The 48,404-nt window shown below is 58.5% G+C and carries 45 protein-coding genes and 1 pseudogene (1 of these 46 only partly in view); 29 read left to right on the top strand and 17 right to left on the bottom strand.

The features are described from left to right. The 6 genes from M0D69_RS20475 to M0D69_RS20500 all read left to right on the top strand — a co-directional run. Window positions 1–708, top strand: the final stretch of a protein-coding gene (locus M0D69_RS20475; RefSeq protein ID WP_301783772.1) for a sugar ABC transporter ATP-binding protein. 813 nt of this gene lie to the left of the window's left edge; 708 of the gene's 1,521 nt are visible here — the last part of the coding sequence; the start codon falls outside the window, past its left edge; the stop codon is at window positions 706–708. Continuing rightward, window positions 705–1,742, top strand: a complete 1,038-nt coding sequence (locus tag M0D69_RS20480; RefSeq protein WP_301783773.1) for an ABC transporter permease — start codon at window positions 705–707, stop codon at window positions 1,740–1,742. Before M0D69_RS20475 ends, M0D69_RS20480 begins: the two co-directional genes overlap by 4 nt. Window positions 1,743–1,826: 84 nt before the next feature. Continuing rightward, window positions 1,827–2,801: a substrate-binding domain-containing protein gene (locus M0D69_RS20485; RefSeq protein WP_301783774.1), complete on the top strand. Its 975-nt coding sequence runs from the start codon at window positions 1,827–1,829 to the stop codon at window positions 2,799–2,801. A 95-nt stretch (window positions 2,802–2,896) separates the two neighbouring features. Then, on the top strand, window positions 2,897–3,898 hold the full coding sequence (locus M0D69_RS20490) for an ABC transporter permease (RefSeq protein WP_301783775.1): 1,002 nt from the start codon (window positions 2,897–2,899) through the stop codon (window positions 3,896–3,898). Window positions 3,899–3,932: 34 nt separating this feature from the next. After that, the gene (locus M0D69_RS20495) at window positions 3,933–4,880 is read left to right on the top strand and encodes a sugar-binding protein (protein WP_301783776.1); all 948 of its coding nucleotides are present in this window, start codon (window positions 3,933–3,935) and stop codon (window positions 4,878–4,880) included. Window positions 4,881–4,946: 66 nt separating this feature from the next. Beyond that, window positions 4,947–6,464 (top strand): sugar ABC transporter ATP-binding protein, encoded by a 1,518-nt coding sequence (locus M0D69_RS20500; protein ID WP_301783777.1) that lies wholly within the window; start codon window positions 4,947–4,949, stop codon window positions 6,462–6,464. Here M0D69_RS20500 and M0D69_RS20505 read toward each other — a convergent pair. Both M0D69_RS20505 and M0D69_RS20510 read right to left on the bottom strand, forming a co-directional pair. Then, complete coding sequence (locus tag M0D69_RS20505) at window positions 6,461–7,858, bottom strand: sensor domain-containing diguanylate cyclase (RefSeq protein ID WP_301783778.1); 1,398 nt, start codon at window positions 7,856–7,858, stop codon at window positions 6,461–6,463. The two genes, M0D69_RS20500 and M0D69_RS20505, sit on opposite strands and share 4 nt — an antisense overlap. 612 nt (window positions 7,859–8,470) lie before the next feature. After that, the gene (locus M0D69_RS20510; RefSeq protein WP_301783779.1) at window positions 8,471–8,722 is read right to left on the bottom strand and encodes a hypothetical protein; all 252 of its coding nucleotides are present in this window, start codon (window positions 8,720–8,722) and stop codon (window positions 8,471–8,473) included. Between the two features lie 104 nt (window positions 8,723–8,826). On the opposite strand from M0D69_RS20510, the gene M0D69_RS20515 reads away from it, so the two are divergent. Together M0D69_RS20515 and M0D69_RS20520 are read left to right on the top strand one after the other, a co-directional pair. Further along, window positions 8,827–10,275: an APC family permease gene (locus tag M0D69_RS20515; RefSeq protein WP_301783780.1), complete on the top strand. Its 1,449-nt coding sequence runs from the start codon at window positions 8,827–8,829 to the stop codon at window positions 10,273–10,275. After that, on the top strand, window positions 10,276–12,093 hold the full coding sequence (locus tag M0D69_RS20520; protein ID WP_301783781.1) for a bifunctional protein-serine/threonine kinase/phosphatase: 1,818 nt from the start codon (window positions 10,276–10,278) through the stop codon (window positions 12,091–12,093). A gap of 145 nt (window positions 12,094–12,238) precedes the next feature. Here the strand turns inward: M0D69_RS20520 and M0D69_RS20525 are convergent, their stop codons facing one another. From M0D69_RS20525 to M0D69_RS20545, 5 genes are all read right to left on the bottom strand, one after another. Next, window positions 12,239–13,030 carry a molybdopterin-dependent oxidoreductase gene (locus M0D69_RS20525; RefSeq protein ID WP_301783782.1) on the bottom strand — a complete coding sequence of 264 codons (792 nt, stop codon included), beginning with the start codon at window positions 13,028–13,030 and terminating at the stop codon, window positions 12,239–12,241. Window positions 13,031–13,032: 2 nt separating this feature from the next. Beyond that, the gene (locus M0D69_RS20530; protein ID WP_301783783.1) at window positions 13,033–13,626 is read right to left on the bottom strand and encodes a cytochrome b/b6 domain-containing protein; all 594 of its coding nucleotides are present in this window, start codon (window positions 13,624–13,626) and stop codon (window positions 13,033–13,035) included. Between the two features lie 74 nt (window positions 13,627–13,700). Continuing rightward, window positions 13,701–14,474, bottom strand: a complete 774-nt coding sequence (locus M0D69_RS20535) for an alpha/beta fold hydrolase (protein ID WP_301783784.1) — start codon at window positions 14,472–14,474, stop codon at window positions 13,701–13,703. A 200-nt stretch (window positions 14,475–14,674) separates the two neighbouring features. Beyond that, a complete protein-coding gene (locus M0D69_RS20540; protein ID WP_301783785.1) occupies window positions 14,675–15,289 on the bottom strand; it encodes a hypothetical protein in 615 nt (204 codons plus the stop codon). A 96-nt stretch (window positions 15,290–15,385) separates the two neighbouring features. Then, window positions 15,386–15,691 (bottom strand): putative quinol monooxygenase, encoded by a 306-nt coding sequence (locus M0D69_RS20545; protein ID WP_301783786.1) that lies wholly within the window; start codon window positions 15,689–15,691, stop codon window positions 15,386–15,388. 108 nt (window positions 15,692–15,799) lie between these two features. On the opposite strand from M0D69_RS20545, the gene M0D69_RS20550 reads away from it, so the two are divergent. After that, window positions 15,800–16,759 (top strand): GlxA family transcriptional regulator, encoded by a 960-nt coding sequence (locus M0D69_RS20550; protein ID WP_301783787.1) that lies wholly within the window; start codon window positions 15,800–15,802, stop codon window positions 16,757–16,759. Window positions 16,760–16,872: 113 nt separating this feature from the next. On the opposite strand, the gene M0D69_RS20555 is transcribed toward M0D69_RS20550, so the two are convergent. Continuing rightward, window positions 16,873–17,652: an alpha/beta fold hydrolase gene (locus tag M0D69_RS20555; RefSeq protein ID WP_301783788.1), complete on the bottom strand. Its 780-nt coding sequence runs from the start codon at window positions 17,650–17,652 to the stop codon at window positions 16,873–16,875. Between the two features lie 124 nt (window positions 17,653–17,776). Continuing rightward, window positions 17,777–18,409 (bottom strand): FMN-dependent NADH-azoreductase, encoded by a 633-nt coding sequence (locus tag M0D69_RS20560; protein ID WP_301783789.1) that lies wholly within the window; start codon window positions 18,407–18,409, stop codon window positions 17,777–17,779. Between the two features lie 117 nt (window positions 18,410–18,526). On the opposite strand from M0D69_RS20560, the gene M0D69_RS20565 reads away from it, so the two are divergent. From M0D69_RS20565 to M0D69_RS20595, 7 genes are all read left to right on the top strand, one after another. Then, window positions 18,527–19,378, top strand: a complete 852-nt coding sequence (locus tag M0D69_RS20565; protein WP_301783790.1) for a LysR substrate-binding domain-containing protein — start codon at window positions 18,527–18,529, stop codon at window positions 19,376–19,378. Window positions 19,379–19,602: 224 nt separating this feature from the next. Further along, window positions 19,603–20,313 (top strand): SDR family NAD(P)-dependent oxidoreductase, encoded by a 711-nt coding sequence (locus M0D69_RS20570; protein ID WP_301783791.1) that lies wholly within the window; start codon window positions 19,603–19,605, stop codon window positions 20,311–20,313. Between the two features lie 60 nt (window positions 20,314–20,373). Next, window positions 20,374–20,799, top strand: coding sequence for an organic hydroperoxide resistance protein (locus tag M0D69_RS20575; RefSeq protein WP_301783792.1), 426 nt, complete (start codon window positions 20,374–20,376; stop codon window positions 20,797–20,799). A gap of 202 nt (window positions 20,800–21,001) precedes the next feature. After that, entirely contained in the window at window positions 21,002–21,631 is a 630-nt protein-coding gene (locus M0D69_RS20580; protein ID WP_301783793.1) for a TetR/AcrR family transcriptional regulator, read from the top strand. 85 nt (window positions 21,632–21,716) lie between these two features. Continuing rightward, window positions 21,717–23,381, top strand: coding sequence for a GMC family oxidoreductase (locus M0D69_RS20585; RefSeq protein ID WP_301783794.1), 1,665 nt, complete (start codon window positions 21,717–21,719; stop codon window positions 23,379–23,381). Between the two features lie 27 nt (window positions 23,382–23,408). Next, window positions 23,409–24,665, top strand: coding sequence for a CaiB/BaiF CoA-transferase family protein (locus M0D69_RS20590; protein ID WP_301783795.1), 1,257 nt, complete (start codon window positions 23,409–23,411; stop codon window positions 24,663–24,665). A 30-nt stretch (window positions 24,666–24,695) separates the two neighbouring features. After that, complete coding sequence (locus M0D69_RS20595) at window positions 24,696–25,598, top strand: enoyl-CoA hydratase-related protein (protein WP_301783796.1); 903 nt, start codon at window positions 24,696–24,698, stop codon at window positions 25,596–25,598. Between the two features lie 126 nt (window positions 25,599–25,724). On the opposite strand, the gene M0D69_RS20600 is transcribed toward M0D69_RS20595, so the two are convergent. Continuing rightward, window positions 25,725–26,636: a LysR family transcriptional regulator gene (locus M0D69_RS20600; RefSeq protein ID WP_301783797.1), complete on the bottom strand. Its 912-nt coding sequence runs from the start codon at window positions 26,634–26,636 to the stop codon at window positions 25,725–25,727. 463 nt (window positions 26,637–27,099) lie between these two features. On the opposite strand from M0D69_RS20600, the gene M0D69_RS20605 reads away from it, so the two are divergent. Further along, entirely contained in the window at window positions 27,100–27,861 is a 762-nt protein-coding gene (locus M0D69_RS20605) for a carboxymuconolactone decarboxylase family protein (protein ID WP_301783798.1), read from the top strand. Between the two features lie 252 nt (window positions 27,862–28,113). Here M0D69_RS20605 and M0D69_RS20610 read toward each other — a convergent pair whose 3' ends face one another. The 3 genes from M0D69_RS20610 to M0D69_RS20620 all read right to left on the bottom strand — a co-directional run bounded on the left by M0D69_RS20610 (window position 28,114) and on the right by M0D69_RS20620 (window position 30,241). Further along, window positions 28,114–28,497, bottom strand: coding sequence for a nuclear transport factor 2 family protein (locus tag M0D69_RS20610; RefSeq protein ID WP_301783799.1), 384 nt, complete (start codon window positions 28,495–28,497; stop codon window positions 28,114–28,116). A 118-nt stretch (window positions 28,498–28,615) separates the two neighbouring features. After that, a complete protein-coding gene (locus tag M0D69_RS20615; protein ID WP_301783800.1) occupies window positions 28,616–29,209 on the bottom strand; it encodes a pyridoxamine 5'-phosphate oxidase family protein in 594 nt (197 codons plus the stop codon). Between the two features lie 108 nt (window positions 29,210–29,317). Further along, a complete protein-coding gene (locus M0D69_RS20620; RefSeq protein WP_301783801.1) occupies window positions 29,318–30,241 on the bottom strand; it encodes a carbon-nitrogen hydrolase family protein in 924 nt (307 codons plus the stop codon). Between the two features lie 81 nt (window positions 30,242–30,322). Between M0D69_RS20620 and M0D69_RS20625 the strand changes: the two genes are divergently transcribed. The 7 genes from M0D69_RS20625 to M0D69_RS20655 all read left to right on the top strand — a co-directional run bounded on the left by M0D69_RS20625 (window position 30,323) and on the right by M0D69_RS20655 (window position 38,103). Further along, window positions 30,323–31,240 (top strand): LysR family transcriptional regulator, encoded by a 918-nt coding sequence (locus M0D69_RS20625; RefSeq protein WP_301783802.1) that lies wholly within the window; start codon window positions 30,323–30,325, stop codon window positions 31,238–31,240. Window positions 31,241–31,756: 516 nt separating this feature from the next. Next, complete coding sequence (locus M0D69_RS20630) at window positions 31,757–32,734, top strand: LysR family transcriptional regulator (RefSeq protein WP_301783803.1); 978 nt, start codon at window positions 31,757–31,759, stop codon at window positions 32,732–32,734. 424 nt (window positions 32,735–33,158) lie between these two features. After that, window positions 33,159–33,767 (top strand): NAD(P)H:quinone oxidoreductase, encoded by a 609-nt coding sequence (gene wrbA / locus M0D69_RS20635; protein WP_301783804.1) that lies wholly within the window; start codon window positions 33,159–33,161, stop codon window positions 33,765–33,767. A gap of 177 nt (window positions 33,768–33,944) precedes the next feature. Then, the gene (locus M0D69_RS20640; RefSeq protein WP_301783819.1) at window positions 33,945–34,388 is read left to right on the top strand and encodes a DUF3331 domain-containing protein; all 444 of its coding nucleotides are present in this window, start codon (window positions 33,945–33,947) and stop codon (window positions 34,386–34,388) included. A 51-nt stretch (window positions 34,389–34,439) separates the two neighbouring features. Then, window positions 34,440–34,733, top strand: a complete 294-nt coding sequence (locus M0D69_RS20645; protein ID WP_301783805.1) for a DUF1330 domain-containing protein — start codon at window positions 34,440–34,442, stop codon at window positions 34,731–34,733. Between the two features lie 571 nt (window positions 34,734–35,304). Continuing rightward, complete coding sequence (locus tag M0D69_RS20650) at window positions 35,305–37,014, top strand: FAD-dependent oxidoreductase (protein ID WP_301783806.1); 1,710 nt, start codon at window positions 35,305–35,307, stop codon at window positions 37,012–37,014. 75 nt (window positions 37,015–37,089) lie between these two features. Continuing rightward, on the top strand, window positions 37,090–38,103 hold the full coding sequence (locus M0D69_RS20655) for a D-cysteine desulfhydrase family protein (RefSeq protein WP_301783807.1): 1,014 nt from the start codon (window positions 37,090–37,092) through the stop codon (window positions 38,101–38,103). Window positions 38,104–38,166: 63 nt separating this feature from the next. Here the strand turns inward: M0D69_RS20655 and M0D69_RS20660 are convergent, their stop codons facing one another. The 4 genes from M0D69_RS20660 to M0D69_RS20675 all read right to left on the bottom strand — a co-directional run bounded on the left by M0D69_RS20660 (window position 38,167) and on the right by M0D69_RS20675 (window position 43,392). After that, window positions 38,167–38,556 carry a tautomerase family protein gene (locus tag M0D69_RS20660; RefSeq protein WP_301783808.1) on the bottom strand — a complete coding sequence of 130 codons (390 nt, stop codon included), beginning with the start codon at window positions 38,554–38,556 and terminating at the stop codon, window positions 38,167–38,169. A gap of 501 nt (window positions 38,557–39,057) precedes the next feature. Continuing rightward, entirely contained in the window at window positions 39,058–40,203 is a 1,146-nt protein-coding gene (locus tag M0D69_RS20665; protein ID WP_301783809.1) for a branched-chain amino acid ABC transporter substrate-binding protein, read from the bottom strand. A 329-nt stretch (window positions 40,204–40,532) separates the two neighbouring features. After that, window positions 40,533–41,876 (bottom strand): MFS transporter, encoded by a 1,344-nt coding sequence (locus tag M0D69_RS20670; RefSeq protein ID WP_301783810.1) that lies wholly within the window; start codon window positions 41,874–41,876, stop codon window positions 40,533–40,535. A 400-nt stretch (window positions 41,877–42,276) separates the two neighbouring features. Beyond that, the gene (locus tag M0D69_RS20675; protein ID WP_301783811.1) at window positions 42,277–43,392 is read right to left on the bottom strand and encodes an enolase C-terminal domain-like protein; all 1,116 of its coding nucleotides are present in this window, start codon (window positions 43,390–43,392) and stop codon (window positions 42,277–42,279) included. Window positions 43,393–43,572: 180 nt separating this feature from the next. Between M0D69_RS20675 and M0D69_RS20680 the strand changes: the two genes are divergently transcribed. The 5 genes and pseudogenes from M0D69_RS20680 to M0D69_RS20700 form a co-directional block, all read left to right on the top strand. Then, a complete protein-coding gene (locus M0D69_RS20680; protein WP_301783812.1) occupies window positions 43,573–44,253 on the top strand; it encodes a FadR/GntR family transcriptional regulator in 681 nt (226 codons plus the stop codon). 126 nt (window positions 44,254–44,379) lie between these two features. Next, a complete protein-coding gene (locus M0D69_RS20685; protein ID WP_301783813.1) occupies window positions 44,380–45,306 on the top strand; it encodes a ketopantoate reductase family protein in 927 nt (308 codons plus the stop codon). 107 nt (window positions 45,307–45,413) lie between these two features. Continuing rightward, window positions 45,414–46,517: a mandelate racemase/muconate lactonizing enzyme family protein gene (locus tag M0D69_RS20690; protein ID WP_301783814.1), complete on the top strand. Its 1,104-nt coding sequence runs from the start codon at window positions 45,414–45,416 to the stop codon at window positions 46,515–46,517. 452 nt (window positions 46,518–46,969) lie between these two features. Beyond that, complete coding sequence (locus tag M0D69_RS20695) at window positions 46,970–48,055, top strand: LLM class oxidoreductase (protein WP_367619741.1); 1,086 nt, start codon at window positions 46,970–46,972, stop codon at window positions 48,053–48,055. Between the two features lie 106 nt (window positions 48,056–48,161). Next, a pseudogene (locus M0D69_RS20700) lies at window positions 48,162–48,353 on the top strand (DsbA family protein); the annotation flags it as partial. Window positions 48,354–48,404 lie beyond the last annotated feature (51 nt).

Here is a 48,404-nt window from a genome sequence, read left to right on the forward strand (position 1 = left end):
GGCTGGCAGGCTCCCCGCGACGTCTCACTGACGGTGCATGAAGGCGAGATCGTGGGGCTTGCAGGGTTGATGGGAGTCGGCCGCACGGAATTGCTTTCGGCGCTGCATGGCTTCGGCGCGAACGGACGTTGGCGCGGCGTCGTCGAAATGCACGGCAGGCCGGCGGCACTCGGCACTATTCGCGCGGCGCGGCGTGAAGGAATCGCCTATGTAACGGACGACCGGCGCGGCACGGGGCTGATCCTCAATCACACGGTTGCACAGAACGCGGTCATGTCGACGCTCAAGCGTGTCACGCCCTTTGGTCTCGTTTCACGAGCACTTGAGAGACGCCAGGTGAAGCGCGCCCTCGAAGACTACGACGTGCGCCCGCGGCGTCCCGAAGCCAAGGTCGTCAACCTCTCGGGCGGCAACCAGCAGAAGGTCGTCTTCGCCAAGGAACTCATGAGCGATCCGGGCTTGCTGCTGCTCGACGAGCCGACGCGCGGAGTCGATGTCGGCGCCAAGGCAGAAATCTACCGGCGCTTGCGCGGCCTCGCAGACAAGGGCCTTGGCGTGTTGGTGGCGTCCTCCGAACTGCCGGAACTTATCGGATTGTGCGACCGGATTATTGTCATGCGCGCTGGCCGCACGATCCACGAATTTGGCCCGGGACCCGACGAAGACGCGGTCCGGCGGATCAGCGAAGGTGAGGACCTGGCAGCATGAGCACAACCCCAACATCCACAGCCACGGCCGCGGTTCGTCCACGCCGCGGCTTGCTGACATATCTGGTGCGCTTTCAGAGCCTGCTGGGGCTCGTTCTGGTGGTGAGCGCGGGTATCATGTTTTCCCCGCGCCGGCATGGACATATCCTGTTCCTCGCGCCGGACAACATCGCCAATATCATCCGGTCGATTTCCGAAACCGGCATTCTTTCGCTCGGGATGACCTTTGTGATCATTGCGGCCGGCATCGATCTTTCGGTCGGGGCCGTGCTCGGCCTCTGCTCCGTGCTGACTGCAACACTGCTGGTCAATGAGGGTTGGGGTCTCTGGAGCACCTTGTCGCTGGTGGTCGCGACGGGCGTGATATTCGGCGCCATCCAGGGTGTGATCTCTACCAAGTTCCGGATTCAGGCCTTCATCGTCACACTCGCAGGACTTCAGGTGGCGCGCGGCCTGTCATTGATCGCCTCCAACAATGCCTTCATCAACATCAACTACGGCACAGGGCCTGGAAATGCACCGCCGGCTTTCGGGGTTCTCGGCGAACGGATCGGCGGCGTCTTCCCGGTCGCGACCCTGGTGTTCCTCGTTCTCGCGGTGGTGGCAGCCTTTCTGCTCAATAACACGCGTTATGGACGCTACGTTGTCGCCGTCGGCGGAAACGAGAAGGCGGCGCGCCTATCAGGCATTCCGGTTAGCACGATCAAAATTTCGGTCTACGCACTAACGGGCTTCGTAGCCGCGATCGCCGGTATCGTTCACGCCGGGCAGTTCTCGTTCGGCAGCCCCAATGACGGCGCGGGATATGAACTCACCGCCATAGCGGCTGTCGTGATCGGCGGCACCGACCTGTTCGGAGGAGCCGGCTCCATGATCGGCACGATCGCAGGCGCTGTGATGCTGGGGGCGCTCGCCAATATCCTGCAGCTCAACGACGTCAGCGCCGCCATGCAACTGCTTGCGACGGGCGCGATCATCGTGATCGCCGCAGCGCTGCAAACCTATGTAGTCGGGCGTGGCGTCTCTGCGCGGTGAATCGTTGGGTGTGGCTCCCGGCGGCGGTGGGAATTGGAGTCGGAGTTGGTCAGGCGCATGTCAAATCTACTAGGGGACGAACACATGAAAGTAGTTCTACAAACCACTTTGCTAGTTGCCAGCGCCGCTCTCGCGTCTGGTGCGTGGGCTGCCGGCAAGCCGCTTGCCAAGGAATGCGGGCCCAACAACGATTACGTCATCGGCTTCAGCCAGGCGAACTTCAAGGAGCCGTACCGCGAGCACGTCAACCACGAGCTCGAACGCCTCGTGAAGAATTATCCGAAATTCAAGCTGGTCATCGCCGACGGACAGGCGACCGTGAACACGCAGGTGTCGCAGGTCGAGAATTTCATGACGCAACGCGTCGACCTGCTGATGATTTCACCCTTCGAGGCCGCGCCGCTCACACCCTCCGTATCGGCTGCTTACAAGGCGGGCGTTCCGGTGATCGAACTTGATCGCAAGACGAGTGGAGACAATTACACGGCCTTCGTGGGTGGCGATAACCGGGCGATCGCCAGGGAAGCGGGCGAGTGGGCCGCCAAGACGCTGCTGCCCAACGGAGGCGAGGCGGCCATTCTCGAGGGTTTGCCGAGTTCGTCGCCTGCCATCGAACGTCTTGAAGGATTCAAGGAAGGTATCGCCAGCAATCCCAAAATCAAGCTCGTGGCTGTGCAGCCAGTCGACTGGATGGAAGACCAGGCGGTGACCGTATTTTCCACCATGCTGCAAGCCCACCCGGACATCAAGCTTGTCTATACCAGCAATGATCTTGCTGCGGCAGGCGCGTACATCGCGGCCAAGCAGGCCGGGAAAGCTGACCAGGTGAAGATCATCGGCACGGATGGCCTGCCGGGACCGTCCGGCGGCATACGAGCGGTCGCGGACGGCCAATGGGCCGCAACGTTTACTTACCCGACCGGCGCCGCCCAGGCACTTGAACTCGCCAAGAAAATCCTGATCGACTGCGCAACCGAAGTTCCCCGCAATATCCTGGTGCCCACGCAACGCATCGACCAGGCCAATGCGAAGTCGCTGTACGGCAAGGAGAAGTTCTAGGACTTCCATACCCGCATGGAGCGTGAAGCAAGGAGAGTCCTGCGACTGGACCTCCTGGCGACATTGGCACACGAGGCATACGAGGCGCATACGAGATGCACAAGCCCACTGAGGCAACAACAAGCGTGAAGCGCCGGGCTGGGCTCGGCGCACGTCTCCTGCGATCACGGGAGACAGGCATCATCGGCGCGCTCCTGATCATGATCCTAGCACTGTCGATCTTCGCGCCCAACTTCGCGAGCATCGATAACCTCCTCAACGACACGCGCAACCTCGCGTTCGTCGGGATTGTCGTCCTGGGCCAGGCTGCGGTCATGATCACCGGGGGGATCGACCTGTCGGTCGGCAGTGTCTGGGGCCTGGCTGCCGTCGCCTCGGCCGCCATGATGCACGCAGGCCTGGGCGTCGTTCCGGCGTGCGTGCTCACGCTCCTGATCGCGGCGTCCGTGGGCCTGTTCAACGGCTTTTGCGTGACCAAGCTGCGCATGCTGCCCTTCGTGCCGACGCTCGCGACCATGAGCATCGCGCGTGCGCTCGCTCTGATCATCACCCGCGGCAAGGCCATTGACGGTTTCCGGCCGGACGGCGATGCGTTCTTCGCGCTTGGCGGCGGCGATGTCCTGGGCCTGCCTACTCCGTTCGTGATCTTCGTGGTCCTGTCGATTATTGCCGGCGTTGTGCTCAAACGCAGCGTCTATGGCCGCCAGCTGTACGCGGTCGGCGGCAACGAGCGGGCCGCCATGCTGACCGGCCTCGATGTCGACCGGCTGAAGATCAGCGTCTATGTGATGTCGTCGGTGCTGGCCGGTCTCGCCGGCATCATTGAGGTTAGCTACCTGTCCTCCGCGATTTCCAACCAGGGCTTGGGCAAGGAGCTCAGCGTCATCGCGGCAGCGGTCATTGGCGGCACCGCCCTCAGCGGCGGCGAGGGCACCGTGATCGGCGTCTTCGTCGGCACCGTGATCCTCGAAGTGCTTCGTAACGGACTCATCCTGCTTGGAACCGACGCCTACTGGCAAGGAGTCTTCGTCGGTTCTGTCATCGTCTTTGCCGTCTTTATCGACCAGCTCAGAAAGGGCGTCTGGCGACGCCGGTGAGTGATTTACCCATAACAACCCTTTGGAGGAAACAATGACACGCATATTGCTCGGCGCCGTAGCCGCCGCTGTTTTAGGGCTTGGGATCGCAGGACAAACCCAGGCCGCCGATAAAAAGGTCTTCGCCGTGGTGCCGAAAGCGCTCGGCGTACCGTTCTACGCCGATGCCGAAAAAGGCTGCAAGGAAGAGGCGGCCAAGATCGGTGCGGAATGCCTCTTCACTGGACCTGCCCAGCTCGACGACGCTGAACAGGCTCGCATTGTGCGCGACCTGATCACGAGGAAGGTCGCGGGGATCGCTATTGCACCGAACAATCCTGATTCGATCAGCGGTGTGATCAGCGCGGCGATGGCCAAGAACATTCCGGTCGTTACCTTCGACTCAGACGCACCGAAATCGAAACGTGTTGCCTTTATCGGCACCAATAATGAAGGGGGCGGCATGTCGGCAGGCGAGGCGTTCGCCAAGGCGCTGCCGAATGGCGGGAACTACGCCGTGATCACCGGCGGGTTGTCGGCGGCGAACCTCAACGACCGCATCAAGGGCTTCAAGTCGAAGCTCGGCGGTAACTTCAAGGAAGTATCCGGTTCTCCTTTCCCTTGCAATGACGATTCCAGTACGGCTGTGCAGTTGATCCAGGACATTCTTGCCAAGAATCCGAATATCGACGGCATTTTCTTCGCCGGAGGCTGGCCGATGTTCGCACCGGAAGCTTATACGCGAGCGCTGAAAAACAAGGTGGCGGATCTCAAGGCAGGTAAGTTCGTAGTTGTGTCGTTCGATACCTTGCCGACACAGATCAAGCTCTTGAAGGAAGGTTATGCGACCACGCTTGTCGGTCAGCGGCCGACAAGAATGGGCTCGGACTCGGTCGAGCAACTGGAGAAACTGACCAAGGGCGAAAAGGTGCCGCCGGTCACAGACACAGGCGTGGACATTGTGGATTCATCGAACGTCGACAAGTTTACGGCTGGGAAGTAATGAACTGCGCGGGATGGCCTCAGCGCGCTGGCCGTCCCGCCTCTTTTAGCGCTAATGAGTGCCGCCATGACCGTGCTGTTGAGCGTCGAACATATTTCAAAGAGCTATCCGGGCGTAAAGGCATTGCAGGACGTGTCCTTTGCGGTAGAGGCTGGGACCGTGCATGCGGTCATGGGTGAGAACGGCGCCGGCAAGTCGACCCTGATGCAGGTGATTGCAGGCGCCCATCCGCCGACGTCGGGACGACTGGTGTTCGACGGCCTGGAACTAAAGCTCTCCGGCACGAAGGACGCTGCCCGCCAAGGTATTTCGATCGTTTTCCAGGAGCTGATGCTTGCGCCGAACATGACCGTTGCCGAGAATATTTTCCTTGGCGCGGAGCCACGCATGGCGCGAGTGCTGGTCGACCGCGGGGCTTTGATTGCGAAGGCCAGGGCGGCCATGGAGCGCTTGGGCATCGCGCTGGATCCCGACACGCGGCTCGGAGACCTGACAATCGCGCAGCAGCAGCTTATCGAGATCTGCAAAGCGCTGATACACGAACCGCGCCTGCTCATTCTGGACGAACCCACATCCAGTCTGTCGGAGGCCGACTCCTTGACGCTGTTCAAGGTGGTCCATGACCTGAGGGCTCGAGGCGTAACGATCCTCTACATCTCGCATCGCATGCGCGAGGTGTTCGACAACTGCGATGCCGTTACCGTATTGCGCGACGGCAAGCATGTCCGTACCACCCGGCTCGCCGACACGTCGCCTGAAGAGGTGGTGCGCCTGATGGTGGGCCGTGATCTTGCCGAAGTGCGGCGTATCCGGCCCGAGAACACGGAGCAACCGATTGTTCTATCGGTGCAGGGCCTAAGCGACGGCAAACGCTACCAGGACGTCTCCTTCTCGTTGCGACGCGGCGAGATCGTTGGTCTGGCGGGGCTGGTCGGCGCCGGCCGCTCCGAGGTCGCGATGGGCATCTTCGGTGCGCCGCCGCCAACGGCTGGAACCATTGAGATGGAGGGCAAGCCCGTCAACGTCGCGAAGCCGCGCGACGCCATGAAGCTGGGGATCGGACTGGTCCCCGAAGACCGCAAAGACCAGGGTCTTGTACTCGGGATGGCGGTTGGCAGCAACCTGTCCCTCGCGGCGCTGGGTCTCGGCCGGATTTCGAACGCGGGCTTCATCAGGCCGGGCGAGGAATCCCGAATGATCGAAGGCTATGTAGAGCGGTTCCAGATCAAGACGCCGACGGTCGAGCAACTGGTCGGCCTGCTGAGTGGCGGCAATCAGCAGAAGGTGGTTCTTGCGAAATGGCTTGCTTCGAAGCCGCGCGTGCTTATCGTCGATGAACCGACGCGTGGCGTGGATGTCGGAACGAAAGCCGAGATCTATGCGCTCATGCGCGAGCTTGCCCGCGATGGCCTTGCCATTCTGGTGATATCGAGTGACTTGCCGGAGGTGCTGACGATCTCGGACCGCATTCTCGTCATGCGTGCGGGCCGTCTAGCGGGGGAAATCAGTTTCGATGACGCCTCGGAGGAACGTATCATGTCGCTTGCCGCTCTTGAGCATGCCGACCCGGCTCAGCTTGACTAGGCGGTCAAAACCGCTTCTTCGACCCGGCCGCGCCCCGCAGCCTTTGCCAGATAGAGTGCGTGATCGGCAGCCTTTGTCAGATCCGTCATCTCAACGCCGGTTTCGATGATCCGGCTGGCGACGCCGACACTGATTGTGACGCTGGGCATGGGTGGCGAACCGGCATTGGGAATCGCAAGTGCGGCCACCGCATCGCACATTCGTTGGCCGACGTGAACTGCCGACTCCGCGTCGGTTTCCGGCAGCAGAGCCACGAACTCTTCGCCACCGTAGCGTGCAACCAGATCGCTTCCGCGCCGCACCGTCCGCGCGAGGCATTCGGCAACGAGCACGAGGCACCGGTCGCCTTCGACGTGGCCGTAGCGGTCGTTGAAACGTTTGAAGAAGTCAATGTCGATCATCAGCAATGACAGCGTCGATCGGTCTTTGACGCCGCGTTGCCAGTGCGCTGTCAGCGCGGCGTCAAAGGCGCGACGATTGGCGACACCCGTCAGCGGATCTGTCGTGGCGAGCCGTTTCAGCTCGTCAAGTGCTGCAGCAAGTCGCGAATGAAGAAAAGTATTTTCGACCAGCAGCAACAGAAGGACGAAGCTGGCTGCGCACATGCCGTAGAAACGTCCGATATAGAACCCGAGATCGTAGCGCCCTCCGTTGAACACGGCACTCAGTGCAACGTCACAAATCCAGACGCACAACACGACCATGAGCCACAGATCGATCGTCGATCGCCATCGTTGCCGGTACAGCACTGCAAAGGCGAGGAGACAGAATCCCCAGGTTGATCCCGCCACCCATCGCATAGTCGGCGTGTAGTGGTTGTTCAGTATGATTTCAGGCAGCAGGCGTTCTCCCGCTGTGGCGAGGCCAACCATCCCCGCTGCGAGGCAAAGCACAGTGCCGACGACGAACACCAGCCCGCCTGATCCGACGGTGTTGCCCATCGTCCTGCTCTGTTTCTTGTCTTTGAGCAGCGCATAGGCGATGACGAAGAGCGGAAACCCGGCGTGCCAGAACATGTATATCCAGGCCGTGCTTTGCGGTCCCGCATTCAAGAGTCCTGTTGGCGAGAATAACCCCGGAAAACTCAACATGTGGAGAAGAGCGATCGCCGATGTGTACAGATAGCCGCTTGCCAAGGCGCCGAGTGCCCGCGAACGCGCGATCACGCACTGGCCGAACAGAAGGACAGAGGTGATCAGATCGTTAAGGATGAGCGCCGACTCATATACCGGGATAAATGCGGGCACTTGAGGCAGCGGCATTTTCGCGAACGGCGCGGCAACGACAAAGACGAGCATCGACAGGAGCGCAACGGCTGCGGGAAGCAGGCGCGTACCCCGGTTTACAGGATGCGAGCGCGGCGAATCGGCTTGCTCATCGATGAGTTCAGACATCAAGCTTTGTTCCGCCGCCATTGCTCACCAGGTTCGATCGTGTCATGAGTGGATCAACCGCACAGTCTGTGCCTTGCAGCGTCAGGCCTTCGCCCTGAACCGGGCAAGATGTCAACTATGAAAGGTCTAAATCACCGGTGCAAGCGTCGAGTTGTAGGGGCTTGATGAAAATGCTGTAAGGGAATCCTGAGTTCGGCTCTGGTGTAAGCATCGGAAATAATCGAAGAAGCTGATTTTGATAGGATGGCTTATCGAACTATCGCACTTGTTTTGGCTGGATGAAATTAACAGTAATGATTTTGTCAGGATTGTCTAGCTCGGTTTAGAGATCCATCGACCGCTTGAAACTACTTTAATGGCAAGTGTCAAGCGCGGTCCTATAAGCGTTGCTTTTAACGCTGCATAAGCTCACACCCCGTTCTTGTGCACAGTCGCACCAGCCTCAATGAAGACGTGCACCGCAGTCAAGCCAATGAGCCCTTCAGCCTGAATTCCGACAAAGGCTCGCTGCGCGCAAAGCGTTTATTGAAAGGAATTTTTGATTCCCGGCATGAACATGGCACAAACGTTGCCTTGGCTTACCCGTTGGTCGTAACCGGAAACAGCGAGAGATCAGTCAGCACTCGACTCCGGATACAACAGGATCGACAGGAATCGAATGAGCGTCTTGATCAGACGCTCAGGGCCGTGCGGTATCTCACCCTGGAAAGTGAAGCGTGTCGCCAGATTGCTGCTGGCGGGTCGCGCGCAAATGGTTTCACTTGGGGAAACTTTATTGCTTGTCAATAAAATTCCCGCTTGATTGAAGACGAGCTTGAAGTGCGCTGCAACCGGGTTCAGAAGCGTGCTGCATAGCTTGGTCACATGCGTTGCGGGTAGTTTTTAAACCACGATGGATGTTGTTGCAGGGAGTGGCGAGGAACCTGGGCGCATTCAACTTTGATTCACCAATCCATAAGGAGCCCAACATGAGCACGCAGCAAAGCACTCCGCAAAGCAGCACGCAAGCAGCGCCGGCATCATCCGGCGGCCTGCGTTCCGGTACTTTAGGTTTTGCCGAGGTGATCGGCCAATCCATCGCGAACGTTTCTCCGACCTTCACGCCGTCGATCAACGTGACCGCGATCGCGGCGCTGGCCGGCGCGGGGACCTGGTTGATTTATGGTCTTTCGACGCTCGGGCTGCTGCTGGTGAGCATGAGCATTATTGCGCTCTCGAGCCGGATCGCATCGGCTGGTTCGTTCTTTATCTATATCTCGCGCGCGCTCGGGCCGATGGCCGGCGGCATTGCCGGCTGGGGCTTGATCGCGGCCTACGTGGGCACAGCGATGGGGGTTGGCGCCGCAGGCGTGATGTTCGTGCAGAACGCTTTTTCGGCCTGGGGCATCAATATCCCGTCGTGGGCGGTCTACACGATCTTTGTCGGCTTGGCCTGGTTCTTCTCGGCACGTGACGTAAAACTCTCCTCGCGCCTGTCGCTGGCGATCGAAGCCGCTTCGGTGGTGATCGTGGGTGGTGTGCTGATCTATGTGCTCGCGCTGCATCCGGACCATATCGTCGACCATACGCAGCTGGGGCTGCAGGGCGTGAGCGGCAAGGGCATGGCGCAGGGCATGGTGCTCGGCATCTTCTCGTACGTGGGTTTCGAAAGCGCGGCCTCCCTCGGCCAGGAAACCAAGAATCCGCTGCGCGTGATTCCGCGTGCGGTGGTCTGGAGCGTGATCCTGTCGGGCCTGTTCTTCATGTTCGTGGCCTATTCGATGACGATCGCCTACCACGACGACGCAGCCAAGCTCGGCGCCGATTCGGCTGTGCTCAGCACCTTGCTCACGAGCGTCGGCGCCTCGCCGCTCGGCCCGGTGTTTTATCTCATTGCCTCGGTCAGCGCGTTCTCGTGCGTGCTTGCCTGCATCAACTCTTCCAGCCGCCTGCTGTATTCGATGGGCCGCTACCAGTTCGTGCATCGCTCGATGGGTATGGTGCACCGCACGCACCGGACGCCGTACCTGGCCGTCGCGTTTTCCTCGATCGTGACCTTCGTGGTGTGCATTGCGATGCTCGGCACGGGTCCGCTCAACACCTTCGGCTATACCAGCACGTTCGCGACCTTCGGCTTCCTGGTCACGTATTTCCTGGTCGCGATCGCGGCGCCGATCTACCTGAAGAAGCAGGGCGAGCTCAAGACGATCAACGTGGTGTGGGGCGTGCTCGGCGCACTGGCCATGGTCGGTGCGGTGATAGGCAGCGTGTATCCGGTGCCGGATTATCCGTATAACATCCTGCCTTATCTGTTCGTTGCGTATATGCTGGTTGGAACAATCTGGTTGTTGATGCTCAAGAAGCGCTCGCCGCAGGTGCTCGAGAAGATCGAGCATGATCTGGAAACAAGCGACGTGATGACCCATGGCAAAAAGTAAATGACTGAACCCTTCTCCCTGGATAGCTTGCCCGTACCCGACACGGTCCGGATGCCAGACGATCCAGAGGGAAGGCCCCCTAGCCGTCGCGGAATGGGCGGCCAGGAAATCGACCTGCAGTTGCGGCCGGAGCGCGGCGAGTGCGCCGCCCTCGAGATCGGTTGTGTCTCTTGTCCTGCACGCGTGCGTGGGCAGGATCACATCAACGAAGACTACGTCGGCGTGATGCTCGGCGATCTGGCGGCGCGCGCCGCGCGTGGCAGTGTGATCGCCCTGGCCGATGGCGTGAGCGGCAGCAAAGGCGGGCGGGTTGCGGCCGAACTCTCGGTGCGGACCTTTATCGATGCCTATTACGGACTCCCCGACACCTTGCAGCCCGGCGTGGCCGCTGCGCGTGCGCTCGAGGCAATACACGGCTGGCTGCATCAGATCGGCCGCGTCGATCCCGCACTGAAGCAGATGGCCGCGTCCTTTGCGGCGCTGATCGTGCGCCGCGCTACCGCGTATCTGGTGGCAGCCGGCGACGTGCGGCTCTATCTGCTGCGTGATGGCCAACTGACCCAGCTCGGCGAAGACGACGTGATGCCGGTCGCCTTCGGTTCTTATGTGGCGCATGCGGTCGGCATGCATCCGACGCTGGTGACTCGCATCGAAACCCTTGAGCTGCACGAGGGCGACCGCCTGCTGATGTGTTCTGACGGGCTCTATCGCCGCGTGCCGATGCGCGAGTTGCAGACGGTGTTGGCGGCGCGCGGAGGTGCGCTTGAAATTGCACGCCGGCTCGACGCGCTGGCGGTGACGCGGGGCTCGCAGGACGACGTGACGAGTGCGGTGATCGACGTGGGCAGCCTGCCTTTGGTCGATATCGGTTATCTGGAGCGGGTGGTCGGCGCCTTGCCAATTCCGGCGGTGCCCGACGCCGGCCATGTTGTCGATGGATATCTGCTCAAGAGTGTGTTGAGCGATGGCTTCTATTCGCGGATCTTCTCCGGCTACGATCTGGCCGATCCGAACACGCCGCTGGCGCTCAAGTTTCCCAAGCCGCGTGTCTCGGAGGACGAGAACGTGCGTCAGTCGATCGTGCGCGAGCGCTGGCTGGCCGGCAAGATCGGCGACGATGGTGTGCTCATGCCGATGCCGGTCGATGCCGACCGGCAGACCCGGCTCTATGTGGTAATGCCGCTCGGCGCAGGCGTTACGCTCGAAAAACTGCTGGCGGCACCGCAGCCTATGGCGCTACCGCGTGCGCTCGAGATCGCGCGACAGCTGGGTCGTTCGATCGATGCGTTGAATCGCCGCAATATCTTCCATCGTGATATCAAACCCGAGAACGTGCTGGTGATGCGGGGCGACAGCACACGCCTGCTCGATCTCGGTTTCGGTTATATGCCTGGCATGCAGTTGCCGGGCCCCGACGCAGCACCCGGTTCGCCCGCTTATATGGCGCCTGAATTGATGAAAGGCGAGCAAGGCGATGCGCGCTCCGAGGTGTTCGCGTATGGCGTGACCCTGTACCGGCTGTTCAGCGGCGGCAAGCTGCCCTACGGCTTTAATGGCCGCGTGCCGCTCTATCAGTATCGGCTCGACGCGCCGCAATGGCTCGACCTGGTGCTGGAGAAAGCGCTGCAGCCCGATCCGGCGCGCAGATATCAGGACGTGCTCGAAGTCTGCGCTGATCTCGAACGTTTTTCGAGCGGTCGAGACGCGATGGCGCCGGTTCGGCGCAAGCCCTTGCTCGAGAGCGATCCGGTGCTGTTCTGGCAGTTGGTCGCGGTGCTGTTGCTGGCGCTGCTATTCTGGTCCTTGATGCGGCATTGAGCGGAAAAGGCGGGATAAGTGCCGAGCGAGACGTGCGGTTGTTTCTCGCCCATTGAACTCATTGATTTATAAATATATCTATCAGAAGGTTGTCGACTCGATGCCTTCAAGAGAGTCAACGACGCAACCGGCGAGCTGGCGTGGTTCAGGAGCCACCGAACCAGTTGTAGCCCTGGTTCTCCCAGTAACCACCGGGGTATTCGTTCGTCACGCTGATTGCCACGATATGCTTCGGATTCTTGTAGCCGAGCTTGGTGGGCATGCGCAGCTTCATTGGGAAGCCGTATTTCGGTGGCAACACCTGGCCGTCGTAGGTCAGCGTAAGCAGCGTCTGTGCATGCAGTGCAGTGGGCATGTCAATACTGGTCCAGTAGTTGTCCGCACAGTGCAGCGACACGTACTTCGCCGTGGTGTCCGCGTCCGCACGCTTCAGGAAATCGGAGAAGCGCACGCCTCCCCATCGGCCGATCGCACTCCATCCTTCGATGCAGATATGACGCGTGATCTGCCTTTCCTGCGGCATTGCGCGCAGTTCGTCGAGCGTCCAGACACGTTTGCCATTCGCGAGGCCTCTCACCTGGAGCCGGTAGCTAGCGGCGTCGACTTCGGGCACATCGTCGACACCGTAGAACGCGTTGAACGGAAACGGCCGCGTGATCATCGACTCCGGATAGGTCGGTGCCATCTCGTTCGGATTGAACAGCAGGGCTTGCACGTGGTCGTTGAACGATGACATTCTGCGCAGCATGGTGTTCACCGACTTGTCGTTGGACAAATCGCAGCCCGACAGCATCGCTACGCCGCCGAGCGTGAGGACTTGCTTGCCAAGCAGCCGGCGCGCCGGATTTTTCAGCTCGCGGCGCGCATCCTTGATGATGGATTCAGCGTGAGATGAGAGAAACGTATCGGGCTCCTGAGTCCTTTTTCGAAAAGTCATGCTTACCGTCCGCGAATCATCAGAAGCAGCGAGCGCGGCACCAGTGCGACCATGACGACGTGCACGACGAAGAATCCAACCAGCACGCTCATTGCAAAAAAATGCACGACGCGCGCGTTGTCGTAGCCGCCCATCAGCGTGCGCAGCAGCGGGAACTGCACCGATTTCCATATCGCCAGTCCCGACAGGATCACAACGACGATATCGACGATGACGGTCAGATAGGCGAATTTCTGTACCGCGTTGTAGCGTGTGAGGTCCTCATGCCCGAGTGTGCCACGCCGCGCGGCGACGAGATCGGTTGCAAGTGACTTGAAGCTGATCGGCAGCAGCTTGCGGCGCAGACGTCCGGTAGCAAAGTTCAGCCCGATATAGACCACGAAATTCGCCACCAGCAGCCACATGACTGCAAAGTGCCACAGCAGCGCGCCTCCGAGCCAGCCGCCCAATGTGATGACGGAAGGGAACCGCAACGCTGGAAAGATCGGCGAGGCGTCGTAGACCTGCCAGCCGCTCATCACCATCAGTACGACAGCGAGCGCGTTAATCCAGTGTGTGATGCGGACCCAGGCGGGTTGAATCGCTACGTGGCTCAAAGCGGCCTCGTGATTGATGAGGTTACCTATTGTCGGAAACGTCAAACCGGCAGCTTGCTCGGAAGAACAATCGCTTACTGGTCAGACTGCTGTGCCGCCTGTTCGATCAGTGCAGCGACTTCCCGCGGATGGGATTCAAACACCGCGTGGCTTGCGCCATTGATCTCGACCGTTTTTGCGTGAGCGCGCGCTGCATACATGCGCTGGAGGTCCGGACTGATTATCTTGTCGGCCTTCGCGACCATGTACCAGCTCGGCTTTGTCTTCCATGCCGGATCGGAAACCTGTGCCGAGAACTCGGACGCCGCAAGCGGTATCTGTGCATTCGCTTCGAACTCGGCCTGCGCACGAGGCAGGTCGGGTGCGAACTGGGACGGATAGTCGGCCGGTTTCAGATGAACAAAATTATCCGAACTTCCCACGATGGATACGGGGCCGCCCGGAAACTTCTTGCCGTTATCCGCCATGGTTTCACCAGCGTCGAGCGCATGAGCGGTGATGTAGACCAGCGACTTCACATGATCGTCGTTCCCGGCTTCACTGATGATCGCGCCAGCATAGCTGTGGCCGACGAGTACGCACGGACCGTCGAGGCTCGTGAGCACGCGTTTCGTGGCAGTCACGTCGTCGTTGAACGACGTCAGGGGTTGTTGCACCAGCGTCACGTGGTAGCCATCCTTAGTCAGAATGTTGTAGACGGGACGCCAGCCTGCGGCATCGGCGAATGCACCGTGTACCACCACGATGTTCTTCACAGGCGCGGCAAAAGCAGGCGGAGCAGCAGTGGTAAGCAGGCACAGCGTAGCCGCGGCTTGCGCCGCTACAGATCGTAACGCGGGAAAACGCATGGTGAATCCTTGAATTAACAAAAATCACGCAATAGTCGGTTAGGATTATTGAATGAATGGAAAAGAAAGATCGCAATGTCGACGGGATGAAGCGGCTTGTAGTCGCCGCCGTAGTCGCCCACGATCCCCAACACGCCCGCGCTTGCTGCGAATGGGGTAGATCACCTCCATGAGCGGCCACAGCGGGCCGACATCATGCGTTAGAACTGCGGCACCAGACCATCCTTTTCGACGAACAGCACGTGCGCGTCATAAACGCCGCTCGCACCCGGTGTCACCACGATGAACACCTTCTTCCCCGCCATTAGATCCGTCTTGCTTGCCGGAACCGGCGTCACGACGGGCACGTTTTCCGGCACCGTCACCGTGCTGCTGCCGCCCTTGTATGACAGATTCAGTTCACGGCCGGTGGTGCCGGTGACAACCGACACCACGTTTGCATTCGTCATCGTGCTTTGGGGACCGAAGTCATAAGCGAAATGCCCTTCGGCCGTACCGCGTGCCGCTTCAGGAAAAACGATCATCGAAGTGGCTGTCAATTTCCCATCGCTGCCCGTGATCGCCGGCGTCCCCACATAGGAACCGACTTTGGCGTCGGAAAGCTTGGCGGGCTTGAAAGCCGACACCCCGACGTCCGACTTGACATCGACCGACACCGTGTCACCGCTGTTCCGGTGCACGGTCAGAATTTCGCCTTTGAACGACACGATATCGCCACGAATCCGTTCCGGTTTGACGTCAGGCGTTTGCGCAAAAGACGCACTCGAAAATGCAAGGGCAGCGAACAAAACACTTAGTTTGTAATGAATCGACACGAGTTACTCCATCAAAATGAACACAATTGAATCGGGGTGCCACGGTTGCAGCAACCATCTTGCATGGGACCGGAGTAAGTGCTCTGCACTAACGACTCACTCCAGCTGATTCTTCATGCCCAGAACGTCGATCGACTCGATCGACGGGGGGCTCGCCAGCATCTCGTCGGCGTGCGCCATCAAAGCGTTGGCGATACTGCCGGTTAGGTGGGTCTGACGATCTTCGTCACTCGCAAAGGCGTCGAAGATGCCGAACGTCGTGGGCGACAGCTTGAGGGCAAACCAGATCGGCGTGGTCGCCTCCTGGGCTGCCATTACAAGGCCGACGGCAAGGAAGTCCGCTACCGCCTGTTCCTTTCCCGGCTTGGCCTCAAGCCGGACAAATAAGGCCTGCTTGATCATCTTCGTTCTCCAGTGTCCGCGTGAGGGGCTCTGCGGTGAGCGACACTGTACAAACAGAGTGCGCTGGGGAATACTGTCTAAATCGACAATTTTGGTACCAATACTGCCATGCGAATTTTCGTCCTCGCGCTCGAGGGGGTGTTCGATACGGGCCTCACCACCGTGCTCGATAGCTTGACGATGGCCAACGGCCTTGCGTCCACGACGGGGATAGCCACAACGGGCTTCGACATCACTGTGGTGGGCATGCGGCCTCAAGTGCGTACCGCGCTTGGCATGCAAGTGCCCGTCCACGACATGAGCGATGCGCCTGCGCCGGACTGGGTCGTCTTACCCGCGCTCAACCGCATGACGGCCGAGGCGCTTGTGCCCGCGCTCGGCCGGGACGATGTGGTCGATGCGCTAGGCGCTCTGCGCTCGTGGCGAAGTGGCGGCGCCCGCGTTGCAGCTGCCTGTACGGGTACGTTCGTGCTGGCTGAAAGCGGCTTGCTCGACGGTGGCGAAGCCACGACCACTTGGTGGCTCTCACCGCTGTTCCGGCAGCGCTACCCGCACGTGCACCTGGATGCGCATCGAATTGTCGTTCCCAGTGGCGGCGCGCTGACGGCAGGGGCGGCCCTTAGCCACCTCGACCTCGCACTCTGGCTGATCCGCAACAACAGTCCTGAGCTTGCGGCGCTTGTGGCCAAGTACCTCGTATTCGATACGCGGCTGTCGCAGTCCGCCTATGCGATCTCCGATCACCTTTCCCATTCGGATCCGCTCGTCGAGCGTTTCGACCGTTGGGTGCGTGAACACCTCGACGCGGCAATCTCGCTGGACGTTGTCGCCGATGCATTGGCGACCACCACGCGGACGTTGACGAGACGTCTGAACGCGGTGCTCGGTAAAACGCCCGTCGAGTACATTCAGGATCTGCGGATCGAGCGCGCTGTCCATCTTCTCAAGACGAGCAAGCTCACCGTCGATCGCATTGCCGAGCAGGTCGGGTACGCGGACGGCCACACCTTGCGAACGTTGCTGCGCCGGCGGATAGGTAGGGGCGTACGTGAGTTGCGAGGGTCTTGAAGACAGTTGGTCTGGCTCAAGACCCAATCGAAGCGATTCCCCACGTGATGAGGCGCATTAACTGAAACCGCTTCAGACCTCTCGGCTGGTTTCCGGGCAACGGGCGTGACCTGCTACTTTGCCTGACGTGCTGCCGAGATGATTGCAGCAGCGACCTCTTGAGGTTTCGACAGCATCGGTACGTGACTTGCATCGACATCCACGGCCGTAGCACCGATCTGTTTCGCCAATTTCATCTGGAAGCTGGTAGGGACGATTTGGTCCTTCGTCGAGACAACATACCAGGACGGTTTGTCATGCCACGCCGCGTGACCGATCTTTTCGTCGAGACAGCCCGAATACCACGGCCCTTGCGTCGCAGCGAGCACAAGCGCTTGTGCGTGGGAAACATCGGGCGCGAAATTTTCGGCCATCGCCTTATCGGACAGCGTCAGGAAACCCGCGGCGTCCTTGTGCAGCTCGGCCAGCCACGCAGGCGCCGGCAGCCCTTTCTGAATGTCGTTAGCCGATTGTCCGTTGTCGGGTGCAAACGCCGCGACATACACGAGCGCCTTGACCTTGTCGTTGTTACCCGCCTCCGTGATGACGGACCCTGCCCACGAATGGCCAACTAGTACCACCGGACCGGTTTGCCGGTCTATCGCGCGGGTCGTTGCCGAAACGTCATCGCCTAGGGACGTCAGGGGGTTTTGTACGGACGTCACGTGCAGGCCTTTTGCTTCGAGCAGAGGAATGACCTTGTTCCAGCTTGATCCGTCCGCGAAGGCGCCATGCACCAGCACAACGTTCTTGCCTGCGAGATCAGGATCGGACGCGGCGTGTGCAGTGGCAACGGATAGCAGACCACCGGCGATGGCGAGTGACAACAACCCTCTCTTGAGCAGCGTATTCAAAATAGTGCCTCGTTAAAAAACAGGAATGGGGGCGGCGTCACGTAGTCGAGCATCACATTGCGGATCAGGTTGATTCAGGCGAAGTGATGTACCTCATGCGCCGCGCAATACTTCGTTAGCCGAATTAAGTTGCCCGCGCAAGCGCCACCGCCTGCTCGCGTGCCGCCTGCCTTGCCGCGTGATCGAGTTCGGGACCAAGGAGTGTTTTCTCGACGACAATCGATTTGACGTCGGTCACCCCGACGGATCGCAGCCACGCTTCCATATAGGGCCGTTGAAAATCAAACGAATGGGCGGGGGTGCTCGAGCCCACTGAATAGTCGAGGCCTCGCGCATAAATGACCACCGCTTTCTTCTCTTTCAGCAAGCCTTGCAGTCCACGCTCATCGAATGAGAACAGAATGCCGCGCTGCGACACGACGTCGATGAAATGCTTGAGCTTGTAGGGGATCGAAAAATTCCACAGCGGCACGGAGAACAGCAACGTATCCGCGTCGTGCAATCGCTGCGCGAGTTCCCGGATGCTTGCCCACGCCTGCTGCTGGTCTTCACTGAGCGGTGTGCCGCTCAGGTCCGCATATTTGGCATCGAGCGCGTCGCCGTCGAACTCCGGCAACTCGACCGACCACAGATCGAGCACGTCGATCCGATGATCCGGATGAGCGTCGCGATAAGCGTCCAGATACGCGCGTGCGACGTCGAGCGACGCAGACCGCCTCTTGCGTGGCGACGATTCGATATGCAGCAAGGTAGACATGGCAATACTCCGGGTGTGTTGAGAGCCGCCATCACAACATATTTCGATTCAAAATATAAACGAAGTATCATCGCCTTATTCAGTTGAATTCGCACTATATGAGAAAGGACTATCCCCATGTTCGATACCATCCTGCTGCGATCTTTCGTGGCCGTGATCCAGGAAGGCGGCTTCACGCACGCCGCCGCCCGTCTCAATCTGACGCAGTCTGCCGTCAGCGCACATCTGCGGCGTCTGGAAAAGCAGACCGGCCGCGACCTGCTCGCGCGTACCACGCGCTCGGTCACGCTCACGGCGGATGGCGAGCTGCTGCTGGGTTACGCGCGGGCGATCCTTGCACTCAATCATGATGCGCAGGCGCAGCTGTCGCGCGGCCCGACCGAGGGCGCGGTCCGTGTCGGGCTTTGCGAGGACCTCGCCAACGTCAGGCTAATGAACGTCATGCAGGCGTTCGCGGTGCGCTACCCGCGCATCGCGTTCAGTGTCAGGGTCGGCATTCCCCCTGAACTGCTGCATGCAATGGATCAGGCCGAACTCGACATGGTGATCGGCGGTCGCTGCGAGGGGGCCCGCTCTGGACGCGTGCTCTGGCGCGAGCCACTCGTGTGGGCCGGTGCGGAGTGGGCATCGCTTACGCCTGGCGCTCCGGTGCCGCTCGCGCTGCTGCCGGAACCGTGCCCGTATCGTGAGGCTGCACTGGCCGCACTCGCCCGGGCTGGCGTCGACTACCGGATCGCGCTGGTGTGCTCAAGCGGTGCCGGTCTGTGCGCCGCAGCGCAGGCCGGCTTTGCGGTGACGCCGGTCGTGCAGACACAACTCGTGCACGGCTTGCACGTGGTTCCGCCGGATGCCGGCTTACCTTCACTGCCCGATGTCGAGTTTACGATTTTCACTGCGGCGGGTGCATCCGCGCCTATCGCCGACGAACTGGGTAACGCCATCGTGCTGGCATTCGCGAACAAAGGATGACACCGGGCAAGTGCTAGGAGGACTGCTAAAGATAACGAATCAAGACCTCGCTCGACCCACGCTGGCCATGAATCATCGAGTCCCGATCCGATTTGTTCCGCTCGCGCAAAATAGTTTGTCCATGCCGGGTGTTTGCCCGGAGCATAAATACACCTAGATTAGCGACGTATCGGAGCCGCCGGCCCGGTGGGCAAGAGAGCCCAGTTCAATATTCGAGGTTTTCCATGAGCACGTCGCAAAAGGTCGTAGTCGTTACTGGCGCATCGCAAGGCATTGGTGCCGAGACCGTCAAGGCATTTCGCAAGCTTGACTATCGCATCGTCGCAACGGCACGCAGCATCAAGCCGTCCGAAGATCCGAACATCGTGACGGTGGCGGGTGACATCGCTGACCCGGCGACGGCACGTCGCGTAATTTCCGAGGGCGTGGCACGCTTCGGCCGCATCGACACGCTGATCAACAACGCCGGTGTCTTCATCGCCAAGCCGTTCACCGGTTATACGTCTGAAGACTACGCTGCGGTGACGGGCGTGAATCTGAACGGGTTCTTCTATATCACGCAGTTGGCGATTGCCGAGATGGAGAAGAACAAGAGCGGCCATGTGGTCAGTATCACCACCAGCCTGGTCGACCACGCCATCGACGGCGTGCCGTCTGTTTTGGCATCGCTGACAAAGGGCGGACTGAACGCAGCCACGAAGTCCCTTGCCATCGAATACGCGAAGCGTGGCATCCGTGCGAACGCGGTTGCCCCCGGCATCATGAAGTCGCCGATGCATGCTCCCGAAACGCACGAGGCACTCGGCGCACTCCACCCGATGGGCCACATGGGCGAGATGAGCGACATCGTCAATGCGATCCTGTATCTGGATGCGGCGCCGTTCGTGACGGGCGAGATCCTGCACGTCGACGGCGGCCAGAGCGCTGGTCACTAAAGCATCACGGGGGCGCTACTGGTTGCGCCCGTTATCTGATTCATCGTTAAGGAGCTGACAATGTCGATCGAAAACGTTCTCTACCGTGCTCACGCCGAGGCCAGCGGAGGCCGCGAAGGCCGCGCCGTGGCGCCGGAAGGCGGACTGGACCTGAAGCTGACGAGGCCGAAGGGATTGGGTGGGAAGGGCGAGAAAGGCACAAACCCGGAAGAGCTTTTTGCAGCCGGCTACAGCGCGTGTTTTATCGGTGCAATGCAATTCGTTGCTGCGCGCGACAAAATCGCTATTCCGGCTGATGTATCGGTCAACGGAATCGTGGGCATCGGTCCCATTCCCAATGGCTTCGGCATTGAAGTCGAGTTGAAGATATCGTTGCCGGGCATGGCACGCGAAGCGGCTCAGGATTTCATCAACAGGGCTCATATTGTGTGCCCCTATTCGAACGCAACGCGCAACAACATCGACGTGACGCTTACGCTCGTCTAAGCCGCGATCCTGTTCGATCGGTTGCAGGTCGCCGTGGTGATTGGCGACCTGCAGGACCGTTCCACTCACGCGACGACCTCGCTACACCGTTACGTCTGATGTGAGCGTGTCAACGAGGAAAACCGGGTCTGGAGTTGCGCAATCTGTAGCAACGCGGGATGTCGTATTGAATTTTATAGACGAGTGGTCTAATATCTGCCGCATGGACATGCATACAGCTCCGCGCCGCAGAGGGCGCCCACCGAAGGAACTTGCGGGCTATAGCGAAACCCGGGAGATTCTCGTGCGCGCCGGTGTAGCCGCGCTCACGGAAAAAGGTTTCTCTGCGACTGGAATCGACGAGATCTTGCGTAGCGTGAACGTGCCGAAAGGCTCGTTCTACCACTACTTCGGAAGCAAGGAAGAGTTTGGCCTCGAACTGATCGACCGCTACGCTGCGTATTTCGCGCGAAAGCTCGACCGGTTTTTCACGGACGAATCGAAATCGCCACTGCAACGCTTCCACGATTTCGTGGCGGACGCGGAGGCAGGGATGCAACGTTACGGCTTTCGACGTGGGTGTCTTGTCGGCAATCTCGGGCAGGAAATGGCGGTGCTTCCGGAAAGTCATTGCGTACGACTGCGCGAGGTTTTCGCAAATTGGGAAGCCCGCACAGCAAGGTGCCTGATGGACGCGCAGGCGGTGGGCGAGATTGCGGACGGGGCCGATTGCTCGGAACTCGCCGCATTCTTCTGGATCGGCTGGGAAGGCGCAGTGTTGAGGGCAAAGCTCGAAGGCGGGCCTGCAGCATTGCACACATTCGCGAACGGCTTTTTCGCTGCGCTGGGTTAGGCTGTTTTTTTATGATTTTATAGACGATCGGTCTAATTTATGCCGGGAGCGTTGGAAAACGCTCGTGAGGGTAAATAGGATGCAAATGCAAAGTACGACATTTGACTTTATTGTTATTGGCGCTGGTTCCGCCGGCAGCCTGCTCGCGAATCGTTTGAGCGCAGACAAAACCAGGAATGTTCTTCTGGTCGAGGCGGGCGGCGCCGATGATTACATGTGGATCCACATCCCCGTCGGCTATTTATATTGCATCGACAATCCTCGCACGGACTGGCGATTCCGCACCGAGCCGGACAAAGGACTCAATGGCCGGCAGATTCTTTATCCGCGAGGCAAAACGTTGGGCGGATCCTCCAGTATCAACGGGATGATCTACATGCGTGGCCAGGCTCGCGACTACGACCATTGGGCGGAGCTGACTGGTAATCCGGAATGGACGTGGAACAACTCGTTGAAGGACTTCATGGCACATGAAGACTTCTACAAGCTCGATCCGAAACAACACGAACGGCTGAACGGCAATACCGAAGCGATTGCAAAGATTCACGGAAGCGGTGGCGAGTGGCGTGTCGAAAAGCAGCGTCTGAAGTGGGACATTCTTGATGCGTTCGCCGAAGCGGCGGAGCAGGCGGGTATTCCTATCATCGACGATTTCAACAGCGGTGACAATTTCGGCGTCAGCTACTTTAACGTCACGCAGAAAGACGGCTGGCGCTGGAATACTTCGAAGGCTTTCCTGCGTCCAATCAAGCACCGGTCGAATCTCACGATCTGGACTAACTCCAATGTAAAGAAGCTCAAGATCGAGCTTGATAAAGACGGTGCGCTGCGCTGCACCGGTGCGGAAATCGTTCGCAATGGCGAGCTTGTGTCGGCGAATGCCGCCCGCGAAGTCGTGCTTAGCGCCGGCGCGATCGGATCGCCGCACATTCTGCAGCACTCGGGTATTGGTTCGGCATCCATATTGAAAAAGCACGGCATCGATATTGTTCAACACACACCTGGCGTTGGAGCGAACTTGCAGGATCACCTTCAGATCCGTGCGGTCTACAAGGTTGAAAACTGCGATACGTTGAACGTTCTTGCCTCGAACATGCTCGGTAAGGCGAAGATCGGCCTTGAATATGCGCTGCACCGATCCGGCCCGATGAGCATGGCGCCCTCTCAGCTCGGGGCCTTTGCCAGGAGCGATCCGTCAAGGAAGCACGCAAACATCGAGTTTCATGTGCAGCCGCTGAGTCTCGAGGCTTTCGGGCAGCCGCTGCACACATTCCCGGCGTTCACCGCCAGTGCGGCCAATGTGAACCCGACAAGCCGGGGCACGGTGTACATCAAGAGCGGCAACTTCGAGGACGCCCCGGCAATTGCCCCGAATTACCTCAGTACGGAAGACGATCGGAAAGTCGCTGCAGATAGCCTTCGCTTGACGCGACGCATCGCGAGTCAGGCGGCTCTTGCGAAATACAAGCCGCAAGAGTTCAAGCCGGGCCGGCAGTACGAATCGGACGCTGAACTCACGAAACTCGCGGGCGACATCGGCACCACGATCTTCCACCCCGTGGGTACTGTCCAGATGGGCAAGTTCGCGGATCCGAACGTTGTCGTCGATAGCCATCTTCGCGTGCGCGGCGTCGCAGGACTTCGGGTGGTGGACGCGAGCGTGATGCCCACGATCACCAGCGGCAATACGAGCTGCCCCACGATGATGATCGCAGAGAAAGCTTCGCACTGGATCCGACAAGGCGTCTAACTTAACAATACAAACCAGGAATTGGCCATGGCTGAGAACAAAACCGGGGTACGGAAACGCTTGCCCCTCGAAGGAGTGACCGTCCTTGATTTCTCGCGCGTGCTGTCTGGGCCGTACTGCACGATGGTGCTTGCTGACCTGGGAGCACGGGTTATCAAGATCGAGCGTGTGGGCACAGGAGACGATACGCGTGCGTGGGGTCCATTCGTTGACGACGAGTCGGCGTACTTCATGTGCTTTAACCGGGGAAAAGAGAGCATTGCGCTCGACTTCAAGTCTCCGCGCGACCGCGAGCTTCTCGAACGTCTGCTGGACAAGTCCGACGTGCTGGTCGAGAACTTCCGGCCGGGCGTGATGGATCGGCTCGGCTATGGCGCCGAGCAACTGGCAAGGACGCGTCCACATATCGTCTATGCGTCGATTTCGGGCTTCGGCCACACCGGCCCGTTCAAGGATCTGCCGGGCTATGACATGGTCGTGCAGGCAATGGGCGGCGTCATGAGCCTGACCGGCTGGCCTGACCAGCCGCCGGCGCGTGTGGGCACAAGTTTCGGGGATCTCGGCGCGGCGCTATTCGCCGTAATAGGTATCGTGGCGGGGCTGTACAAGCGCTCCAAGGATGCGCAAGGCACGCATGTGGACATCGCGATGCTCGATTGCCAGGCCGCGCTGATGGAAACGGCGTTTGCCAGGCTCGACGTCGAAGCGAAGGTACCCACGAGGACTGGCGATGCGCACCCGTCACTGGCACCGTTCGAAAGCTTTGCTGCCCAGGATGGTCGAATCGTCATCGCCGCCGGCAACGATCAGCTCTTTTTGCTCATGGCGGACGCCATCGGTGTACCGGAACTGGCGCTCGATCCGCTGTTCCTTACCAACGATCTTCGCGTGCAAAACCGGTTCGCCATGACCGAGGCCATCGAGCGGATAACGCGCGCGGCACCGATCGGTGTCTGGCTCGACAAGCTGAACGAGGCTGGCGTGCCGTGCGCGCCGATCAATACGATCGACAAGGTCCTTGAACACCCGCAACTGCTCGCACGCAATATGTTTATCCACGTGCAGGGCGAGTCCGCGCGGAAAGTGAAGACGGCCGGCAACCCGGTCAAGATGAGCACTTCACCCGATGAGGACATGTCCGTAGTCAGGAAAGCGCCGGCAGTGGACCGGCATCGCGAAGCGATTCTGGCTGAGTTGATGGCTTCATCGGGCGCCTACGCGTCGCAGGCTGATTCCGAATCAGACGACGATGAACTGAAGCGCTCCGCAAGCCTTGCAGCATAACGCCTCAAATTTGAACTGACAGGTGAATATATGTCGACTGATGTTTCAGCAGCGAGCAGCGCATCCGCCAAGCAAACCAAGACGCAAGTGACCGAAGCGAATGCTGGACCCGTTGTCGCGGGCGCGAATGCAGACGCCGCCAAAGGCGTGTCTGAAAACGGTGTGTACGAGACCATCAAGATTGATCGAAGGGAGCGTGTTGGACTGATCACGCTCTATCGTCCGAAGAACTTGAACGCGCTCAACGTACAGATGTCGCGTGAGGTGCTCGCAGCGCTTACGACTTTTGACCAGGACGATGGAATTGGTGCCATCGTGATCACAGGTAATGGGCGCGCATTTGCAGCAGGGGCGGACATCGAGGAAATGGTCGACAGGTCCTTCGCGGACTGGCATGCGAAAGACCTTTTCGCCGAGTGGGATCGCATTGCGACGATATCGAAGCCTATCATCGCGGCGGTTGGCGGCTATGCACTCGGCGGCGGATGCGAACTGGCGATGGCGTGCGATTTCATCATTGCGGCCCATGATGCTCAATTCGGCCAACCGGAAATCAAGCTAGGGATTCCGCCTGGTATTGGCGGTTCGCAGCGCTTGACGCGTGCTGTTGGAAAGTCGCTTGCAATGGACCTGATTCTCACTGGCCGGAATTTGCTCTCTGATGAGGCACTTGCGGCCGGCCTCGTTGCGCGCGTTGTTCCATCGGCGGAGTTGCTGCAAACCGCGCTCGAGACAGCGCACACCATCGCCGGTTACAACCTGCCTGCCGTACGGCTTGCCAAGGAGGCAGTCAATCGGGCATTCGAGACGCCGTTAAGCGAGGGTGTGTTGCATGAGCGCCGGCTTTTCCAGGCCGCGTTCGCAACCGAAGGTCAAAAGGAAGGCATGCACGCATTCCTGGCCAAGCGCGCTCCCGTCTTCCGCCATCGATAGGCCATGGCTTATCGTCAGTAATGCGCGGCGCGCGACGTGACGTTTCCGGACAGGCAACAACGCGCGATTTTCTGTCTGGTTGGTCGTGTCGTTTCCTGTTCAAATGAGGTTGAGTGCAAACGTCGGCTATGCGGCTAGTTTCTCCATCAGGAAGTCCACAAAACAGCGCACGCGCGACGACAGATGCCGACCGTGCGGATAAAGCAGAATGAACGGTCGCGAACATCCGCCATACGGCGTGAGCAATTCCTTGAGCGCGCCATCCGCTATGTCTTTCTCAACAATGAACCGGTAGGTCTGGAACACGCCTGCCCCATGGCGCGCCAGGGTAACTCCAGCAAGTGCATCGCCCGATGATCCATGAGCGCCGCGCGTCGGGATCTCGTCGAGGCTGCCATCTCGATTGAATACCCAAGGCATGTTGCGGCCGGTGCTCGGCAACTCGAACTGGATGCAGTTGTGATTGATCAAATCGTCGGGCGTTTCCAGTCTGGCCGCTCTGCGCAGATAAGCCGGTGATGCCACGACTACCACTTCCGCGTCCTCGAGCTTTCGCGCAATCAGGCCGGAATCCCGCGGAGTACGACCCCGGATCGCCAGGTCGAAGGGCTCGTCCGCAAAGTCGATGTTGCGGTTGCTGAGGTGCGTTTCGACGGAGACCTCCGGGTAGCGCTCATGGAAGTCTGCCAACAGGGGAAGGACGCGGTAATGACCGTAGGGCGTTGGCATGCTGATTCGCAGCACGCCCGCCGGCGTCGTCTGTTGCCCGGTAGCTTCTCGCTCTGCATCCACGAGTTGACCCAGCGCCTGCCGACACTGCTCGAAGTACCGGCTCCCCACGTCTGTAAGCCGAATCTGCCGCGTTGTCCGGACAAACAATCGTGCACCGAGTCGTTTCTCGAGACGCGCCACCGCACGGCTGACGGCGGCAGGCGTGACGCTCGCGGCGTTCGCCGCGACAGTAAAACTACCCAATTCAGCTGCCATACAGAACAGCTCGATACTGCCTAGAAGGAGGTCATCAAATTGACGCTGCATAGTCTCTCGTGGTCATCAGATTCCCGCTCTCTGTAGCGTGACTATCGATCACTTCTTCCGCGCGCAAAGTGCCTCGTGGCCAGAGCGGATCGTAGCGCTCATAGCGACTCGACGTGCGCGCTGCTAGTGTACGCTGAGCGCACGACCGGATTTCGAAGTAAAGCGAAGGCAGTGCGTCTACGTTACTACTCCGACGAACTCCTGGCAGAGCAGGCGGTGCTATCTCGCAGGAGATCCCGCAAGTGTGCTGTCTTGGTCGTTGCCGGAGTGGAGTTATCAGTCAAACAGATAGCCGTATATCTTCCCTTCGCTTGTCAATCGCACTAAACGGTGCGAGGGTATGACGTCGATCATGCTACTGACCGCACAGACGATGTGATGGGTTTTCCCTGAAATACCGGGCAAGCGCGGATCGCCCTAACGGTTAGTCAGACTATGCATGTCTATCCCCAACGGAGAGGTGATGACGCTTACCGCCAGACAGCAATCGATCAAGGACGAGTTCATTCGCGTGCGGAAAACTTGGGCTCCGCAATGGGAAAGTATTCTTCGCACCGACTGTGATTTCCTGTATGCCTACCTTAACCTCTCAGCTGTGCCACTGCGGCACAACCATCTGGAGGACAAGGTCAAGGAGTTCATCTATATTGCCGTGAATGCGTCCTCGACCCATCTGTTCGCTCCCGGCATTCAGGTGCATCTGAATGCGGCGGTGGATTTTGGCGCCACACGTGAAGAACTGATGGAAGTGCTTGAGCTGACCAGCACTGTCGGTATTCACGCTTCGAATGTGGCGATGCCAATCCTCGCCGAGGTGCTTCAGGAAGAAGACCTTAGAAAGCCGGCAAGGTCTACCGATAGCCGTCGGCAAGCATTGAAGCGGCGTTTTACCGAAGTACAGGGGTATTGGGATCCGATATGGGACGCGATGCTGGAACTCGACCCGGATTTCTTCGAGGCGTACCTCGAATTCTCCTCGGTTCCGTGGCAGAACGGTGTTCTCCAGCCTAAGGTCAAGGAGCTTGTGCTTTGCGCGCTTGATGTCGCTGCCACGCATCTGTACAAGCCCGGCATCAAAATCCACATGCGCAATGCACTTCGCCACGGGGCAACTGCCGAGGAAATCATGGAGACTATCGAGATTGCGAGTGTTATCGGAATCCACGGTGCACTGATTGGTACTCCGATGCTTGAAGACGCAATCGCGGCTGCGCAGCGTGCATAAATTTCGACGGAAAAGGCGAGATGTTTTCGCTACGGCAGCCAACAGGTCTGCGGTTTCTGACGCGCTTACGAACGCTGCTCAATAAGGCATCCCGGGCTGGTGGCATTGGATCGCCAAAACTATCCATTTTCACCGGAGCCTTCCCGCTTTTGAGCAAAACACCAGGTTGTCTAAGCCGATCACAATGGGTGGTTGGCCGACGCGAGTCGGCCAGTAGCTATCCGCCGTTTTTGATGGAACGAACAAATACAGTTATGCGGGAGTAGTCGATATGTCGTGCCACACCTTGGCCACAATCATGAAGGAACCGTCGACATACGCCCAGTTCAAGTGATCGACGAAAACCTTGTCGTGGATGCGCAGGCGAACCTTGGTGACTGAAGTATCGGCTGACAGAAAATCCGCGGAGATCAATGCGTCGTCACGCGGTTGACCCTTGCTCATTGGCGACACACGTTCAGCGATGATACGGCGGTAATCGGCAATCGGGACGACAGTTAGTTTTCCATCGTCTGCGTCAAACAAGCTGCAACTCGTGTGGAAGACCCGATCAAATTTTTCCAGATCACACTCGTGCAGCGCTTGAAAATATAGATTGACGGCTTGGACAAGCGCGGAAATTTTCTCGGTAGACATGCGGGTTTTCCTCATAGTTTAGACTACTAAAAGTCAAGAACAAGTCGTAGTGAATCACGGCTGGCTTGGCTAAGTTGCTCTCGCGGCCACGTCAACGATGGCATCTAGCACATCGGCGTCAGGCCTTGAATCTTTCGATAGAGGGCAGGACGTCGTGCGCGTAGTCGCGGGACTTCCATTCTGGCTCTGGCGGGCAATAGTCTCCCTTCGGAGAAAATACAGATGACTCGAGCAATTCCATTTTAGGTATATAGCGATTACAGTTCTTATAGATAAAACTGCATTCGACGCGGACGATGAGTTTTGCGCCAGGGTAGGCTGCTAGCAAGTCCGTATCAAATACGATGCTAGCCTTTCCATTGATGCGCAAGCGTGGCGACACTGAATCAAACGGGACAAATAGCAAACCGACATTCGGATTCAGTTTTATATTACCCAAGGACCGGTACATCGAATTGCCGTCATAGTCCGGCCACTCGAGCGTACTGGGTCCAGCTACCCGCACAAAGCCGGGTTCTCCGCCCTTGTACGAACAATCCACATTGTCACCGTATGCCGTAGCGAGGAAGAAGAAGTGCGCGCCGTTTATCTGATCGATCTCCTCGGGCCAGAACTGGTGATGGACGCGAATTTCCTCAATACGGTTCGCGAGGCGTGTTCCATCGAACCTCTCTTGAAGCTCAGAACTCCCTGCGTGATAGAAACTCATCATTCGCCCTCGTTTTCGGAAACAATGAAATATTTACACCTATCCTCAGTTCGCTCACACGATGCACGGAACAGGCCAGGGATGGCGGTACTCCTGGCTAAAGCTAAAGCATCAAGTCTGGAATTCAACGGTCCGTCTAGCACGCTCATCGACGTGCAGCGAAAAGACATCGGGGCGTGCGTAGTGGCCGACCACATCGAAATCGTAGCGAGCGCGCACCAGTTCGTCGGTATCGATGCTGGCGACAACGAGTCCAGGCTCGCCGACGAGCGGTCCGGCAAGGATTTCTCCGAGCGGCCCGACAATAACGCTGCCCCCTCGGATGAGAGGACGATCGTTGTCCCAGCCAGGCACATCCACGCCCAAGGCGCGCGGCGTCGGTTGGACCTGGCACGCGCTGATTACGAAGCACCGGCCCTCGTGCGCAATATGACGCATCGAGGCTTGCCATACGTCGCGCTCATCGACAGTCGGCGCACACCAGATCTCCACATTCTTCGCGTACATCGCCATGCGAAGAAGAGGCATATGGTTTTCCCAGCAGATCGCCGCTCCCACGCGACCTGCTGATGTCTCGACGATCGGCAGAGTCGAACCGTCGCCTTGCGCCCAAATGAGTCTCTCCGTGCCTGTCGGCATCAACTTCCTGTGCTTCGCGACCATGCCGTTCTGCGGATCAAAAAACAGCGCTGTACAGAAAAGCGAGCTACCTGCCCGTTCGATTACACCGACAACCAGACTTGCGTTGGTTCGCCGTGACAGGTCAGCCAGTGCGTCGGTCTCCGCACCCGGGACGTCAACAGCATTCGCGTAGTACTGTGCGAACGCCTCTCGTCCCTCGGCCAGCCGGTAACCAAGTCGCGTACCGAAGATCTCGCCCTTCGGATATCCGCCCAGCAGCGCTTCGGGCATGACGATCAGACTCGCACCTGACTCGATGATCCGTTGCTCATACTGCAGGATCTGCGCAAGCGTATCGGACTTGCCAGATGGGGACGAACCAATTTGTAGTGCGGCGACGATCGATCTGGGCATTGTCTGCTCCACTGTTGCAAAGGATGTCTTGATCATGGCAGACCGCTAGAATGAAGCAACCGCGTGCCCTCTATAAGTGATATGAACCACATTGATATCGTCGAGATGGACCTCAACCTTCTGAAGGTCTTCGAAGCCCTCTACGAGGAAGGCGGAGCAGGGAGAGCCGCGGTCCGGCTCGACCTTACTCAGTCTGCAGTCAGTTCGGCGCTGAGAAGGCTGCGTGGGGTCTATAGGGAGCCCCTGTTCACCCGGACGGGGCGCGGGCTGGCACCGACCGCTCGAGCAGACGAATTAAAGCCGGTCATCACCGAGGCGCTCGACCGATGCCGGCAGTCATTGGCGATGACGGCGGACGACACGAACGACTATCGAGGCCGTTCGGTGTCGATCGGACTGTCCGATGACTTTGAAATAGCGGTAGGGCACCGGGTAATGGACGCCGTCGCAAAAAAAGCACCGGGCCTACGTTTGATCTTCAGGCAAACACACAGTCACATTGTTGCTAATGCGCTGCTCAACCGGCAGATGGACCTCGCTATTGCTTCAGGCGGATTATCGTCGCACGGGCTAAGTCGACAGGGGCTTGGCGAAGGGGAGTATGCATGTCTGGTGGACGCCAAATCGCTTCCTGACGGCCACGCGCAGTTGACGCTCGATGAGTACGTGGTGCGACCACATATCCTCGTGTCGTCGGGGGGCGTAGTGGGTATTGTTGACGAAGCTCTCGCGAACGTCGGAAGAAAGAGGCGGATTTGCGCTTCGACGACTCATTTTGCTGCTTTACCGTATTTGCTCCACGGATCGGACGCCGTTGCGACAATACCGAGGCACGCTGCGGTAGCAATATCCCGGTTGACGGGATTGCGCCTTCTAAGCTGTCCACTCGCTTTGCCGAGATATCCAATCGAGTTGGGATGGCGCACGGTCAGGACGCGCGACACCGCTGTCGCAGCGGTCCGGCAAGCGGTTATCGAATCGTTCGGCAATGCGGGTTAGCGAAAGGGTCCCTCGGCGTGACTCCCGCGTTCATCTTCCAGTCGCTGCGAATAAACGGGCCTGACTTGTTCTTGCTGGGAAAGAGTGTTTGTCCATGGCGGGCATTCAAACTCGACGGCGACGAGCCTAGGATTTGCCATATGGGCAAGTTCATTTCGGCGAATAACTTCATCAGGGCACGTAACTGACAGCCAATGTCGTACAACCCTCAAACAGGCATCGTCTACATTCCCGCGCAAAACGTGCTGGCAACCATTCCACCGGAACACGGTGGAACGTCGGCTATCTATTTTCACGATACCCCTATCGCCATAAACCGTCTATGCGTTCTGGAAACATTGCTAAGCTGCGTTTCTACGTGATACGTCAACAATCCGAACGTACAAATGCCATTATTTCGCCCGTCGGATTCTCGATAAATACATCCGCGATGATGGCAGCCGCCGGATTTTTACATCTGCGAAAGTCCCAGTCACGGGGAATATTCGCTTTGTGAATTTATCAGCGAGGTAGGAGATGGACCAGCTATATATGTTGCGGACGTTCGTTGCAGTCGCACAGCATCGAAGCTTTAGCAAAGCTGCCGAGTCATTGGGCGTGACCACCGGCTCGATCTCCAAAGCCATCGCCAAGCTTGAAGCGAGTATCCAGACGCAGGTTTTGTATAGAACAACCCGATCGGTTTCAGTGACCGATGCGGCGCAATCGTACTATCTGAGTTGCTGCCGTCTCCTCGAAGAACTTGACGAAGCAAATCGTCGCATTACGCAGGAGCGTGAGATTGACAGCGGGAGGTTGCGACTCGTTGTGCACCCGATGCTGTTGAGCAAAACCTTCTCCCGGCTTGTGTCGAACTATCACGCTATCGCCCCCAACGTGAACCTCATGGTTTCCGTTCAGGAAGAAGCTGTGAATCTGTATGACGGCCATTTCGATATGGCGATTCTTCCGCCTCATCTTGTAGAGCAGAATGCGGTAATTCGCCGTTCGTTGTCCAGGTCACCGCACATTCTCGTTGCCGCACCTGGTTATCTTGAGCAATGCGGTACACCCGCGGTTGCTTCGGAGTTGGCTAACCATTTCCTATTGCTGGACCCCACGTCGAGGCAGAAGGGCACGAATTTCATCGATCTGCTGGAAAATGGAAAGAGAGTGAGTGTGCTTCCAATGTCGTCCATGGACGGTAACGAAGTGCTGCTTCGGGCGGCGGCGCTTACGGAGACTGGCATCGCGGCCTTACCTGAAGCTATGGTTCGCGAAGACATTGCCATGGGACATCTCAAGCACATCTTGCCTCAGTGCTCTACGTCAGAAGGTGGTGTCGAGATATGTCTTTTCTACTCGCACCGCGAACTGCTTCCTGCGAGGCTCCGGACTTTCGTCGATTTCTGCACCGAGTTTTTCCGCTCGGTTCCCCGAAATATCCCCAATGAGATGGCGACGATTTCACAACCCTTGAACCACAACGTAGATCACATGCTAACAACGGTCTGAGACCTGGGCGAAAGAGCGTCGGCTGGTCACGAGAACGTTACGGACCGTCATACCAATGTGGGCGATACCAGGCGTTAAAGGGGGGCACACTAGCAACATGAAAAAAGTTGGTTTTACATATCTTATCTAAGGTTTCCATTGACCACGTGTAAGAGGTGTTGTTCGTGAGTCGACCTTCATTCAGTGCCGTCTCAAACTTTATAGTTCGTACTGGATGCGGTACCTGTCACGGCGTCATTGATTTCCAGTAGTGGTAACACGGGGCATGGGTCGGGCGCCTCGAATGCAAACCTCATTTCCTTTTACGTCCGTTGGAGCGGGTCATGCTTTCCTGGACGAAAGGCTATCCACGATGTTTCAATTTTTATCGAGGTGGTTTGGCAGGACTGATGCCATCCGCGAATCCCCTGCTACGGAGAAAAGAATGACGAAGGTTCTCGTACTGTACTACTCGACTTACGGCCACACTGAAGCTCTCGCCAAAGCTGTCGCCGAGGGCGCTGCATCGACGGGTGCGAAGGTTAGTTTGAAGCGTGTGCCTGAGCTAATGAACGCTGAAGTTGCGAAGGAGGCCGGAGCAAAGCTCGACCAGTCCGCAGACATCGCTACTCCCGACGAGCTTGCCGACTACGATGCCATCATCATCGGAACACCGACTCGCTTTGGCCGCGTGTCTGCACAGATGGCCAATTTTCTGGACCAGACGGGTGGTCTTTGGGCTAAGGGGAAGCTGATCGGCAAGGTTGGCGGTGCATTCGTATCGACCGCCAGTCAACACGGCGGTGCCGAAACCACTCTATTTTCGGTACTGACTTCGCTGATGCACCATGGACTGATCACGGTAGGTCTGCCATACGCGTACGGAGGTCTGGTCAAGATGGACGAAGTCACTGGCGGGTCCCCTTACGGGGCCTCGACGGTCGCGGCGACTGACGGTTCCCGTCAACCGAGCGAGAACGAGCTTGAGGGCGGACGTTTCCAGGGGCGCCATATTGCTGAGATTGCAGCGGCGCTCATGCGCGGGCGTTCCTGATTGGGCGCACCGGTAGCCAGGTGTGGCCCTGGTGCCGGAGCGTTGTAGTGTCTTCTAGTTGATGTGTGTTGTGGTGAGATTGGGCGGCGCGGTTCGTGAGAGCCCCGCCCCACTTCCGATAGTGAGCTCAAGATGAAACACATATTTCAGCTGGATCCGTGGTCGCAGACTCTTGCAATGCTAAGCAGTTGCTCGGGACAAAAGCCGAGCGACTGCGACGACGAATATTTTAATCAGGTTCGTCGCAGCACGTCCCTGCTGTCAGGGGCAAGCAGGGACAAAATCAAACGGACAGCGGGAAATGCTGGAGGCACATGTGCAACCATTCGAATTCTGGAACGCCTGTCAGCCTTGGCGGTATCTTTGTCATGGCACGACCCCACATCGCTCAACTATGCCGAACAGGTATGGTGGATGAGCGGTGCCCTGAGGAACGGGCGTTGTGCGATCAGCGGGGAACGCATACTTAGAGGGCAGTCTGTTTACCGCCCACGGCGATTGGGTAAGGACGGGCCGTTAAACGGGCGCGAGATGATTTTGACTTCTGTGATCGCCGGTGCATGCGCAAGTGCGGCGGATTTTCCTCACGAACTTATGGTTTGCCGCGTTGAAAACGATTAGTTGATGATGGGCAGAAGTCGGAGTGTGGCGCGAACAACTATGGAGATGAAGATGGCAAAAGGGTATTGGGTTGTGTCATATCGCAAGGTGCTGAATCCGGACCAGCTTGCCGAGTATTCGAAGCTCGCCGCGCTGGCGATTGCCAGCGGCGGCGGACGCATTCTGGTTCGTGGCACCGCGAAGGTGGCACATGGTGCAGGTATTGCAGAACGCACTGTTGTTACCGAATTCGATAGCATCGAACAGGCGATCGCGACGTTTGAAGGCGATGCCTACCAGGCCACGCTAAAGGTACTTGGCGACGCTGTGGAGCGGGATTTTCGGATTGTTGAAGGGGCGGAATAGAAATTTGTCTCAAACGGTGCGACGACAGCTGATAGCATTGTCGCACCGACATCAACGTCCAGATTCCAACCGGAGAATAAGCGGACGTCATCATTTCGCAACAGCCATTTCATGTGTTCATCCTGCCGCGCCGCGCCGCGCGGAGTCAGCGGCTGCTAATCGTAAGCTATGCCAGGTCAATGAGATCCTGCGCGAGGCGTCGGTGTATTTCGCGCAGACCGAGCTCGACAGCCGACCGAGGTGATGATCACTGGCAGGTCCATGGGGTCGAGCCAATTTGCAGGCTACGGCCGATTGCGCGCCGAGGTACCATCTGCACGTAGCTAGGCGGGTCGACACGCCATGGCCCGCTCATCGTCCCGAGAACGTCAAGCAGGCGCCTAGGGAGCTGCGCACCTGGGTTCGCGTGTTGTTGTGCTTCGTGCCCGTCAACGGCAAGCGGGTGTATCGGGTAATGCGTGTTTGCAACCTGCTTTCAATTGTGACCGTGACCATGAGCTCAAATTCGAACGATGGTGAAAATAGCCCGCGGCCTCATCGCCAGCCATCAACTGATGACAAGGACACTCCCATGACATTGAAAGCCGGTGTATTACCGGGCAGTCGTGTCATGCCTGAAGACTACAAAACCGTCGAGGCAGCGCAGCGCACCCAGATTGAGCGGCGTCGGTATCAGATGTATCCCCGTTTGACAGAAGCGCGGGTAGCCAAGGCGGCTCGCTTCGGGACGACGGAACACTGGAAGGCCGGCGACGTCATGTTTCGCGTCGGAGAGCAGAGCGAAGGCATGAGGATCTTGACTCGTGGAACAGTACACTTGATCGTGCGAAACGGATTCGGCCAGTCTCACCTTTTTCAGGAGGTCAGTGAGGGGCACTTTCTCGGAGAGACGGCAACCCTCAGCGGCAAACCATACCTTGTTGATGCGATTGCCATCACTGACGTCGACGCGTTCCTCATCGCACCTGAGCAACTCCGGTCGCTTCTGATTGCAGAAGCTCAGCTTGGCTCGGAGATCATGCGCGCGTTCATTCTCCGGCGCGTCGGGTTGATTCAGGATGGTAGTGGTCCGATCCTGATCGGATCTTCAGCCGACCCGAGACTCATCGTTCTCGCAAATATGCTACGGCGCACTAATCATCCGCATCGGATCCTTGATCCGGTCACGGACAATGATGCTCGCGATTTCCTTGCGAAAACACAGTGCGAAGAAGGACAGATGCCGCTGGCCGTACTCGTTGATGGCTCTATCCTGCACAATCCCGATGAAACACTCCTTGCGTCGAAGCTTGGTCTCCTTTGCGGCTTCGATGAATCCGACGCGTACGACGTCGTCATTGTTGGCGCTGGTCCAGCCGGACTGGCCGCGGCCGTGTACGCCGCGTCAGAAGGACTATCAGTGCTGGTTTTCGATTCAAAGGGGTTTGGCGGACAGGCCGGCGCAAGCGCCAGGATCGAGAATTATTTCGGGTTTCCAACCGGCATCTCCGGTCACGTTCTCGTTAGCCGCGCATTTGAGCAGGCGGTTAAATTCGGGGCGGAAATAGTCATACCTACCGAAGTGGCAAAACTGCACTGCACGGAATCGCCCTTCAAGGTCGAACTCCGCGATGGTCGGTGCGCCCGTGCGAAGACGGTCGTTATAGCATCCGGCGCCGCTTATCGTCGCCCTCAGATCAGTGGCCTCGATGTGCCTGAGATTTGTGGCGTCAACTATTGGGCGTCGTCGATCGAGGGTCGTCTCTGTCAAGGAGCGGAAATCGTACTTGTAGGAGGGGGAAATTCCGCTGGACAGGCAATCGTCTTCCTGGCGAGCTATGCAGCACACGTACATGTGCTGATTCGACGCGAGAGCTTGCGCGAAACCATGTCAAGATATTTAATTGATCGCGTGAGCTCGTTCGCCAACGTGACGATTCATAGCAATTCTGTCATCGAGTCTGTCGTGTCTGACGAGGACAGCGTGACCGAGGTTCATTTCTCTTCGGGTGGGAGTCGCACACGAATCCCGACTCGTCACCTCTTCCTTTTTACCGGCGCTGACCCGGCCACCGGCTGGTTACGTGGATGCGGAGTGGAGGTTGATGACAAAGGCTTCGTCATAACCGGCCGCACCGGTTCGACGGAGCCGGCAGCCGCCCATCTCGCCTTCGAGACGAGTGTTCCAGGCGTTTTTGCAATCGGCGACGTGCGCTCGACATCGATTAAGCGCGTCGCGTCCGCCGTCGGGGAGGGTGCCGCCGTAGTGTCTGAAGTACATGCGCTATTGACGGCCGAATAGCAATCCGAACTCAGGCCAAGCAACGTCGATAATCTCTGTCCAGACGAACGATCAGTCAACTTGTGAGGTGATTAAATGACATTCCGAGTACCAGACCTTTCCCGGTTTTCCAAAGCGCAATTGCGCGACGGACCTTCACCGATTCTGGCGCTGCCTAGATTGAGCCGGCACTTAGGCGGTGCTGAAATCTATGTCAAACGGGAAGACGTTGATGGCCTCGGGGGCGGGGGCAACAAGCTGCGTAAACTCGAGTTTCTGATCGGCGAGGCGCAGGCGGCTGGCGCTGACACGATCATCACGGTCGGCGGCCGACAATCAAACCATGCCCGGTTGACGGCAGCGGCGGCCGCGCGCGTTGGAATGAAATGTGAACTGGTGCTCTCGAGGCTGGTTCCGATCGAAGACGATGACTACGTCGAAAACGGCAACGTGGTGCTGGACCGCCTCTTTGGTGCGGTCATTCATGACGTTCCAGGGAACGTTAGCGCACTGCAGGTTGCGGAAGAGCGCGCCGCAACGCTGCGCCGCGAGGGACGAAAAGTTTATGTGTGTCCGCTCGGTGGATCAAGCCCGGTCGGCTGTCTGGGTTATGTCTCTTGTGCACTTGAGATTCTCGACCAGTCCAGGGAAAGCGGCATTGCCTTCGACCATGTGGTTGTTGCAAATGGCAGCGGTGGCATGCAGGCGGGGCTTGTAGCGGGTGCGATCGCTGCTGGTGTGTCGCCAACGAAAGTGGTGGGGTATACGGTTCTTGCGCCGCTCGAAAAAGCCTATGCCACCACCTACGAAAAAGTGCAGCAGACGCTTGACCTGATCGATTCCGGTCTCACGGTTTCCGGCGAGGATGTCGTCCTTCATGATGACCAGCTCGGGAGCGGCTACGGGTTACCTACTAATTCAATGCGCCGGGCAGTTAGTCTTTTGGCCAGCCAGGAAGGCCTTCTATTGGACCCGGTATATAGCGGTAAGGCGTTCGCGGGTCTGATTCAGAACGTCGAAAATGGAAAATTCTGTGCGGGACAAAAAATTCTGTTTCTCATGAGTGGAGGTACCCCCTCGTTGTTTGCCTATCGCAGCACGTTTGAGTGACTGTGGATCTATCGGTCCCTAGTCGTATGGCGTTGCGGCCGATGAATTTCGTCCGTGTACTTGTCAAAGTTCACCGCTTAGATACTGAGCGACCCCGTTCCCGAAGCTCCAGTCCGAGTCTGAGTTGCTGGTAATCGAAACGATCACGTCATTAGCGCCCACGCCGCAGTTTGCCTCCAGTTCGGCCGTAAGCTCGCTATAGAATTTGCGCTTGGATTCGTCGGAGCGTGAGCGGGTGGTGACAGATACCAGAGTCAGTTTGTCCGTGCGTACGATTCCGAGCCCGGTGTCTTCTGCGATCAACCGGCGGGGCTTGTGCTCCGTCAAGACCTGGTAGCGGTCCGTTTGGGGGACTTCGAAAGCCTTGACTACTGCTCGATGTGTAGCATCGAGCAAGGAATCGATTTCAGCGTCTGTCCTTCCTTGAAGGATATCGATACGAATTAACGGCATTGTTTCCTCTATGAATAGTTAAAAAATTGCGTCGCCGCGATGGCACGAGAGAATGACCTGGCGTGGATTCCACGCTGACAATGCGATCGATGACATGGATACCTGCTGAGCACATGTGTTCGCGCTGAGCGTAGAAAGCCTAACGATGGCTGTGCCTCGAGATGGGCAACTTACACCCGCATGAACTTATCCTACTTCGCATTCCCCTTTCCTTGGTTGATAGAGTCGCGCGAATATTTGAGCACCGGTCAATAATTGAAATCTGCACATAAGAGGCGTGGCCGGCGCGACGCTTTGTTTGATAAGTACAGGCCAACGAACTACGTGTTGGTGAATTTATTGCATCGGAAAACCGTGGATTCGCAATGGACCACTTCGCGGAATAGAAGTTTTCATAACGACGGTGAAAAAGGCACGATCAGGCGGAAGTCAGTGAGGGCGCGCGCGGGGTGGTGCGCGTGCCCTCACTGAAGTACTCGTCAGACACCGACATTACCTGCACTACATCTTCACGACATCGAGCAAAGTCTTCTTGCCTCCCCTGTACTCATACAACGAGATCGCACCGTGTTTGAGGTCGCCGCGCGAATCGAAGGTCACTTCGCCGATTACGCCACGGTAATCGGTGGTCGGCATTTGAGCCAGGATTTTGGACGGGTCGGTCGAGTTCGCACGTTTCATCGCGTCAACGACGATGTAGACGGCGTCGTACGTGGATGCCGCATCGTACAGAATGGCCTGGCCGAAACGTTTCTCATACTTCGCCTCGAACGCCTTGCCGCCGGGCATCTTCTCGAGAGCCATGCCTGCTTCCGAGCAAACCACATTGTCGGTTGCGACGCCGGCGAGCTCGGCCAGCTTGGTTGTACAGACGCCATCACCGGCCAAAATCTTCGCACGCAAGCCGAGTTGCTTCGCCTGCTTCGCGAGCGGTCCGCCCGTTGCGTCCACACCTCCATACATGATCGCATCCGGGTTTTCTCCCTTGATCTTCGTCAGGACAGAGCGGAAGTCGACGGCCTTGTCGTTGGTCGCATCGCGGGACAACACCACCATTCCAGACGATTTCGCGGTCTTCTCAAACTCATCAGCGAGGCCTTGTCCGTATGCAGTCGCGTCGTCGACGATTGCTACGCTCTTGAGCTTCATGGTCGTCGCGGCGTAGCGTGCCAGCACCGGGCCCTGATGTGCGTCGGTCTCAACCACGCGGTAGGTCGTCTTGAACCCTTGCTGCGTGTACGCGGGATTGGTCGCCGATGGAGATATCTGCACGATGCCCGCATCGCTGTAGATCTTCGAAGCGGGGATTGACGTGCCGGAGTTCAGATGGCCGACCACAGCAACGACCTTGTCGTCGACGAGCTTCTGCGCGACCTGCGTGGCCGTGCGCGGGTCGGCACCGTCGTCCTGGGCGTCAAGCACCAGCGTCACCTTCTGACCACCAATCACCAGTCCGCCGGCATTGATTTCTTCGACCGCAAGGCGTGCGCCGTTTTCGTTGTCCTTACCCAAGTGAGCTATCGACCCAGTGAGCGGGGCGACGTGAGCAATTTTGATGGTCTCGTCGGCAGCCGCGGCCATAGTCAGCGTCGCAAACAGAGTGAGTGCAGCGCTAATCGGAAACAGCTTGCGAGTCCTAATATTCATATGAGTCTCCTTCCACTTTTGGTTTTAGATTTTTGGGGCAAATGTCCCGTGCCACTTTGCACGCGTCTTTACTCAGTTGAACACCTGCATTTGACGGGTCATAATACGCGTTGGCTTGCGGAATTTTCTTCTGTTTAGACCTTGGAGTTCATCGCTGCACAGGATGAACATTCCCATTCAGGTTAAGAAGACAGCATCAATCCGCCTATGTCGAAGCTTAGTGTTCGAAAAGAGTGGTGCAAGGAGTTCTTCCGGATCGGGTATATAGCGGCAGGGCGTTCACGGATCCGATTCAGAACATCAAAAATGGGAAATTTAGTGCGGGCCATCTATCGACCTGTCGGAATTTCCGGCGCCACCTCTGACCGCGCGGCACGCTTCGTCTGTTTATCTCCTTTCCCAGCCCACGCGGTATTGCGCGTGATTAGAACCAGTATGCAGATTGCAATGGCGCCGAAGCCAGCAACGAGTTGCATTCCACCTGCAAAGGAGCCGGTCGCGTCCTTGATTGCACCGATGGCGTACGAGTCGACGAATCCCGACACGCTACCTACCGAATTTACAACTGCAATACCCGCCGCCACAGCACTCATGGGAAAGAGGGCCGCCGGTAGTGTCCAAAAAATCGGCAGCGCGGAAAACACCCCGAAGGCAGCAATGCAGAGCAGCACCAGGCGAAGCACGGGCAGATCCGTGACCGTGGAGCCGGCCAGTCCTGCCACGGCCAGTACCAACGGCATGACCAGGTGAAAGCGACGTTCGCCCAGTCGGTCCGATCTGCGCCCCCACAAGGTCATGCCGATGCCGGCTACAAAAAACGGAATCGCGGCCACGAACCCTGTTTGGACGATTGATAAGCCGAACTGGTGGACGATTTGCGGCAAGAAGAAGCTCAACTCGTAGTTAAGGCCGACCACACCGAAATAGACAACGCCTAGGGCCAACACTAGCGGGTTTCGCATGGTACTCAACACACTAGCATGACCCGAGGGAGCGACCGCGGTATCGGTAACCAGACTGCGACTCAACGCCTCTCGCTCCGCGTCGGTCAACCACGTGGCTTGCTCAGGACGGTCGCAGAGTATGCGCAGAACGAAAGGCGTGAGCGCAAGGGCTGGTAGTGTCTCGATGAGAAACATCCATTGCCACCCGTGCAAGCCCCCAAGACCGTCCAGTTGCATCAGCAACCCGGACAACGGGGCACCGATCACACTGGCGACAGGCATTGCCACCAGGAAGCCGGCAATCATGCGGCCGCGCGCTTCGGCCGGCACCCAAAGAGACAAATAATAAAACACCCCGGGAGCGAATCCCGCCTCGGCAGCCCCCAGAATCAAACGCGCCACGTAGAGGGATTTCTCTCCCTGCACGAATATCATCGCGCCTGACGCAAGTCCCCAGCCGAGCATGAGCAACGCGAACCAGCGCCGCGCGCCGACACGTTCCAGCATGACGTTGGCGGGTACTTCGAGAATTACGTAAGTCACGAAGAAAATACCCGCGCCAATCCCAAAGGCCGTTGATGACAGACCAAGGTCCCGGCTCATCGTGAGTGCAGCGAAACCCACGTTGACACGATCGAGCCACGCTATGACGAAACACGCAAAGAGCAGTGGAATGTAGCGGCGATTGATCTTTCGCAACGCCGAAGCTAAGGGGTTCTCGTCATGCATAGTTATCTCCGGTGACTCATTTTCAATTTCGATGCCGCGCTGGATGCTTTACCGGCGCGGCATCTCAGGATGCGCAAGTGCGGACAGATCGACGTCGCGAGGCACCGTCCACGCCACCTCATCGATGCATCGAGCGGATTGAGGTGAGTAGAATCAAATTAACGGTTAAATTTATTTATAAGGATTACAAACTAATGTTCTGATAAAAACAGAGAAATCATTGAATCACGAGGTTCACCCAGGAATCCGCTCAACTACAGCGCACGCTGCTACGGCTAGCCGCACATGCCGGGCCGGGATTCACCGGCCCGGTCGGGCGATTATCAAGCCGGGCTGAAAACAACGTGTTGCAGGGTCGGAAAAAACCCGACTGCACGCAGCCGGGAGACAAGTACATCCTTCAGTCCGCGCGACAGCGCTCGATGCCTTCGTTGGACCACTGAAGGCCCAGACCCGGCTTGTTCGGCGGCGTGAGGTATCCGTTCGAAACCTGCAACGGCTCTTCAAGGATCGCATCGGCCCAACTCGTGTATTCGAGCCAGTGGGCCGTGGGTGTTGCCGCAAGCAAATGCACGCTGATTTCGGGGAACAAATGCGAGGACACCGGCACACCGCGCGCGGCTGCAATGGCGGCGCCACGCAGCCATCCGCTTACCCCACCGATGCGCGCCACGTCCAGCATCAGATAATCGGTGGCCTTCGCCGCCACGGCGTCGTATACGGCCTCGGGGCCGTCGAGGTTTTCACCGAGCTGGATCGGGGTGGTCAATTCGCTCGCGATCGCCGCGTACCCTTGCAGATCGTTGTGGCGAATCTGTTCTTCGAGCCAATAGATGTTCATATCCCGCAGGTCGAGCCCGCGCCGGATCGCGTCGGGCACCGTCAACGCCTGGTTATAGTCCACCATCAGTTCGACGGACTCGCCGACCGCCGCACGCACGGCCTTCGTCACCTCAAGATCGGTAACAGGGTTTGGGTGACCGAGCCGCAGCTTCACCGCATCGAAGCCGGGTTCGAGTAACTTGACGGCCTCTTGCGCAGCCTCCTTCGCCGACATCATTCCCAGCCCGTCGCTGTTATAGGCACGAATCGGGTCGAGGCTTCCGCCCAAAAACGCGGCGAGCGGCATATTGGCCGCCACCGCCAGGGCATCCCACGACGCAATGTCGATAGCGGCGAGCGCCATCCGTACCACTCCCGTCACGCCAAGCAGAGCGTAGCGCCGTCCAAGCAGCTCGCCAATCCTGGCAGGCGCCACCGGCATGCCGTCGATCAACCCCGCGGCTTCCTTCATGACTTCCGCGATGGCCCTGGCTCCGCTCTCCCGGTAGCAGAAGAGATAGCTACGGCCCACCACCCCTTCCTTGGTCTCAAGGTCCACCAACAGCAATGGTGCGGCTGTCATTCTGGCCGCGCTGGTGCCCAACGGAAAGCGCATGGGCACCTTTACATAACGGGTGCGGATCGCTGAGATATGCAAAACAGGCTGAACGCCAGACGAGGAACCAGCAGTCACGTCATTTCTCCATGTAGGTCACGGTGGTAGAGTTATAAACCATATTGAACCAAATGGTAACAAAAAATTAACCAATTCGGGCTATCCCCAGTATTGGTTACCCAATAAAATATCCCATGATCCGACTCGATCGACTCGGAGGTAGTTGTCGATCAATCCACGCTTTGGAGTGCACACAACGTGAAGAATGATGTAAACGTCGAAATGGTGCGCAGCCATCTGCTGGACACCGGCGCCACAGCCGGAGCGAAGCTGCCGACCGAGCGCGTCTTGGCGGAACAGTTGGGGGTGTCGCGCAACGTGATCCGCAAGGCCTTGTCCCTCATGGAGATCGAGGGCCGCGTCATGCGCAAGGTCGGCAGTGGCACCTATCTCGTCAAGCAGACTGCCGGGGGGGCGGCCGAACGAGCCGGCCCGACTCGCGCGCAAGCGGAAGCTCTCGACGTCAGCCCGAAGCAGATCGTCGAGGCCCGCTTCGCGTTCGAGCCCAATCTCGCGAGCCTTGCGGCCATGAATTGCACGACGCTCGATCTGGAGCGGCTCGGCGAGTGCGCGCGGCGCTACCACCGCGCGGACAACTTCGACGCTTACGAGGCGGCCGACGAAGGCTTCCACCGCGCGATTGCCCTGGCCACGCACAATCCGTTGTTGATCAGCGCGTACGAAGACTTCATGACGGCCGATGCGCAGGCAGAGTGGGGCAGCATTCGCCAGCGCTTCCTGACCGCCGAGCGTCGTGTCGCCTCGCGCAAGGAGCACGACAAGATACTGGCTGCGATACGCAGCCGCGACTCGGCGGCGGCATTCGGTGCCGCACGCGAGCATTTGCAATACATCACCTCGGCTTTGCTACATACGTGATCGGCTGCGATCCGTACGCCCCACCTCTGTCCCGCCCAGCAAGTCGATTTTTTGTTTGACACTCCAAATTGGTTCGATGAGAATGAACCAATTGATTAATTGGTTACCCAATTTGGAGGCGACGAAATGAAAATTGCAGTGATTGGCTCAGGTGGCGTGGGTGGGTTTTATGGGCTGAAGCTGGTGAAAGCCGGCCACGATGTGACGTTCGTGGCGCGCGGCGCACACCTGAAGGCCATGCAGGAAACAGGCCTCCACATTGAAAACGACCTTGGCAATAACGCCTCGGCGAAAGTGAAGGCGACCGATGACATCCTGTCGCTGGATCAACCCGACCTGATCATCATCGCTGTCAAAATGTGGGACCTGAAGGATATTGCGCGCGACCTGAAGAAGATCGCCGGCCCGAACACCGCGGTGCTCTCGTTGCAGAACGGCGTGATCAAGGACTACGTCTTGCGGCGCGAGTTTGGCGAGGAAAACGTCATCGGCGGCGTGGGCTATGTGGCCACATCCATTGGTCGCGCTGGCGTGATCAAGCAAGTTGGCGACCTGCAGCGTATCAAGCTCGGTGAATACGACGGCCAGAAGCGTGCGCGCACGGAGGAACTGGTGCGTAGTTTCGCCGACGCCGGCGTCGAGGCGACGCTGTCCAACGATATCGCGCGAGTCCTCTGGGAGAAATACGTCTTCCTGGTTGGACTGTCTTCCATGACCTGTCTCACTCATCTGACAATCGGGCCGATTCGCGAAAGTGAAGGCAGCCGGAGAGTGCTTCGCTCCGTGATCGCGGAGGGTGTGCTGGTGGGGCGCGCGCAGGGTGTTTCGTTGCCAGAAGACTATGCCGACCAATGCATGGCACTGGTCGACAACCTTCCCTATACGATGACGTCTTCGATGTTCCACGACCTGGAAAAAGGCAACCGCCTTGAACTGCCCTGGCTCGGTGGCGGTGTGGTGTCGCTGGCCCGGGAGGTCGATGTCCCGGTGCCCGTCAACACCATGATCACCAATGCGCTGTCGCCGTACGTCAATGGTCATGCAAAAGCCTGACCCAGGCGGGACGAGCAAGGCCAGGCCGTAATACACCAGACTGAGCGGCGCCCCGCCTCGTCGTGGTGCGGGCGACCGTCGGTCGATAACATGAGGACACGAACATCGTGAAGATCGCCAGCGTTGAGTCGATTCAACTGCGGATTCCCCTTGCCGGCGAGGGCCGGCTAGAAATCGGATCGTGGGGCGGGAAGGGACTGCCGACGGTTGATTCGCTGATTGTCAAAGTCGTAACCGATACGGGGGTAGTGGGCTGGGGCGAGACGTTCGGTTTCGCGGGCATTCCAGCTGCCAGGGCCGCGATCGATTCGATCCTGGCGCCCGCGCTGGTGGGTCGCGACGCGGCACTGCTAGAGAAGTTGATGCTTGACCTGCAGAAGCAGTTTCATATCTTCGGGCGCAGCGGGGCCATTATCTTCGGACTGTCCGCGATCGATATCGCGCTTTGGGATATTGCGGGCAAGGTGGCGAACCAGCCAGTGCACGCGCTGCTTGGCGGCACCGACGCGACGTCGCTGCGATGCTACGCCAGCCTGGTTCGGTATTCCGCCCCCGCGCTGGTGAAAGAACAGGTTGAGCGTGCGCTGAAGAATGGCTTTCGCCATCTCAAACTGCACGAAGTCAATATCGACTGCATCCGTGCTGCTCGCGAAGCAGCCGGTGATGACATAGAGATCACCGTCGACGTCAACTGTGCATGGTCCGTGCGCGAAGGACTCGACATGACGAACAAGCTCCGGGAATTCAATCTCCGTTGGCTCGAAGAACCTGTCTGGCCCCCGGAAAACTATTTGGGGCTCGCGCAGGTGCGCCGTCAAGGAGGCATTCCGATCGCCGCGGGCGAGAACGCATCGACGCTCATGGATTTTCAGCACCTGCTTGAGGCGAAGGCGGTCGATTTCATTCAGCCGAGCCCCGCCAAAATGGGGGGCATCACGGAATTGAAAAAGGTATTTGCGATGGCAAATGCCAACAATGTTGAAGTAGCGGTCCATTCCTTTTATGACGGCCCGGGGCTGCTCGCGAGCGTGCATGCGAGCGCGGCGCTAGGCGGCGCAGGCGCCCTGGTTGAATGGCGATGCCTGGACCTCGAGGCACAACTCTACAGTGACGCCATCGTCCCACAGGACGGGGCGATCGCTGTCCCTCAACGTCCTGGACTGGGCCTTGAACCGAATCCGGACGTCATCCGCGAATATCGCGTGGCGTAAAAGGCGAGTCTTTGGCTCGCGCCCTATGCTGGGCGCGTCGATTTCGGAACGAGCTGTCGCGATAACGCGGTGGCAACCAAATATGGTCAAGCAAAATCCTCAGGATACCTTTCTATTTGCTTGCCAAGGCAACGCCAGGCGCGGCCCTGACCAAGTCAACGAATTGGATCGGCTTGACGCTGATCTCTGCACCCACCCCGTGTACGCCGTGGGGAAGCAATGTCGGTGACAATGCGCGAACAAGTGTCCATACGCCGTGCAACACATGCACGGCGCTGACGCATATGTGACACACAGGAACAAATGAATTGCCAGTGACCGCAATAATTTCGCGTCAAAGGTCGTCCAGAATACAAGGCATTCCGATCACGACCGAAACGTCATGGTGTCTCTCGAGATTATCTGGTTATTCACATGAACACTAACCCGCAACACGCGTCCGTGACGACGACTTGTGGCAGCAACACCGGCCGCTCGGCCGACTACCTGCCGCACATTTCTTGCGCATTCGCCTGGCGTTTGTGCCGCCCGGCCCAGCGTACCTCCTCGCCAAGGTTGCCATGCTGATACCGTCGCCCCATGCCGCGCCTCAGGCCAATCCCGGCTTTTCGCGTATGTTCGCGCGCGGCCGCCTGACACTTGGCCTGACGTTCGCGATCGAGTCATATCCCGGCGATGCGCCAACCATGCGTGATCAGATTCCGCTCGCTCGCAAGGCCGAGCAGGTGGGGTTTGCCGCGCTTGGCGTACGCGACGTGCCACTGCGCGATCCGACGTTTGGCGACCTGGGTCAAATCTACGACCCCTGGACGTGGCTTGGATATGTGGCCGGCCAGACCGAGTCCATCGCACTGTTTCCCGCCGCTATCGTGCTGCCACTGCGTCATCCGTTGCACACTGCCAAGGCGGCAGCCAGTATCGATCAGCTTACCGGCGGCCGTCTTGTGCTCGGCATCGCGTCGGGAGACCGTCAGGTGGAATTTCCGGCGTTCGGTGTCGACCGCGAAGAACGCGGTGCCTTGTTCCGCGAGCAGGTGGAATATCTGAACGCCGTTTGGGGCAACACGTATCCGGAATTCGAAAGTCGCTATGGCACGCTGTACGGCGCCGACCCCGTGCCCAAGCCCATTTCGGCCCGGGTGCCGTTAATCGTCACCGGTAACAGCCAGCAATCGGTCGATTGGATCGCGAGCAAGGCGGACGGGTGGATCACCTATCTACGACCCTTGGACTTCCAGGTGGAGCTGATCCGGCAATGGCACGACACAGTCGATGCCGTCGCGCCCGGTACGTTCAAGCCGTTTGCCTTGCCCTACAAGATCGATCTGGTCGCCGATCCGGACGCATCGCCCACACCGATCCATAACGGCCACCGTCTGGGCCGCAGCTGGTTAATGCGGCATCTGGAGATGCTCGAGCGAGCAGGCGCGAACCACGTACTGCTCAACTTGAAATTCGGAAGCCGGCCTGCAGAGGCGGTGCTCGATGAGCTCGCCACCTATGTCGTGCCGCGTTTTCCGGCCTTGGATGCACTGTGATCGGACCAACGATCCTGCAAACATTCGCAATCCGGCTACCGCTGTGTGCGGCTGTCGCCCTCGTATCCAGCCATTCGCGCAACAGATCATCTTCATCATGAAAGCAATGAAACAACCACTCAGAATCGATTTTGTCTCCGACGTAGCGTGCTCGTGGTGTGCGATCGGTCTATCCTCGCTCCAACTTGCGATCTCGCGCCTTGGCGAGGCCGTCGACGTCGAACTGGTCGTGCATCCCTTCGAACTGAATCCGCAGATGGGCGGCGACGGCGAAGCATTAGTCGAACATATCGGAAAGTCAGTATGACTTCCGTGGAAGTAAGGGCTGGCCCGCGTGAGGTACTAAAAC

The organism is Caballeronia sp. SEWSISQ10-4 2 (assembly GCF_030464885.1).
Lineage (GTDB): Bacteria > Pseudomonadota > Gammaproteobacteria > Burkholderiales > Burkholderiaceae > Caballeronia.

What these genes read in the sequence shown, in the direction of transcription:
- M0D69_RS20525 (WP_301783782.1), bottom strand. Translation starts at nt 13,030, where the DNA reads ATGACTTTTCGAAAAAGGACTCAGGAGCCCGATACGTTTCTCTCATCT.
- M0D69_RS20570 (WP_301783791.1), top strand. Translation starts at nt 19,603, where the DNA reads ATGAGCACGTCGCAAAAGGTCGTAGTCGTTACTGGCGCATCGCAAGGC.
- M0D69_RS20565 (WP_301783790.1), top strand. Translation starts at nt 18,527, where the DNA reads ATGTTCGATACCATCCTGCTGCGATCTTTCGTGGCCGTGATCCAGGAA.
- M0D69_RS20480 (WP_301783773.1), top strand. Translation starts at nt 705, where the DNA reads ATGAGCACAACCCCAACATCCACAGCCACGGCCGCGGTTCGTCCACGC.
- M0D69_RS20585 (WP_301783794.1), top strand. Translation starts at nt 21,717, where the DNA reads ATGCAAAGTACGACATTTGACTTTATTGTTATTGGCGCTGGTTCCGCC.
- wrbA (WP_301783804.1), top strand. Translation starts at nt 33,159, where the DNA reads ATGACGAAGGTTCTCGTACTGTACTACTCGACTTACGGCCACACTGAA.
- M0D69_RS20595 (WP_301783796.1), top strand. Translation starts at nt 24,696, where the DNA reads ATGTCGACTGATGTTTCAGCAGCGAGCAGCGCATCCGCCAAGCAAACC.
- M0D69_RS20645 (WP_301783805.1), top strand. Translation starts at nt 34,440, where the DNA reads ATGGCAAAAGGGTATTGGGTTGTGTCATATCGCAAGGTGCTGAATCCG.
- M0D69_RS20630 (WP_301783803.1), top strand. Translation starts at nt 31,757, where the DNA reads ATGGACCAGCTATATATGTTGCGGACGTTCGTTGCAGTCGCACAGCAT.
- M0D69_RS20560 (WP_301783789.1), bottom strand. Translation starts at nt 18,409, where the DNA reads ATGTCTACCTTGCTGCATATCGAATCGTCGCCACGCAAGAGGCGGTCT.
- M0D69_RS20625 (WP_301783802.1), top strand. Translation starts at nt 30,323, where the DNA reads ATGAACCACATTGATATCGTCGAGATGGACCTCAACCTTCTGAAGGTC.
- M0D69_RS20685 (WP_301783813.1), top strand. Translation starts at nt 44,380, where the DNA reads ATGAAAATTGCAGTGATTGGCTCAGGTGGCGTGGGTGGGTTTTATGGG.
- M0D69_RS20575 (WP_301783792.1), top strand. Translation starts at nt 20,374, where the DNA reads ATGTCGATCGAAAACGTTCTCTACCGTGCTCACGCCGAGGCCAGCGGA.
- M0D69_RS20610 (WP_301783799.1), bottom strand. Translation starts at nt 28,497, where the DNA reads ATGTCTACCGAGAAAATTTCCGCGCTTGTCCAAGCCGTCAATCTATAT.
- M0D69_RS20490 (WP_301783775.1), top strand. Translation starts at nt 2,897, where the DNA reads ATGCACAAGCCCACTGAGGCAACAACAAGCGTGAAGCGCCGGGCTGGG.
- M0D69_RS20640 (WP_301783819.1), top strand. Translation starts at nt 33,945, where the DNA reads ATGCTAAGCAGTTGCTCGGGACAAAAGCCGAGCGACTGCGACGACGAA.
- M0D69_RS20620 (WP_301783801.1), bottom strand. Translation starts at nt 30,241, where the DNA reads ATGCCCAGATCGATCGTCGCCGCACTACAAATTGGTTCGTCCCCATCT.
- M0D69_RS20495 (WP_301783776.1), top strand. Translation starts at nt 3,933, where the DNA reads ATGACACGCATATTGCTCGGCGCCGTAGCCGCCGCTGTTTTAGGGCTT.
- M0D69_RS20520 (WP_301783781.1), top strand. Translation starts at nt 10,276, where the DNA reads ATGACTGAACCCTTCTCCCTGGATAGCTTGCCCGTACCCGACACGGTC.
- M0D69_RS20515 (WP_301783780.1), top strand. Translation starts at nt 8,827, where the DNA reads ATGAGCACGCAGCAAAGCACTCCGCAAAGCAGCACGCAAGCAGCGCCG.
- M0D69_RS20580 (WP_301783793.1), top strand. Translation starts at nt 21,002, where the DNA reads ATGGACATGCATACAGCTCCGCGCCGCAGAGGGCGCCCACCGAAGGAA.
- M0D69_RS20535 (WP_301783784.1), bottom strand. Translation starts at nt 14,474, where the DNA reads ATGCGTTTTCCCGCGTTACGATCTGTAGCGGCGCAAGCCGCGGCTACG.
- M0D69_RS20505 (WP_301783778.1), bottom strand. Translation starts at nt 7,858, where the DNA reads ATGTCTGAACTCATCGATGAGCAAGCCGATTCGCCGCGCTCGCATCCT.
- M0D69_RS20665 (WP_301783809.1), bottom strand. Translation starts at nt 40,203, where the DNA reads ATGAATATTAGGACTCGCAAGCTGTTTCCGATTAGCGCTGCACTCACT.
- M0D69_RS20545 (WP_301783786.1), bottom strand. Translation starts at nt 15,691, where the DNA reads ATGATCAAGCAGGCCTTATTTGTCCGGCTTGAGGCCAAGCCGGGAAAG.
- M0D69_RS20600 (WP_301783797.1), bottom strand. Translation starts at nt 26,636, where the DNA reads ATGCAGCGTCAATTTGATGACCTCCTTCTAGGCAGTATCGAGCTGTTC.
- M0D69_RS20605 (WP_301783798.1), top strand. Translation starts at nt 27,100, where the DNA reads ATGACGCTTACCGCCAGACAGCAATCGATCAAGGACGAGTTCATTCGC.
- M0D69_RS20670 (WP_301783810.1), bottom strand. Translation starts at nt 41,876, where the DNA reads ATGCATGACGAGAACCCCTTAGCTTCGGCGTTGCGAAAGATCAATCGC.
- M0D69_RS20485 (WP_301783774.1), top strand. Translation starts at nt 1,827, where the DNA reads ATGAAAGTAGTTCTACAAACCACTTTGCTAGTTGCCAGCGCCGCTCTC.
- M0D69_RS20615 (WP_301783800.1), bottom strand. Translation starts at nt 29,209, where the DNA reads ATGATGAGTTTCTATCACGCAGGGAGTTCTGAGCTTCAAGAGAGGTTC.
- M0D69_RS20500 (WP_301783777.1), top strand. Translation starts at nt 4,947, where the DNA reads ATGACCGTGCTGTTGAGCGTCGAACATATTTCAAAGAGCTATCCGGGC.
- M0D69_RS20660 (WP_301783808.1), bottom strand. Translation starts at nt 38,556, where the DNA reads ATGCCGTTAATTCGTATCGATATCCTTCAAGGAAGGACAGACGCTGAA.
- M0D69_RS20655 (WP_301783807.1), top strand. Translation starts at nt 37,090, where the DNA reads ATGACATTCCGAGTACCAGACCTTTCCCGGTTTTCCAAAGCGCAATTG.
- M0D69_RS20590 (WP_301783795.1), top strand. Translation starts at nt 23,409, where the DNA reads ATGGCTGAGAACAAAACCGGGGTACGGAAACGCTTGCCCCTCGAAGGA.
- M0D69_RS20550 (WP_301783787.1), top strand. Translation starts at nt 15,800, where the DNA reads ATGCGAATTTTCGTCCTCGCGCTCGAGGGGGTGTTCGATACGGGCCTC.
- M0D69_RS20650 (WP_301783806.1), top strand. Translation starts at nt 35,305, where the DNA reads ATGACATTGAAAGCCGGTGTATTACCGGGCAGTCGTGTCATGCCTGAA.